General features: G+C 59.6%; 47 protein-coding genes, 1 other RNA gene and 1 pseudogene (2 of these 49 cut by a window edge). 24 read left to right on the top strand and 25 right to left on the bottom strand.

Annotated features, from left to right (window positions below; translation table 11 throughout):
• From ligA to EAH78_RS08210, 4 genes are all read left to right on the top strand, one after another.
• Window positions 1-2,091: the 3' portion of an NAD-dependent DNA ligase LigA gene (gene ligA / locus EAH78_RS08225; RefSeq protein ID WP_140667125.1), read on the top strand. It extends 267 nt beyond the left edge of the window; 2,091 of the gene's 2,358 nt are visible here — the last part of the coding sequence; the start codon falls outside the window, past its left edge; the stop codon is at window positions 2,089-2,091.
• A gap of 173 nt (window positions 2,092-2,264) precedes the next feature.
• A complete protein-coding gene (locus EAH78_RS08220) occupies window positions 2,265-3,431 on the top strand; it encodes a zinc-binding metallopeptidase family protein (protein WP_140667124.1) in 1,167 nt (388 codons plus the stop codon).
• Between the two features lie 160 nt (window positions 3,432-3,591).
• Window positions 3,592-3,688, top strand: an RNA gene (gene ffs, locus EAH78_RS08215) — signal recognition particle sRNA small type.
• 311 nt (window positions 3,689-3,999) lie between these two features.
• On the top strand, window positions 4,000-5,700 hold the full coding sequence (locus EAH78_RS08210) for a putative bifunctional diguanylate cyclase/phosphodiesterase (RefSeq protein ID WP_140667123.1): 1,701 nt from the start codon (window positions 4,000-4,002) through the stop codon (window positions 5,698-5,700).
• On the opposite strand, the gene EAH78_RS08205 is transcribed toward EAH78_RS08210, so the two are convergent.
• On the bottom strand, window positions 5,687-6,442 hold the full coding sequence (locus tag EAH78_RS08205; protein WP_140667122.1) for a substrate-binding periplasmic protein: 756 nt from the start codon (window positions 6,440-6,442) through the stop codon (window positions 5,687-5,689). The genes EAH78_RS08210 and EAH78_RS08205 overlap by 14 nt on opposite strands.
• A 143-nt stretch (window positions 6,443-6,585) precedes the next feature.
• Here EAH78_RS08205 and dnaX point away from each other — a divergent pair, with 143 nt between their 5' ends.
• The 5 genes from dnaX (at window position 6,586) to EAH78_RS08180 (ending at window position 12,369) form a co-directional block, all read left to right on the top strand.
• A complete protein-coding gene (gene dnaX, locus EAH78_RS08200) occupies window positions 6,586-8,661 on the top strand; it encodes a DNA polymerase III subunit gamma/tau (RefSeq protein WP_140667121.1) in 2,076 nt (691 codons plus the stop codon).
• A 66-nt stretch (window positions 8,662-8,727) separates the two neighbouring features.
• On the top strand, window positions 8,728-9,066 hold the full coding sequence (locus EAH78_RS08195) for a YbaB/EbfC family nucleoid-associated protein (protein WP_027921723.1): 339 nt from the start codon (window positions 8,728-8,730) through the stop codon (window positions 9,064-9,066).
• A gap of 262 nt (window positions 9,067-9,328) precedes the next feature.
• Entirely contained in the window at window positions 9,329-10,363 is a 1,035-nt protein-coding gene (locus tag EAH78_RS08190; RefSeq protein ID WP_140667120.1) for an NADP-dependent oxidoreductase, read from the top strand.
• Window positions 10,364-10,428: 65 nt separating this feature from the next.
• Entirely contained in the window at window positions 10,429-11,031 is a 603-nt protein-coding gene (recR, locus tag EAH78_RS08185) for a recombination mediator RecR (RefSeq protein WP_140667119.1), read from the top strand.
• Window positions 11,032-11,220: 189 nt separating this feature from the next.
• On the top strand, window positions 11,221-12,369 hold the full coding sequence (locus EAH78_RS08180; RefSeq protein WP_140667118.1) for an acyl-CoA dehydrogenase family protein: 1,149 nt from the start codon (window positions 11,221-11,223) through the stop codon (window positions 12,367-12,369).
• Between the two features lie 137 nt (window positions 12,370-12,506).
• Here the strand turns inward: EAH78_RS08180 and EAH78_RS08175 are convergent, their stop codons facing one another.
• The 8 genes from EAH78_RS08175 to ccoG all read right to left on the bottom strand — a co-directional run bounded on the left by EAH78_RS08175 (window position 12,507) and on the right by ccoG (window position 21,060).
• Entirely contained in the window at window positions 12,507-13,055 is a 549-nt protein-coding gene (locus EAH78_RS08175) for an adenine phosphoribosyltransferase (RefSeq protein WP_008057870.1), read from the bottom strand.
• An 80-nt stretch (window positions 13,056-13,135) separates the two neighbouring features.
• Complete coding sequence (fnr, locus tag EAH78_RS08170) at window positions 13,136-13,870, bottom strand: fumarate/nitrate reduction transcriptional regulator Fnr (protein WP_140667117.1); 735 nt, start codon at window positions 13,868-13,870, stop codon at window positions 13,136-13,138.
• 140 nt (window positions 13,871-14,010) lie between these two features.
• Entirely contained in the window at window positions 14,011-15,393 is a 1,383-nt protein-coding gene (hemN, locus tag EAH78_RS08165; RefSeq protein ID WP_140667243.1) for an oxygen-independent coproporphyrinogen III oxidase, read from the bottom strand.
• 192 nt (window positions 15,394-15,585) lie between these two features.
• The gene (locus EAH78_RS08160) at window positions 15,586-16,269 is read right to left on the bottom strand and encodes a sulfite exporter TauE/SafE family protein (RefSeq protein ID WP_140667116.1); all 684 of its coding nucleotides are present in this window, start codon (window positions 16,267-16,269) and stop codon (window positions 15,586-15,588) included.
• The gene (gene ccoS, locus EAH78_RS08155) at window positions 16,262-16,480 is read right to left on the bottom strand and encodes a cbb3-type cytochrome oxidase assembly protein CcoS (protein ID WP_027921715.1); all 219 of its coding nucleotides are present in this window, start codon (window positions 16,478-16,480) and stop codon (window positions 16,262-16,264) included. The genes EAH78_RS08160 and ccoS overlap by 8 nt, the downstream gene beginning before the upstream one ends.
• 24 nt (window positions 16,481-16,504) lie before the next feature.
• The gene (locus tag EAH78_RS08150) at window positions 16,505-18,955 is read right to left on the bottom strand and encodes a heavy metal translocating P-type ATPase (RefSeq protein ID WP_140667115.1); all 2,451 of its coding nucleotides are present in this window, start codon (window positions 18,953-18,955) and stop codon (window positions 16,505-16,507) included.
• Between the two features lie 138 nt (window positions 18,956-19,093).
• Window positions 19,094-19,633: a FixH family protein gene (locus EAH78_RS08145; protein WP_027921713.1), complete on the bottom strand. Its 540-nt coding sequence runs from the start codon at window positions 19,631-19,633 to the stop codon at window positions 19,094-19,096.
• Between the two features lie 11 nt (window positions 19,634-19,644).
• Window positions 19,645-21,060 carry a cytochrome c oxidase accessory protein CcoG gene (ccoG, locus tag EAH78_RS08140; protein WP_140667114.1) on the bottom strand — a complete coding sequence of 472 codons (1,416 nt, stop codon included), beginning with the start codon at window positions 21,058-21,060 and terminating at the stop codon, window positions 19,645-19,647.
• A 481-nt stretch (window positions 21,061-21,541) separates the two neighbouring features.
• Between ccoG and EAH78_RS08135 the strand changes: the two genes are divergently transcribed.
• Complete coding sequence (locus EAH78_RS08135; protein WP_140667113.1) at window positions 21,542-22,540, top strand: metallophosphoesterase family protein; 999 nt, start codon at window positions 21,542-21,544, stop codon at window positions 22,538-22,540.
• Window positions 22,541-22,593: 53 nt separating this feature from the next.
• On the opposite strand, the gene ccoP (EAH78_RS08130) is transcribed toward EAH78_RS08135, so the two are convergent.
• The 8 genes from ccoP (EAH78_RS08130) to ccoN (EAH78_RS08095) all read right to left on the bottom strand — a co-directional run bounded on the left by ccoP (EAH78_RS08130) (window position 22,594) and on the right by ccoN (EAH78_RS08095) (window position 29,495).
• Complete coding sequence (gene ccoP / locus EAH78_RS08130; RefSeq protein WP_140667112.1) at window positions 22,594-23,577, bottom strand: cytochrome-c oxidase, cbb3-type subunit III; 984 nt, start codon at window positions 23,575-23,577, stop codon at window positions 22,594-22,596.
• Entirely contained in the window at window positions 23,574-23,759 is a 186-nt protein-coding gene (locus tag EAH78_RS08125; protein ID WP_003175465.1) for a CcoQ/FixQ family Cbb3-type cytochrome c oxidase assembly chaperone, read from the bottom strand. Before EAH78_RS08125 ends, ccoP (EAH78_RS08130) begins: the two co-directional genes overlap by 4 nt.
• 5 nt (window positions 23,760-23,764) lie before the next feature.
• Window positions 23,765-24,373, bottom strand: coding sequence for a cytochrome-c oxidase, cbb3-type subunit II (ccoO, locus tag EAH78_RS08120; RefSeq protein WP_054054085.1), 609 nt, complete (start codon window positions 24,371-24,373; stop codon window positions 23,765-23,767).
• On the bottom strand, window positions 24,373-25,815 hold the full coding sequence (gene ccoN / locus EAH78_RS08115) for a cytochrome-c oxidase, cbb3-type subunit I (protein ID WP_140667111.1): 1,443 nt from the start codon (window positions 25,813-25,815) through the stop codon (window positions 24,373-24,375). Before ccoN (EAH78_RS08115) ends, ccoO (EAH78_RS08120) begins: the two co-directional genes overlap by 1 nt.
• Before the next feature lie 482 nt (window positions 25,816-26,297).
• Window positions 26,298-27,251: a cytochrome-c oxidase, cbb3-type subunit III gene (ccoP, locus tag EAH78_RS08110; RefSeq protein ID WP_140667110.1), complete on the bottom strand. Its 954-nt coding sequence runs from the start codon at window positions 27,249-27,251 to the stop codon at window positions 26,298-26,300.
• The gene (locus tag EAH78_RS08105) at window positions 27,248-27,448 is read right to left on the bottom strand and encodes a cbb3-type cytochrome oxidase subunit 3 (protein WP_140667109.1); all 201 of its coding nucleotides are present in this window, start codon (window positions 27,446-27,448) and stop codon (window positions 27,248-27,250) included. Before EAH78_RS08105 ends, ccoP (EAH78_RS08110) begins: the two co-directional genes overlap by 4 nt.
• A 3-nt stretch (window positions 27,449-27,451) precedes the next feature.
• Window positions 27,452-28,060: a cytochrome-c oxidase, cbb3-type subunit II gene (ccoO, locus tag EAH78_RS08100; protein WP_140667108.1), complete on the bottom strand. Its 609-nt coding sequence runs from the start codon at window positions 28,058-28,060 to the stop codon at window positions 27,452-27,454.
• Window positions 28,061-28,070: 10 nt separating this feature from the next.
• Complete coding sequence (ccoN, locus tag EAH78_RS08095; protein WP_140667107.1) at window positions 28,071-29,495, bottom strand: cytochrome-c oxidase, cbb3-type subunit I; 1,425 nt, start codon at window positions 29,493-29,495, stop codon at window positions 28,071-28,073.
• A gap of 109 nt (window positions 29,496-29,604) precedes the next feature.
• On the opposite strand from ccoN (EAH78_RS08095), the gene EAH78_RS08090 reads away from it, so the two are divergent.
• The gene (locus EAH78_RS08090; protein WP_140667106.1) at window positions 29,605-30,282 is read left to right on the top strand and encodes an alpha/beta family hydrolase; all 678 of its coding nucleotides are present in this window, start codon (window positions 29,605-29,607) and stop codon (window positions 30,280-30,282) included.
• 206 nt (window positions 30,283-30,488) lie between these two features.
• On the opposite strand, the gene EAH78_RS08085 is transcribed toward EAH78_RS08090, so the two are convergent.
• The 3 genes from EAH78_RS08085 to acnA form a co-directional block, all read right to left on the bottom strand.
• On the bottom strand, window positions 30,489-32,054 hold the full coding sequence (locus EAH78_RS08085; RefSeq protein ID WP_140667105.1) for a methyl-accepting chemotaxis protein: 1,566 nt from the start codon (window positions 32,052-32,054) through the stop codon (window positions 30,489-30,491).
• A gap of 103 nt (window positions 32,055-32,157) precedes the next feature.
• Window positions 32,158-32,949 (bottom strand): CPBP family intramembrane glutamic endopeptidase, encoded by a 792-nt coding sequence (locus EAH78_RS08080; protein ID WP_140667104.1) that lies wholly within the window; start codon window positions 32,947-32,949, stop codon window positions 32,158-32,160.
• Between the two features lie 254 nt (window positions 32,950-33,203).
• Entirely contained in the window at window positions 33,204-35,945 is a 2,742-nt protein-coding gene (gene acnA / locus EAH78_RS08070) for an aconitate hydratase AcnA (RefSeq protein WP_140667103.1), read from the bottom strand.
• Between the two features lie 209 nt (window positions 35,946-36,154).
• Here acnA and rlmM point away from each other — a divergent pair, with 209 nt between their 5' ends.
• Together rlmM and tusA are read left to right on the top strand one after the other, a co-directional pair.
• Window positions 36,155-37,228 (top strand): 23S rRNA (cytidine(2498)-2'-O)-methyltransferase RlmM, encoded by a 1,074-nt coding sequence (gene rlmM, locus EAH78_RS08065; protein ID WP_140667102.1) that lies wholly within the window; start codon window positions 36,155-36,157, stop codon window positions 37,226-37,228.
• 204 nt (window positions 37,229-37,432) lie between these two features.
• Window positions 37,433-37,684: a sulfurtransferase TusA gene (gene tusA / locus EAH78_RS08055; protein WP_007945068.1), complete on the top strand. Its 252-nt coding sequence runs from the start codon at window positions 37,433-37,435 to the stop codon at window positions 37,682-37,684.
• On the opposite strand, the gene EAH78_RS08050 is transcribed toward tusA, so the two are convergent.
• Entirely contained in the window at window positions 37,681-39,090 is a 1,410-nt protein-coding gene (locus EAH78_RS08050) for an MATE family efflux transporter (protein ID WP_140667101.1), read from the bottom strand. The genes tusA and EAH78_RS08050 overlap by 4 nt on opposite strands.
• A 334-nt stretch (window positions 39,091-39,424) precedes the next feature.
• Between EAH78_RS08050 and pdxB the strand changes: the two genes are divergently transcribed.
• Window positions 39,425-40,567, top strand: a complete 1,143-nt coding sequence (gene pdxB / locus EAH78_RS08040; RefSeq protein ID WP_140667100.1) for a 4-phosphoerythronate dehydrogenase PdxB — start codon at window positions 39,425-39,427, stop codon at window positions 40,565-40,567.
• A 183-nt stretch (window positions 40,568-40,750) separates the two neighbouring features.
• On the opposite strand, the gene EAH78_RS08035 is transcribed toward pdxB, so the two are convergent.
• The gene (locus EAH78_RS08035) at window positions 40,751-40,930 is read right to left on the bottom strand and encodes a PA1571 family protein (RefSeq protein ID WP_140667099.1); all 180 of its coding nucleotides are present in this window, start codon (window positions 40,928-40,930) and stop codon (window positions 40,751-40,753) included.
• Between the two features lie 253 nt (window positions 40,931-41,183).
• On the opposite strand from EAH78_RS08035, the gene EAH78_RS08030 reads away from it, so the two are divergent.
• Together EAH78_RS08030 and EAH78_RS08025 are read left to right on the top strand one after the other, a co-directional pair.
• Entirely contained in the window at window positions 41,184-42,950 is a 1,767-nt protein-coding gene (locus EAH78_RS08030; RefSeq protein ID WP_140667098.1) for an ABC transporter transmembrane domain-containing protein, read from the top strand.
• A gap of 68 nt (window positions 42,951-43,018) precedes the next feature.
• Window positions 43,019-44,043, top strand: a pseudogene (locus tag EAH78_RS08025) (Fic family protein).
• A gap of 74 nt (window positions 44,044-44,117) precedes the next feature.
• Here the strand turns inward: EAH78_RS08025 and EAH78_RS08020 are convergent.
• Window positions 44,118-46,046, bottom strand: coding sequence for a transglycosylase SLT domain-containing protein (locus EAH78_RS08020; RefSeq protein WP_140667097.1), 1,929 nt, complete (start codon window positions 46,044-46,046; stop codon window positions 44,118-44,120).
• A 214-nt stretch (window positions 46,047-46,260) separates the two neighbouring features.
• Here EAH78_RS08020 and EAH78_RS08015 point away from each other — a divergent pair, with 214 nt between their 5' ends.
• The gene (locus EAH78_RS08015; RefSeq protein WP_140667096.1) at window positions 46,261-48,180 is read left to right on the top strand and encodes an ATP-binding cassette domain-containing protein; all 1,920 of its coding nucleotides are present in this window, start codon (window positions 46,261-46,263) and stop codon (window positions 48,178-48,180) included.
• A gap of 82 nt (window positions 48,181-48,262) precedes the next feature.
• Here EAH78_RS08015 and EAH78_RS08010 read toward each other — a convergent pair whose 3' ends face one another.
• On the bottom strand, window positions 48,263-48,700 hold the full coding sequence (locus EAH78_RS08010; protein WP_140667095.1) for a universal stress protein: 438 nt from the start codon (window positions 48,698-48,700) through the stop codon (window positions 48,263-48,265).
• Between the two features lie 104 nt (window positions 48,701-48,804).
• Between EAH78_RS08010 and EAH78_RS08005 the strand changes: the two genes are divergently transcribed.
• From EAH78_RS08005 to EAH78_RS07975, 7 genes are all read left to right on the top strand, one after another.
• Entirely contained in the window at window positions 48,805-49,242 is a 438-nt protein-coding gene (locus EAH78_RS08005; protein WP_140667094.1) for a hypothetical protein, read from the top strand.
• A gap of 529 nt (window positions 49,243-49,771) precedes the next feature.
• Window positions 49,772-51,919 (top strand): fatty acid oxidation complex subunit alpha FadB, encoded by a 2,148-nt coding sequence (gene fadB / locus EAH78_RS08000; RefSeq protein ID WP_140667093.1) that lies wholly within the window; start codon window positions 49,772-49,774, stop codon window positions 51,917-51,919.
• Window positions 51,920-51,951: 32 nt separating this feature from the next.
• Window positions 51,952-53,127, top strand: a complete 1,176-nt coding sequence (fadA, locus tag EAH78_RS07995; protein ID WP_007944141.1) for an acetyl-CoA C-acyltransferase FadA — start codon at window positions 51,952-51,954, stop codon at window positions 53,125-53,127.
• Window positions 53,128-53,226: 99 nt separating this feature from the next.
• Window positions 53,227-53,463: a DUF1653 domain-containing protein gene (locus EAH78_RS07990; RefSeq protein WP_140667092.1), complete on the top strand. Its 237-nt coding sequence runs from the start codon at window positions 53,227-53,229 to the stop codon at window positions 53,461-53,463.
• Window positions 53,464-53,577: 114 nt separating this feature from the next.
• Window positions 53,578-56,205, top strand: coding sequence for a type I DNA topoisomerase (gene topA / locus EAH78_RS07985; RefSeq protein ID WP_140667091.1), 2,628 nt, complete (start codon window positions 53,578-53,580; stop codon window positions 56,203-56,205).
• A gap of 141 nt (window positions 56,206-56,346) precedes the next feature.
• Window positions 56,347-56,871, top strand: a complete 525-nt coding sequence (locus tag EAH78_RS07980; protein ID WP_140667090.1) for a DUF6586 family protein — start codon at window positions 56,347-56,349, stop codon at window positions 56,869-56,871.
• 152 nt (window positions 56,872-57,023) lie between these two features.
• Window positions 57,024-57,257 (top strand): hypothetical protein, encoded by a 234-nt coding sequence (locus EAH78_RS07975; protein ID WP_140667242.1) that lies wholly within the window; start codon window positions 57,024-57,026, stop codon window positions 57,255-57,257.
• Window positions 57,258-57,363: 106 nt separating this feature from the next.
• Here the strand turns inward: EAH78_RS07975 and sulA are convergent, their stop codons facing one another.
• Window positions 57,364-57,671, bottom strand: the 3' portion of a protein-coding gene (gene sulA / locus EAH78_RS07970) for an SOS-induced cell division inhibitor SulA (RefSeq protein WP_140667089.1). The gene runs 166 nt beyond the window's last position; the window shows 308 of its 474 coding nt (coding positions 167-474); the start codon falls outside the window, past its right edge; it ends in the stop codon at window positions 57,364-57,366.

Genomic DNA, 57,671 nt, shown 5'->3' with positions numbered 1-57,671 from the left:
GACATGCGCGAGTTCGATCGCCGGGTGACGGAAGGCCTGGACCTGCCGGTCGGTGATCTGTTCGGTGGCGGTGCGGCGGTGGAATATAGCTGCGAACCCAAGCTCGATGGCCTGGCGGTCAGCTTGCTGTATCAGGACGGCGTACTGGTACGCGGCGCGACGCGTGGCGACGGTACCACCGGCGAAGACATCAGCGTCAACGTGCGCACCGTGCGCAATATCCCGCTCAAGCTGCATGGCACTGGATGGCCAGCGACCTTGGAAGTGCGCGGCGAAGTGTTCATGTCCAAGGCTGGTTTCGAACGGCTCAACGCCACCCAGCTGGAAGTCGGCGGCAAGACGTTCGCCAACCCGCGTAACGCCGCAGCCGGCAGTTTGCGTCAGCTGGATTCAAAGATCACCGCCAACCGCCCCCTGGAATTCTGCTGCTACGGCATCGGCCAGATTTCGGCCGATATTGCCGACACGCACATTGGCAATCTCAAGCAGCTCCAGGTGTGGGGCATGCCGATCAGCCATGAGCTGAAACTGGCGCACGGCATCGACGAATGCCTGGATTACTACCGCGACATAGGCGAGCGCCGCAACGGGCTGGCGTATGAAATCGACGGTGTGGTGTTCAAGGTCAACAGCATCGCCTCGCAGCGTGAGCTGGGTTTCCGCGCTCGCGAACCGCGCTGGGCGATCGCGCACAAATTCCCGGCCATGGAAGAACTCACCGAGCTGCTCGACGTCGAGTTCCAGGTCGGCCGTACCGGCGCTGTCACGCCGGTGGCGCGATTGAAACCGGTCAAGGTCGCCGGTGTCACCGTGGCCAATGCGACGTTGCACAACATGGATGAGGTCGCGCGTCTGGGCCTGATGATTGGCGACACCGTCATCATCCGCCGTGCGGGTGACGTGATTCCACAAGTGGTGCAAGTGGTGCTCGAACGTCGTCCGGACAATGCCCGGCCGGTACACATTCCCGAGCAGTGCCCGGTGTGCGGCTCGCAGGTCGAGCGCACGCAACTGGTCAAACGCAGCAAGGGTCGCGAGACCATCAGCGAAGGCGCGGTGTACCGCTGCGTCGGGCGTCTGGCCTGCGGTGCGCAGCTCAAGCAGGCGATCATTCACTTCGTGTCCCGTCGTGCCATGGACATCGAAGGCCTGGGCGACAAGAGCGTCGAGCAACTGGTCGACGAAGGCCTGGTGAGTTCGCCGGCCGAGCTGTATGCCCTGAAGTTCGACGACATTGTCGATCTGGAAGGGTTTGCCGAGGTTTCGAGCAACAAGTTGCTGAGCGCCATCGAAGACAGCAAAAAGCCGATCTTGGCGCGGTTTATCTACGCCCTCGGGATTCCCGATGTCGGCGAAGAGACGGCCAAGGTGCTGGCGCGTTCTCTGGGCTCGCTGGAACGAGTTCAGCAGGCTTTGCCGCATGTGCTCACGTACTTGCCGGATGTCGGTCTGGAAGTGGCTCACGAGATCCACAGCTTCTTCGAAGATGCGCATAACCAGCAAGTGATCAAGGACCTGCTCAAGCACGGCCTGCAAATTCAGGATCAGGGCGAGCTGGGTGCCGAGTTTGCGGCGAGCACCACGCTCGGCGGATTTCTCGACAAGCTGCACATCCCTTCGGTCGGACCGGGCGGGGCGCAGAAGCTCGCGGATCGATTTGGTTCACTGGAAGGGGTGATGAGCGCTGACTGGCTGGACATGCGTCAGGCGCTGCCGGAGAAACAGGCCAATTCGGTTCGCGAGTTTTTTGCGGTCGGGGACAATCGCCTGCTCGCTGAGGCTGCCGAGAAGCAGTTGCGCGATTTCGGCATGCACTGGCAGAGCGAGAAGAAGGTCGTTGAAGGGCTGCCGCTGGCCGGGCAGACCTGGGTGCTGACCGGTTCGCTGGAATTGATGAGCCGCGACGTTGCCAAGGACAAGCTTGAAAGCCTGGGGGCGAAGGTGGCCGGCTCGGTGTCGGCCAAGACCCATTGCGTGGTGGCGGGGCCGGGGGCGGGTTCCAAGCTGGCCAAAGCCAATGAGCTGGGGTTGAAGGTGCTCGACGAAGAAGCATTCGTCGAGTTCCTAGGCAAGCACGGCATTTCGGCGTGATGCCATTCGCGAGCAAGCCCGCTCCCACATTTGATTGCATTCTTGCAGGAAGAACTCGGTTAAATGTGGGAGCGGGCTTGCTCGCGAAGGCTATATTCGCCGTTGTGCAAAATGCGGGAACGATCGTTAGGCAATCATGATCTAGTCTTGGCAAGCCCCAGGGAGAGATCGCCATGTACCGCTTCTTCGAACAGCTCAGCTCTCGCATCGCCGCGCCCTTCATGGGCGATAACTCGCGCAACAGCAAGGTCTGGCAGTGTCGCTGCGGGCAGTCGCTGTTCTTTCGCAACAGCCAGTGCCTGGCCTGTTCGGCGGCGCTGGGTTATCAGCCTGAACAGAGTCGTTTGTCTTCGCTGCAGCCGGGTGTGCAGGCCGATACCTGGCTGCTCGATGCCGACCCGCAAGCCGGTGTGTTCCGCCGCTGCGCCAACCTCGATTCCCCGGCTGCGTGCAACTGGCTGCTCCCGGCCAATGACCACGATGCGCTCTGTATCGCCTGTAGCCTGAATCACACCATTCCCGACCTGTCGATTCCCGAAAACCACGAACGCTGGCGCAAGGTCGAAACGGCCAAGCGGCGATTGGTCGCACAGTTGGTCAGCCTGGGTTTGCAGGTGACTCCCAAAACCGTCGATGAAGAAACCGGTCTGGCGTTTGACTTCATCGGTGTCGACCTCGAAGGTAAATCACCGACCACCGGTCACGCCAACGGCCTGATCACCCTCGACATCAAAGAAGCCGATGACGCCCACCGCGAGCAGGTTCGGGTGCAAATGCACGAGCCCTATCGCACGTTGCTCGGGCATTTTCGGCATGAGGTCGGGCATTATTACTGGGATCGGCTGATCGCCAACAGTCATTGGCTGGAACTGTTTCGTGGACTGTTTGGTGACGAGCGCGCCAGTTACGCAGAGGCGCTGGAGCGGCATTACCAGCAAGGCGCGCCCCTCGAGTGGCGGCAGCAGTGCGTCAGCGCCTACGCCACCATGCACCCGTGGGAAGACTGGGCAGAAACCTGGGCGCATTACCTGCACATGATGGATGCCGTGGACACCGCACTGGGGTTTGGCATGAGTGCGCGGGAAATGGATTTCGATTACCAGCCATTCCCGTCGAGCACGCTCTACGTTCCTCAGCACCCCGGTGGCGCGGCGTTTCTGTCGTTCGTCAATGCGTGGATTGAGTTGGCGGGCATGCTCAATGAGCTGTCGCGCAGTATGGGTCAGCCGGATTTCTACCCGTTCGTCCTGCCGCCTGCCGTGATCGCCAAGCTGCACTTCATCCATCTGGTGATCCAGCAAGAGGGCGGCAGGGCGGATGAGGTGCTGCAGGACCTCTAGCGATCGGCGAAACGGCGTCCGCCTGTGGCGCGGGGATTCAAGGGGATTGCATGTCCTTGAAGCTGTTCATATTTTTTAATCCGCGCCAACGGTTGTAACTTCGTCTCAGATAGGTACAATGGCGCGGCTCGCCGTCAGGTGAGCGTCGTTATGGTGACCCCATCGGTCCCCCCGCAACGATTACCCGTGAACCTGGTCAGATCCGGAAGGAAGCAGCCACAGCGGGAACATTGTGTGCCGGGGTGTGGCTGGTGGGGTTGCCTCCATAACGCACCGCGAATCCTCTTTCGCGTTTTCTATCTGAAAATATTGTTGTCGTGCTGCCATGGATCATCTCCAGGGTGGTTTTTTGTCGTTTACGGTTTTCAGAACGAACATTTCACTTATGCAGCGATATTCACTGCTGCACGAAGGCTTGGACAAGGCCTGGTCAAGCTGCCAGCATTGCGCACCCTCGTTAGACTGGCGCGAGGTGTTTAAATCAGATTGATCTGCAGTCTTGCAGGGCCATCAAATGCGCGTCCGGGATGACACGCCATTCTTCCGCTAGCGACAGCGAGCCTGATTCATGGATGAGAAGTACCGCAGGGCTGTGGATGCCGCCGCGATTTTTTCCGAGACCGACCTGAGCGGCCGGATCACCTACGTCAATGACCAATTCTGCGCCGTCTCCGGCTATAGCCGTGAAGAGCTGATCGGGCAGAATCACCGTCTGCTCAATTCCGGCCTGCATTCCTCCGAATTCTTTTCTGCGATGTGGCGCACCATTGCGTTGGGCAGTGTGTGGAAAGGTGAAATCTGCAATCGCGCCAAGGACGGCAGCCTGTACTGGGTCGACAGCACCATGGTGCCGGTGCTCGACGATGACACCGGTCGAGTCGACCGATACCTGTCGATCCGGTTCGACATCAGTGAAAAACGCGAATTGCTGCATACCTTGCAATGGCGGGTCGGGCATGACGTGCTGACCGGGCTGCCCAATCGCGCGTACCTCTCGGACCTGCTGGATCAGGCGCTGGAGTTCTCACGGCTGGAAGACATCCCGTTGGCGGTGTGCATGCTCGATCTCGACGGGTTCAAAGCGGTCAACGACGGCTACGGCCATGCCAGCGGCGATGTACTGCTGGTGGAGGTGGCCAGGCGTTTGCGCGACATTGTGCGCGCCGAGGATGTGGTCGCGCGCCTGGCGGGCGACGAGTTCGTGCTGGTGTTGCGTCACGTGCGTGATCTGCCGGAATTGCGTGCGGCGCTGAACCGGGTGCTGGGTGCGATTTCGGCGCCGTACGTACTGCATGGCAAAGACGTCCATGTGTTCGCCAGCATCGGGGTCACGCTGTTTCCCCTCGACAATCACGATGCTGAAACCCTGTTGCGTCACGCCGATCAAGCCATGTACGTGGCCAAGCAGCGCGGACGCAACCGTTTCCATCTGTTCGACGTGACCCGGGATCAAGAGGTCAAGGCGACTCACCAGACCGTCCAGCGCGTGCGTCAGGCGCTGGCAGCCGGTGAGTTGCGCCTGCATTTCCAGCCCAAGGTCAACATGCGCCTGGGAGAGGTCGTCGGTTTCGAGGCGCTGTTGCGCTGGGCGCATCCGCAAAACGGCCTGATACGGGCCAGGGATTTCTTGCCCGCGGTGGAAGAGACGGACCTGATCATCGATATCGGCGAATGGGTGATGGATCAGGTCCTGGCACAATTGCACCGCTGGCAGCAGGCGGGGCAGTGCTGGCCGATCAGTCTGAACATCGCGGCACGGCATTTTCAGCGTGCGGATTTTGTTGACCGGCTCAAGCAGGTGCTGGCTCGGCACACCGAGGTTCCTGCACAAATGCTTGACCTGGAAATCGTCGAGTCGGTGGCCATTGAAAATATCCACCACGTCAGCGTCTGTTTGCAGGCTTGTCAGGCGCTGGGGGTGCAGTTTTCGCTGGGCGACTTTGGCACCGGTTATTCGTCATTGAGCTATCTCAAGCGTCTGCGCACGCAAACCATCAAGATTGATAAGACGTTCGTGCGCGACATGCTGGAGGATCGCGATGACCTGGCGCTGACCACCGCGGTGATAGGTCTGGCCCGAGCGTTTGGCCGGCAGGTGATTGCCGAAGGCCTGGAAAGCATCGAGCACGGTGAGTTGTTGTTGAAATTGGGTTGCGAGGTCGCCCAAGGCTATTTCATCGCCCGGCCAATGCCGCCCGAAGAGGTGCCTGGCTGGGTGGCGAGGTTTGTGGTGCCACCGCAATGGCAGGCAGTGACTACGGCCCTGTAGGGTTCTCGGGGGTGCCGATATAGAGCCGGATGATGTCGTCGATCTCCCCGGACATTTTCATCCGCAACAACGTGCGCAGAATGCGCTGCACCGGCACCTTGGGGTCGTTGCGCACGTAGCAACCGACATTCTGTTCCTGCAACACGGCCACCGCTTTCAATTGCCGGTCGGGCAGCAGGCGCTGATTGAACCAGTCCAGTGTCCATTGATTGCTCACGGCATAGCGATAGCGCCCGGCGCTGAGTTTTTCCAACACTTGTTCCTGATTGCGCGCGTCTTCGCGGCGCAGGCGATCGGCATCGAACAGGGGTTGCAGCGTCGGGTAGTTGTAACCGAGCACCGTGCCGACCGGTTGCCGAGGCAAATGGGCGGGTGTGACCAAGTCTGGCGAATCTGGCAGGCTGATCAACACGTCGTGCTGAAACCACAGCGGGATGCTCCAGATATAGTCGCCTGACTGATTCGGTAGCCATGACTGCGCGGCATAGCAGCGCACATCGACCTCGCCGTGCTCCATGGCGTTTTGCACCCGCGCCCGGGGCAGTACGTGAAATTCCGCCGGCACTCCAACCTGAGTGGCAAGGCTGAGCATCACGTCATACAAAATGCCCTGGGTCAGGCGGCCGTGATCCAGCTGCACCATCGGCATCGCCCAACTGTCGGGCACGACAAAACGCAACGGCGCTTCGGCAGCGGCGGCGCTCACACTTATCCACAGCAATGCCCCCAAGGCACAACGCATAAACGCTCCGGTACAGCTGAAACCCGAGCCAGTAAAAGCCCCCAAAGTGCAGCTTAGCCAGATTAGACGAGCACACCGGATGCAATTTTGGCCTTGCTCCGCTAGCATTAGCCGCTTCTGTTCCTTCGTTGCGACGGTTTTCGATGAGTTATCAGGTTCTTGCACGTAAATGGCGTCCGCGCTCGTTCCGCGAAATGGTCGGCCAGACCCATGTGCTCAAGGCTCTGATCAATGCCTTGGACAGCCAGCGGCTGCACCACGCCTACCTGTTTACCGGTACGCGCGGGGTGGGCAAGACCACCATTGCGCGGATTATCGCCAAATGCCTGAACTGTGAAACAGGTATCACTTCGACGCCGTGCGGCGAGTGCTCGGTGTGCCGGGAAATCGATGAAGGGCGCTTTGTCGACCTGATCGAGATCGACGCCGCGAGCCGGACCAAGGTCGAGGACACCCGCGAACTGCTCGACAACGTGCAGTACGCCCCGAGCCGCGGGCGCTTCAAGGTCTACCTGATCGACGAAGTGCACATGCTCTCCAGCCATTCCTTCAATGCGCTGTTGAAAACCCTTGAAGAGCCGCCACCCTACGTCAAGTTCATCCTGGCGACGACCGATCCGCAGAAACTTCCTGCAACCATTCTGTCGCGGTGCCTGCAGTTCTCCCTGAAGAACATGACGCCGGAACGTGTGGTCGAGCATTTGACCCACGTGCTGGGTGTCGAGAACGTGCCGTTCGAAGACGACGCATTGTGGCTGCTGGGCCGTGCCGCCGATGGCTCGATGCGCGATGCCATGAGCCTCACGGACCAGGCCATCGCCTTCGGTGAAGGCAAGGTCATGGCCGCCGACGTGCGGGCGATGCTCGGTACGCTGGATCACGGCCAGGTCTACGACGTTTTGCATGCGTTGATCGAAGGTGACGCCAAGGCGTTGCTCGAAGGCGTCCGCCATCTGGCCGAACAAGGCCCGGACTGGAACGGCGTGCTCTCGGAAATTCTCAATGTGCTACACCGTGTCGCCATCGCCCAGGCCTTGCCTGAAGGCGTCGACAACGGTCACGGCGACCGTGACCGGGTATTGGCGCTGGCCCAGGCATTGCCAGCCGAAGACGTGCAGTTTTATTACCAGATGGGCCTGATCGGCCGGCGTGATCTGCCGCTGGCACCAGACCCGCGTGGTGGTTTTGAAATGGTCCTGCTGCGGATGCTCGCCTTCCGCCCTGCGGACACGGCGGACGTCCCGAGGCAACCGCTAAAGCCAGTGGGGATCAGCCAGGCCACAGTTGATTCCGCAAATTCAGTGGCTGCCGCGCCGGTTGTTGCGCCGGTAGTCGCTGCGGCAGCTGCACCTGCTCCTGCTCCCGTTGTTGCCGTTCCAGTTCCCGCGCCGGAACCTGAGCCGGTTGCGCCGGTTGTCGTGCCTGAACCCGTGGTTGAGCCGGTAGCGGTCGAAGCTGTCGTAGACTTGCCGTGGAACGACCCAGTCGTTCCTGAAGTCGTGCAGCAACCTGCCGTCGAGCCGGTGCTGGAGACCGCCAGCGAGCAACCCGAGTTGCCGCCAATGCCGTTGCCGACGCCGGACAGCGTGGTGCCGGACGCACCGGAATGGGCCGCTGCGCCGATCCCGGAACCGTCGGTTGCCGACGTCGATGCCGCCACGCCGGGCATGGACCAGGACGACGAACCGCCGCTGGACGAGGATTACATCGAACCGGACATGGATTCGGCCTACAGTTACCTCGATGAACTGGCCAGCGAACATACCGCCGAGCCCGCGCCGGAACCGGAGCCTGAACCGGCGGCGATGCCGGCCACCGGTCTGGCGCTGCAATGGCTCGAAATGTTCCCGAAATTGCCGATCTCCGGCATGACCGGCAGTATCGCCGCCAACTGCACGCTGATTTCCGTCGAAGGTGATCACTGGCTGATGCACCTGGACCCGGCCCACAGTGCCTTGTTCAACGCGACCCAACAACGTCGTCTCAACGATGCGCTGAACCAGTTTCACGGGCGCACGCTGACCCTGAGCATGGAGCTGATCAAGCCCGAGCAGGAAACCCCGGCCCAGGCAGCGTCCCGGCGCCGTGCCAACCGTCAGCGCGAGGCCGAGGAGTCGATCCACGGCGATCCGTTCATCCAGCAAATGATGCAGCAGTTCGGTGCGGTGATCCGTAACGATACTATTGAACCTGTCGACGCTCTGGTCAGTCAGGGCTAATAACTGAAGGCGTTCGGTCAACAGGGCCGGACGCTGTTTAATCCAAGTACTTTTGAGGTGATTCCCATGATGAAAGGTGGCATGGCCGGCCTGATGAAGCAGGCACAGCAGATGCAGGAAAAAATGGCCAAGATGCAGGAAGAACTGGCCAACGCCGAAGTCATCGGTAAAGCGGGCGGCGATATGGTCACCGTGGTGATGACCGGTCGTCACGACGTCAAGAGCGTGACCATCGACCCAAGCCTGGTTGAAGGCCTGAGCGAAGACGACAAAGAAATGCTGGAAGCCGTCGTCGCCGCCGCCGTCAACGATGCCGTGCGCAAGATCGAAGCGAACAGCCAGGACAAAATGTCCGGCATGACCGCGGGCATGCAACTGCCGCCGGGCATGAAGCTGCCATTCTGATTCGCTAAAGCGCGTCGGATGAGCTACAAAAAAATGCCAGGCATCGCGCCTGGCATTTTTGTTTCTGCCTGATGTTCTCGTAGCGTCTGTCAGGCCGCCTTCGCGAGCAAGCCCGCTCCCACATTAGAACTCGGTAAAATGTGGGAGCGGGCTTGCTCGCGAAGCAGTCGACTCGGTACAACTGACGAAACATCGAACACTAAACCGCCACAAAGGTCTGCTCCCCTACACCACTCGATTCTCGATCAAAGGAGACGCTCACATGCCACAAGCATTGACCCTCAACCAACGTATCGTCCTGGCGTCCCGCCCGGTTGGCGCGCCGACGCCGGAGAATTTTCGCCTGGAAAGGGAAGCGCTGCCGGACCTCGCTGACGGACAGGTCCTGCTCAAGACCCTTTACTTGTCACTGGACCCGTACATGCGCGGTCGCATGAGTGACGCGCCGTCCTACGCCGCCCCCGTCGAAATCGGCGAGGTCATGACCGGCGGCGCTGTCAGTCGGGTCGAGCGTTCGTTGAATCCAAAATTCCAGGAAGGTGATGTCGTCGTCGGCTCCACCGGCTGGCAGAGCCACAGCATTAGCGACGGTCGCAACATCATCCCGGTGCCGTCCGGGTTGCCGAGCCCATCGATGGCCTTGGGCGTGCTCGGTATGCCGGGCATGACGGCCTACATGGGCCTGATGGACATCGGTCAGCCGAAGTCCGGTGAAACCCTGGTGGTCGCGGCGGCGTCCGGTGCAGTGGGGTCGGTGGTCGGCCAGGTGGCGAAGATCAAGGGTTTGCGCGCGGTCGGCGTGGCCGGTGGCACGGAAAAATGCCGTTATGTCGTCGACGAATTGGGCTTCGATGCCTGCGTCGACCACAAGAGCCCGAACTTCGCCGAGGAGTTGGCGCAGGCGTGCCCCAACGGCATCGACATCTACTACGAGAACGTCGGTGGCAAGGTGTTCGACGCGGTATTGCCGCTGCTCAACCCCAAGGCGCGAATTCCGCTGTGCGGCCTGATCGCGTCCTACAATGCCCACGAAGCCCCGACCGGCCCGGATCGCCTGCCGCAATTGCAACGGACAATATTGGCCAAGCGTGTGCGAATCCAGGGCTTCATCGTGTTCGATGACTACGGCGATCGTCAGCCGGAATTCGTCAGTGCGATGGCGCCGTGGGTGCGCGACGGCAAGGTGAAATTCCGCGAAGACGTGGTCGATGGCCTCGAGCAGGCACCCGAAGCATTCATCGGTCTGCTGGAAGGGCGCAACTTCGGCAAACTGGTGGTGCGGGTCGCGCAAGACTGAGTATTTGACGCTAAAGAGAGGCGCGGGTATAAACCGCGTCTCGTTGTTTTGTCGGACGTTTCCCCATGAGCTTCAGCCCTTTGATTCGCCAACTGATCGATGCCCTGCGAATTTTGCCGGGTGTGGGTCAGAAAACCGCCCAGCGCATGGCGCTGCAACTGCTTGAACGTGATCGCAGCGGTGGTTCGCGACTGGCGTCGGCCTTGAGCCAGGCCATGGAAGGGGTGGGCCATTGCCGTTTGTGCCGCACGCTGACCGAAGACGACCTGTGCCCGCAGTGCGCGGATACCCGCCGCGACGACACGTTGTTGTGCGTGGTGGAAGGGCCGATGGATGTCTATGCGGTGGAGCAGACCGGTTTCCGTGGTCGTTACTTCGTGCTCAAAGGGCATTTGTCGCCGCTTGATGGCCTCGGACCTGAGGCGATTGGTATTCCGCAGTTGATAGCGCGGATTGAAGAGGCCGGGACCTTTGCTGAAGTCATCCTCGCGACCAACCCGACGGTGGAAGGTGAGGCGACGGCGCATTACATTGCGCAGTTGCTCAGCAATAAGGGCCTGATTGCTTCGCGTATTGCCCATGGTGTGCCGTTGGGTGGTGAGCTGGAGCTGGTGGATGGCGGGACGTTGGCGCATTCGTTTGCGGGGCGTAAGCCGATAGCGTTGTAATGCCTGGGCTGACGCCTTCGCGAGCAAGCCCGCTCCCACATTTGACCGAGTCGTCCAGATGAACGCGGTCAAATGTGGGAGCGGGCTTGCTCGCGAAGGGCGCACCTCGGTTCACCTGATTGACACAATTCTGTTGAAAACCAAGCAAGCGCTCGGTTAACGTCGCTGAACCTTCAGTGGAGTTCGCCGATGCCTGCCTTTCAGGAATACTTCGATCCCAGCCACCAATTGGTCCGTGACAGCGTCAGACGTTTCGTCGAGCGTGAGATTCTTCCGGACATTGATCAGTGGGAGGAAGCTGAAAGCTTTCCCCGTGAGCTCTACCTCAAGGCCGGTGCTGCCGGGATTCTGGGCATTGGCTATCCTGAAGCGCTGGGTGGCAGCCATGAAGGTGATCTGTTCGCCAAGGTCGCTGCCAGCGAAGAGCTGATGCGTTGTGGCTCGGGTGGACTGGTGGCCGGTTTGGGTTCGCTGGACATCGGCCTGCCACCGATCCTCAAATGGGCAAGGCCCGAAGTGCGTGATCGCGTGGTACCGCAAGTGCTGACCGGCGAGAAGATCAGCGCCCTGGCGGTCACCGAGCCCAGCGGCGGTTCCGACGTCGCCAACCTGCAAACCCGCGCTGTGCGTGACGGCGACTTCTATCGCGTCAGCGGCAGCAAAACCTTTATCACCAGCGGCGTTCGTGCCGATTTCTACACCGTCGCGGTGCGCACCGGCGCGCCGGGGTTTGGCGGTATCAGCCTGTTGTTGATCGAGAAGGGCACGCCCGGTTTCACCGTTGGCCGTCAGTTGAAGAAAATGGGCTGGTGGGCGTCGGACACCGCAGAATTGTTCTTCGACGATTGCCGGGTGCCAGTGGGCAATCTGATCGGCGCAGAAAACATGGGTTTCGCCTGCATCATGGGTAACTTTCAGAGTGAGCGGCTGGCGTTGGCACTGATGGCCAACATGACCGCGCAGCTGGCGCTGGAGGAGAGCCTGAAATGGGCGCGTCAGCGCGAAGCCTTCGGGAAACCCATCGGCAAGTTCCAGGTGCTCAAGCACCGCCTCGCCGAGATGGCGACAGCGCTGGAAGTGTCTCGGGAATTTACCTATCGCCAGGCGGCGAAGATGGCGGCGGGGCAGAGTGTGATCAAGGAAATTTCGATGGCCAAGAACTTTGCCACCGACACGGCGGACCGGATCGTCAATGATGCGGTTCAGATTCTGGGGGGCTTGGGCTACATGCGCGACAGCCTGGTGGAGCGGCTGTACCGGGATAACCGGATTCTGTCGATTGGCGGCGGGACGCGGGAAGTGATGAACGAGATTATCAGTAAGCAGATGGGGCTTTAGCAGGCATAGAAATTGATGGTGTTGCGGATGGCCTCTTCGCGAGCAAGCCCGCTCCCACATTTAACCGTATTCCTCTGAAAGAACTCGGTCGAATGTGGGAGCGGGCTTGCTCGCGAAGGCGTCGGTGAGGACGCCGCTTATTTATCGCTCAAAGCAAACTGCGTCAGGCAGAAAGTAGGAATCCCCATATCTTCCAACCGCTGCGACCCACCCAACTCCGGCAGATCAATAATCGCCGCCGCTTCATGAACCCGCGCACCCATGCGCCGGATCAGGTTCGCCGCCGCAATCAGCGTGCCGCCCGTGGCGATCAGGTCATCGAACATCACCACCGAATCGCCTTCGCACAGGCTGTCGGCGTGAACTTCGAGGAACGCTTCGCCGTACTCGGTCGCGTAACCCTCGGCCAACACGTCGGCCGGCAGTTTGCCTTGCTTGCGGAACAGCACCAGCGGCTTGTTCAACTGATACGCCAGCACCGAACCGATCAGGAAGCCACGGGCATCCATCGCCCCGATGTGGGTGAAATCGGCTTCGACGTAGCGATGGGCAAAGCTGTCCATCACCAGGCGCAGGGCCGTGGGCGACTGGAACAGCGGCGTGATGTCACGAAAGATCACGCCCGGCTTGGGGAAATCGATCACGGGGCGGATCAGGGATTTGATGTCGAAGGAGTCGAAGACCATCGTCGAGGTGTCCTGGCAGGCTGCAAACGTCGCAGTATAACGGCGGCTGAACCGTTTCGCTCAGCCGCAATGGTTACAAATCAGCCTTCGAGAGAGCCACCGGCCAGCGCGCAGAGCTGGATCGGGTCGAGGATATGAATTTCCTTGCCTTCAGCGGCAATCAATTCGTTCTGCTGGAAACGGGTGAACACCCGGGACACGGTTTCGACCGCCAGCCCCAGGTAATTACCGATTTCGTTGCGCGACATACTCAAGCGGAACTGGTTGGCCGAAAAACCGCGGGCGCGGAAACGGGCCGACAGGTTGACCAGAAAAGTGGCGATGCGCTCGTCGGCGGTTTTTTTCGACAGCAGCAACATCATTTGTTGATCGTCGCGAATTTCGCGACTCATGACGCGCATCAACTGGCGACGCAGTTGCGGCAGTTGCACGGACAATTCGTCGAGGCGATCGAAAGGGATTTCGCACACTGAGGTGGTTTCCAGCGCTTGCGCGGACACGGGGTGCTTTTCGGTGTCCATGCCCGACAGGCCAACCAGTTCACTCGGCAGGTGGAAACCGGTGAGTTGTTCCTCACCGCCGTCGCTCAGGCTGAATGTCTTGAGGGCGCCGGAGCGCACTGCATAAACGCAATCGAAGGTGTCGCCCTGGCGAAACAGGAATTCACCTTTTTTCAGTGGACGGCCACGCTTGACGATGTCGTCCAGCGCGTCCATGTCCTCCAGGTTCAGAGACAGCGGTAAACACAGGGGGGCGAGGCTGCAATCCTTGCAATGGGCCTGGTTATGAGCACGCAGTTTGACTGGCTCGGACATTTCTTCAATCCTTGTGGGAAAATCACACATAAGACGTAAGGGTAACCCACGGGATGGCATTCCGGCCAGTTTGTGCAGATATTGTCACGCCACGATACAGGGTGAAGTTGGGCGGTCCCGTGTAACTGGGCGATGAAGAGTCAGATCACCCGGGAAAATCGTTGCTGATTGGTCTGCTGCAGATAAGCATCGAACACCATGCACACCGAGCGCACCAACAAGCGACCGGCCGGCAGCACGGTGATTCGTTCGTTGTCGAGGCTGATCAAGCCGTCATCGGCCATGGTCAGCAACTGTGGCCACAATTGGCCGAAGTAACCTCGAAAGTCGATGTTGAACGCTTGCTCGATCTCGACGAATTCCAGGCTGAACGTGCAGATCAACTGCTGTATCACCGCCCGCCGCAGCCGATCATCAGCGTTGCACACCAGGCCACGACTGGTGGCCAGTTGACCCGTAGCCAGGGTGTTCTGGTATTGAGCAATATCGCTGGTGTTCTGGCAGTACAGATCACCGATCTGGCTGATGGCGGACACGCCCAAACCGATCAAATCGCAATGGCCGTGGGTGGTGTAGCCCTGAAAGTTACGCTGCAGGGTCGATTCTTCCTGGGCAATCGCCAGTTCATCGTCGGGCAGGGCGAAGTGGTCCATGCCGATGTAGCGGTAACCGGCCTTGGTCAGTTGCTCGATGGTGCGCTGGAGTATTTCCAGCTTCTGCGCCGGTGTCGGCAGCTCGTCGCTGTTGATGCGTCGCTGTGGCATGAAGCGTTCGGGCAGGTGCGCGTAGTTGAATACCGAGAGCCGATCCGGTTGAAGGTTGATCACTTCGTCCACTGTGTGGGCGAAGTTCTCGGGCGTCTGCCGGGGCAAGCCGTAGATCAGGTCGATGTTGATCGAGCGAAATTGCAGGGTCCGCGCCGCATCGATCACCGCGCGGGTTTCCTCAAGGCTTTGCAGGCGATTGACCGCCCGTTGCACGGCCGGGTCGAGGTCTTGCAGGCCAATGCTGACGCGATTGAAACCCAGCTCGCGCAACAGGCCCATGGTCGACCAGTCGGCTTCGCGAGGGTCGATTTCAATGCCGTAGTCGCCGGAATCATCGTCCAGCAAGTTGAAGCTTTTGCGCAGTTGAGCCATTAACTGGCGCAGTTCATCGTGGCTGAGAAACGTCGGGGTGCCGCCACCGAAGTGCAGTTGTTCGACCTTCTGTGCCGGGTCGAGGTGACAGGCGATCAGCTGGATTTCCTGCTCAAGACGCTGCAAGTAGGGCAGGGCGCGGCCGCGATCCTTGGTGATGACTTTGTTGCAGGCGCAGTAGTAGCAAATGTTCGCGCAAAACGGCACATGCACGTACAACGACAACGGGCGCAGGGCCTTGCGGCTGTCACGCAGCGCGTGGAACAGGTCGAACGAGCCGACCTGACTGTTGAATTGCACGGCGGTCGGGTAAGAGGTGTAGCGCGGTCCCGCCAGGTCATAACGGCGGATCAGATCGGTGTCCCAACGAATGGCGTCGAGCATCATGCGGGCATTCCCCCGGATAGGCTGGCAGTGTGAGCGAGTCTAGGGGGGGAGGCGTTGGGTCATCTTGATTTGTATCAACGGTCAGGGTTTGCGTTGTCGGTGCGGGCCTCTTCGTGAGCAAGCCCACTCCCACGTTGGAACGCGGTCAACTGTGGGAGCGGGCTTGCTCGCGAAGGGGGCGCAGCCGATCTAATGACCCATCAACCAATGCTGATGCGGTCCCGGCAAGGTCCAGAGGCCGAACAGCATCACCAGCAACCCACCAGCCATGCGCACGCTGCGTTTGCGCAGCAGCGCCGTCACCCGCTCAGCCGCCAGGCCCGTGGCGAGCAATACCGGCCAGGTGCCCAGGCCGAACGCGAGCATCAACAACGCACTGTCCCGCGCATTGCCCTGACTGGCCGACCACAGCAATGTGCTGTAAACCAACCCGCACGGTAGCCAGCCCCAGAGCGCGCCCAACAGCAAAGCGCGGGGCAGGCTCGATACCGGCAGCAGTTTGTTGGCAATCGGCTGAATATGCCGCCACAGGCCTCGACCCAGGCTTTCGATGCGGGTCAGGCCGCTCCACCAACCAGCGAGGTACAGGCCCATGGCAATCAGCAGCACACCGGCGATGACCCGCATAAACATCGCCGCCGGGCTGTTGGCCACGGCCCAACCCGCCAGGCCGATCAAGAGGCCGGCGGTGGCGTAGCTGAGGATCCGTCCCAGGTTGTAGGCCAGCAGCAACCGAAAGCGTCGGCTGCGTTGTTCCTTGGGAATCGCCAGGGTCAACGCGCCCATCAAGCCGCCGCACATGCCCAGGCAATGACCGCCGCCGAGCAAGCCGAGAATCACCGCAGACACCAGCAGTGGCGCCAATTCAAGCATGAGGCGGCGCCTTGTCGTCGGGTTTGGCCGGATGGCCGCTGGCTTCGTCGACCGCGGCTTTGTGGGCCGGGTCCTGGTCGTCGAACAGAATGCTGTGGGCCGGGCCGTCGAGGTCGTCGTACTGACCGCTGTCGACCGCCCAGAAGAAGATGTAGACGGCGATGGCCACGATCAGCAGCGCGGCCGGGATCATCACGTAAAGAGCTGGCATGGGTGGACTCCATGCCCGCGCGGCTCAGGCCGGCAGCGGGCGGGTTTCTGGCGTGGCGCTGATGGCTGGCGTGCCCGGCAAGCGAGTCAGGCGCAGGGCATTGAGCACCACGGTCAACGAACTGATCGACATGCCGACAGCGGCCCACACCGGCGTGATCCAGCCGAGGGCGGCGAACGGCAACATGAGGCCATTGTACAACCCGGCCCACAGCAGGTTCTCGATGATTACCCGACGGGTTCTTCGGGCCAGACTGAAGGCTTGCACCAGCGCGTCGAGGCGGTTGGACAGTAACACGGCATCGGCGCTGGTTTTCGCCAGATCGGTGGCCGAGCCCATCGCCACGCTGATGTCGGCGGCGGCGAGCACCGGCACGTCGTTGACCCCGTCACCGAGCATCAACACCTTGCGACCTTCCTTGTGCAGTTGTTGCAGGACCTGCAGTTTGTCGTCAGGACGTAAACCGCCACGCGCCTCGTCGATGCCGAGCTCAGCGGCAACGCTGGCGACCATCGGCGAGCTGTCGCCGGACAGCAGCAATGTGCGCCAGCCCCGCGCCTTGCAGGCTTGCAGCAACGCCGGGGCATCCGCACGCAAACGGTCGTCGAGGACAAACCACGCCAGCGGTCCTTGGCTGTCGCCGAGCAGCAGCCATTGGCCGGCCTCATCGGGCATCAACGGTAAGGCCGCACCACTGAGTTCGCAGACAAAGCCCGGCTGGCCAATGCGCAAGCGTTGTACACCAACCAGGCCTTCAAGCCCAAGGCCCGGTGTGCTGTGGACTTCTTCGGCGGCCAGCGGCGCGCGGCCAAACGCGCGGGCTATCGGGTGTTCGGAGCGGTTTTCCAGCGCAGCGGCGAGGCTCAGGCATTGGTCACTGTCGAGTGCGGCCAGCGGGCGGATTGAACGTAAAGCGAGGCGCCCTTCAGTCAGGGTGCCGGTCTTGTCGAAGATCACCGTGTCGATCTGGTTCAGGCCTTCCAGCACATGGCCGCGCGTCAGCAACAGGCCGAGTTTGTGCAGCGTGCCGGTGGCGGCGGTCAGCGCGGTGGGCGTCGCCAGGGACAGAGCGCACGGGCAGGTCGCAACGAGCATCGCCAGTACAATCCAGAAGGCTCGCGATGAATCGAGTTCCCACCACAACAGGCCAATGGCGGCAGCGGCAATCAGCGACAGCAGCAAAAACCACTGCGCGGCACGGTCGGCGATTTCCGCCAGGCGCGGTTTTTCGGCTTGCGCGCGATCCAGCAAGCGGACGATGGCGGACAGTCGCGTGTCCTGGCCCAGCGCCAACACTTGCACGGTCAACGCGCCTTCAACGTTCAGCGTACCAGCGGTGACTGCATCGCCTGGCATTCTCGGCTGCGGCAGGTATTCACCGGTCAACAGCGATTCATCGATGCTTGACTGGCCGTCGAGGATCTTGCCGTCCGCCGGCAGAATCGCGCCGGGGTGCACCAATACCTGATCGCCGACGCGCAATTCGCTGAGCAAGATTCGCTCGCTTTGCCCGTCGGCACTTAGCCGCAAGCACGAGGCGGGCAACAGATTGACGAGTTGTGCGGTGGCCGCGGCGGTACGCTCTCGGGCTCGGCGTTCCAGATAGCGACCCGCCAGCAGGAACAGCGCAAACATCCCGACCGCATCGAAATACAGTTCACCGACACCGCTGATCGAAGTCCAGATCCCGGCGAGGTAGGCGCTGCCAATCGCCAGCGACACCGATACGTCCATGGTCAGGTGGCGCGTGCGCAGGTCGCGCATGGCGCCTTTGAAGAATGGCGCACAGCTGTAGAACACGATTGGCGTGGTCAGGAACAGTGCGACCCAGCGCAGGATGGTGTGCAGTTCGGGGCTGAGGTCGATGTTGAATTCCGGCCAAGTGGCCATGGTCGCCATCATCGCCTGGAACCACAGCAGCCCGGCGACGCCGAGTTGGCGCAGGGCCAGACGGTTTTCACTGGCCAGTTGTTCGCTGGCGCGGTCGGCTTGATAGGGATGGGCGGCGTAACCGATATGGCGCAACTCACTGAGCACCTGGCTCAACGGCAATTGTGCGTCGGCCCAGCGTACGTGCAGGCGATGGTTGGACAGGTTGAGGCGTGCTTCGGCCACTGCCGGTAAACCGCGCAGGTGTTTCTCGATCAACCAGCCGCACGCGGCGCAGCTGATGCCTTCCATCAACAGGGTGGTTTCGGCGAGGTCGCCATCGTGGCGAACGAAGGGGGCTTGCACGTCGGCGCGGTCGTACAGCGCCAGTTCGTCCACCAACTGCACCGGCAAGGCTTCGGGGTTGACCGATGACTCGCTGCGATGCTGGTAATAGCTTTCCAGGCCACCCGCCACGATAGCCTCGGCCACGGCCTGGCAACCCGGGCAGCAGAACTCGCGGGTTTCACCCAGGACCGCCGCGGTGAAGCGGCTGCCGGCCGGGACGGGCAGGGCGCAGTGGTAGCAGGAGAGTTGGGTGCTCATGGGTGGAGTCTATGTCGTCTGGTAGGGCCTCTTCGCGAGCAAGCCCGCTCCCACATTTGATCAGTGTTGTGCACATGATTTGAGTACACACAATCAAATGTGGGAGCGGGCTTGCTCGCGAATGCGCGAAGCGCGCTTTTACTTTTTCAGGTCTTCCGCGCCCTGCAGCGGCTCATCGCCCAGCAGCAGATCCTTGTCATGGCTGACCTGTTCTTCTTCGAACAGGCGCCAGGTCTTGTCACCCTCGACGCCCAGCAGTTCTACAAAGCGACGGCCTTCGACCTTGTCGCTCAGTTGACCAATGTAGCGGCCCTGCTCGGTGTCGCTGTGGGCGAGGGTGATCTTGCGGTCCTTCTCCGGCTGGGTTGGCGAGATCAGGTTCAGTTCAAGAGTTTTCGGTTGGCTGTTGCCGCTCAAGTGCAGGTCGACTTCACCGGTCACGCCATCCAGATGCACGCTGGCGCGTAATAGCAGGGTCTGGGCCAGCAGTTCACGGTCGAGCGAGCGGTTGATGCCTTTGCCGGCCTCGTAGTAGTTGTCGTTCACCAGGTTGTCCGGGTTGTTCACCGCAATGGTCACCATGGACAAGGTCAGGGTCACCGAGCAGGCCAGAATCCCGATGATGATCCACGGCCAAAGGTGCTTGTACCAGGGACTTGCGGCAGTTGCTGCGGGCATGATCACTTCTCTCAACGAATTTGTGGGCCGATGAATCGACTCTTGGCTTCAACGTGAACGCTGTCGTCATCGGCATCCTTGAGGATGAATTTCACCTCGTTGGTGCTCGACGGCAGTTGTTCCGGTGCGCTGGACAGCTCCACCGGCTGGCTGAAAATTTCCCCGGCGGACACTTTGATCTCGCGCTTGCCTTGCAGCTTGAGGTCCGGCAAACCGGTGGCTTCCAGCACGTAGGTGTGGTCGCGCTGATCCTTGTTCATGATCTTCAGGCTGTAGACGTTTTCGATCCGGCCCTCAGCGTTCTCGCGGTACAGCACGCGGTCTTTGCTGACGTCGAAACCGACCAGCGAGCGCATGAAGAACGCAGTGATCAACAACGAGATCATCGCCAGCAGCACCACGGCGTAGCCGATCAGGCGCGGGCGCAGTTTATGGGTTTTTTGCCCGGACAGGTTGTGCTCGGTGGTGTAGCTGATCAGGCCGCGCGGGTAATCCATCTTGTCCATGATCGCGTCGCAGGCGTCGATACAGGCGGCACAGCCGATGCACTCGATTTGCAGGCCATCGCGGATGTCGATGCCGGTCGGGCATACCTGGACGCACATCGTACAGTCGATGCAATCGCCCAGGCCTTGAGCCTTGTAGTCGATGCCTTTTTTGCGCGGGCCACGGGACTCGCCTCGACGTGGATCGTAGGAGACGATCAGCGTGTCCTTGTCGAACATCACACTCTGGAAGCGCGCGTACGGGCACATGTAAATGCACACCTGCTCGCGCAACCAGCCGGCGTTGCCGTAGGTGGCGAGGGTGAAGAAACCGACCCAGAAATACGACCAGCCATCCGCTTCGCCGGTGAAGAAGTCGAACACCAGTTCACGGATCGGCGAGAAATAGCCGACGAAGGTCAGGCCAGTCACAAAACCGATCAACAGCCACATCGAATGCTTGCTGAGCTTGCGCAGGAATTTGTTGGCGCTCATGGGTGTTTTGTCGAGCTTGATGCGCTGGTTGCGATCGCCTTCGGTGACCTTCTCGCACCACATGAAAATCCAGGTCCAGACGCTCTGCGGGCAGGTGTAGCCGCACCACACACGACCGGCGTAGACCGTAATGAAGAACAGGCCGAAGGCACTGATGATCAAAATTCCCGACAACAGGATGAAATCCTGAGGCCAGAAGGTTGCGCCAAAAATAAAGAATTTACGCTCCGGCAGGTTCCACCAGACGGCTTGATGGCCGCCCCAGTTCAGCCACACCGTACCGAAATACAACAGAAACAAAATGGCGCCGCCCATCATCCGCAGGTTGCGGAACAAGCCAGTGAAGGCTCGGGTGTAGATCTTTTCTCTAGAGGCGTAGAGGTCGACGGTTTGTTTCGCGTCTTTGGCTGGCGGCGTGACGTCGTGTACCGGAATCTGGTTGCTCATCATTGCATCCCACGGCAGTGGAAAAATGCCCCGGTCAGTACATGCCGACCGCGGTCAAAAGGGGTGTTGCAGTGGCGCAATGATACGCCTGAAGCTCTAGCACAAGGGTGCGACCTTTGGTCACGTTGGTGGAAATCAACGGACGGTGTAATGACTTGAATCAATTGACTTGTGAATTATGGCCGGTTTTGGTGGTTTCGGTGACCTGTCGCCTCAGGCAGTGGGTAGGGGAGGTGACCGGGCCGACGGAGGGCCGGATGCGTCGTGGTGTTCAGGTTTCTGGCTTCATCTTCTGTCTGTGTTTAATTTTAATAAGGGAAGTCTGGTCTTCCTTAATTGAAGTAAGGCTGGATTGAAATATATTAATTTAATTGGGGGTGGTGTCATGTTTGTGGGTTTCTTTTTTCTGGAATAAGTTGTGCGGAGCGTACGGCTGATGAGCAGTTGTACGGTTGTCTACTAATAACGGAAATGGAATTCTATGAATATCAAGCAAGGCGTAAAGTTGCTCGCGTGTCTGTGGTTGTTGTCAATGGCATCTCTCGTGCATTCGAATGAAGGAATGCCTCGTCATATGGTCTTTGCGTCGGATCCCCAATACCCATGGACGGATAAGACTGACAGTGGTGAAGAGGAGTCGAATGCGGATTTTGAAAAGCGCTCGAAGTGGTTGGTAGAGACGCAGTTTGCGAGCATTGCAGAATTCAGAAGCAAAATGGGTGGTCAGGCGCAAGTGCCGCTGATGATCAATGGCGACATCACCGCATTTGGCCATCCCTGGCAGCTCTCATATATGAGGTCAGCGCTGCGCAACTCCTTTGGTAAAGAGTTTTTGTATGGTTTAGGGAATCACGATTACGAAAATAACGTGAATGACTGTTTCGGCAATCGCTGTGCTGCAAACAGTATTGTTGACTATCAGCAACACCATGCCGACAAAGTCGATGAGTTTGATGTGCGTGTGACGGGTGGGGGGTTTGGGAAACAATATAAAGGCAGTCTCGCTTACTCTAAAAACATAGGTCAGGTGCATCTGATTCAACTTAATAATGAACCTACTTATGAGGTTAAAATTTCCCATCCAACAGATGAGTTCAACATCACCCATGCACTGGATTGGCTTGAAACTGATCTGAGGCATGCCCGGATTCAGGGCTATGCCATCATCATTAATATGCATAAACCTTATGACTGGAAAGGGAGTCGGGATCAGGAAAAGCGTTTCATGGATATGATTGAAAAGTATCAAGTGACCGCGATGTTCGCTGGTCATATCCATCAGAGTGGCGGCAGGACGCGCTACATTGGCGATGTTCCGATGTTTCTCAGTGGCAGTGCTTCTCAAGAGACTTACCTGACCGCCAGTTTCTCCGACGACCGCAAGCAGCTACATGTCAGTCTGGTCGAAAACAATCAGTGGCAGAACCGTCAGCTGGTGCAAACGGTGCCGGTGAAGTCGATCTGGGCCAATCGTCCATAAAAAAAACCCGCCAGCGATTGGCGGGGTCTTTTTTATTGCATCAAGCGTTTGCTTTACTGAGCTTCTGCTTCCGATGCTTTCTCACCATGAGACAGGCTGTAGACGTAAGCGGCCAGCAAGTGAACCTTGTCGTTGCCTTGCAGCTGTTCTTGCGCAGGCATCTGGCCCTGACGGCCATAACGGATGGTCTGCTGCAGTTGAGCGAAGCTCGAACCGTAGATGAACGCGGCCGGGTGGGTCAGGTTAGGAGCGCCCATCGCAGGCGTACCTTTGCCTTCAGGACCGTGGCAAGCCACGCAGTTGGCAGCAAACAGCTTCTGGCCGGCAACCGGGTCAGCCTTGGTGCCTTCCGGTAGTTTGCGGCCATCGAGGTTGGTCAGGACAAAGGCAGCGACATCGGAAACGCCTTGCTCGCCGATCACGTCAGCCCACGCGGGCATGACCGCATGACGGCCACCCATGATCGTGGTCTTGATGGTTTCCGGCTCGCCACCCCAGCGCCAGTCGGCGTCGGTCAGGTTAGGGAAGCCATAAGCGCCCTTGGCGTCGGAACCGTGGCAGACCGAGCAGTTGGAGGCGAACAGACGGCCACCCATCTTCAGGGCTTGCGGGTCCTTGGCGACTTCTTCGATCGGCATGGAAGCGAACTTGGCGAAGATCGGGCCGAACTTGGCGTCCGACTTGGCCATTTCCTTTTCCCACTCGTGAACGCCGGTCCAGCCGGTCTGGCCGTTGGCGAACGCGGTCTGCTTCTCGTTATCCAGGTAGTTGTAACCTGGCAGCAGGCCTTTCCAATTGCCCAGGCCCGGGTACAGCACCAGGTAGCCCAGCGCGAAAATGATGGTGCCCACGAACAGCATGAACCACCATTTTGGCAGTGGGTTGTCGTACTCCTCGATCCCGTCGAAGGAGTGGCCAACCGTTTCTTCCGTCTGCTCGGCGCGCTGACCCTTGCGGGTAGACAGCAGCAGCCAGGTCAAGGCGAAGATGGTGCCGAGACTGAGGACTGTGACGTACAGACTCCAGAACGTAGTCATTCTTTGTTACTCCTAGAAGCTTGCTCGACGTGCTTGATGGCTTCGGGATCATCCGCGAAAGGCAGCAAGGTCGCGTCTTCAAACTCCGACTTGCGCTTGGGGCTGAACACCCACAACGCCAGACCGATGAAGGCCACCATCACAACAACGGTGCCCAGGCCACGAATCATCCCGATATCCATCTAAATCACCGTTTGCTTTTGATGATGGTGCCCAGGCCTTGCAGATAGGCCACCAGCGCGTCCATTTCGGTTTTGCCCTTCACAGCATCCTTGGCACCGGCGATGTCTTCGTCGGTGTAAGGGACGCCGAGCGTGCGCAAGACTTCCAGTTTCTTGGCGGTGTCTTTGCCGTCGAGCTTGTTTTCCACGAGGAACGGGTAGGCCGGCATTTTCGACTCCGGCACTACGTTGCGCGGGTTGTACAAATGCGCACGCTGCCAGTCATCGGAGTAACGACCGCCGACACGGGCCAGGTCCGGACCGGTACGCTTGGAGCCCCACAGGAACGGGTGGTCCCAGACGCTTTCACCGGCGACCGAGTAGTGGCCGTAGCGTTCGGTTTCAGCACGGAACGGGCGGATCATCTGCGAGTGGCAGCCGACACAGCCGTTGGCGATGAAGACGTCGCGTCCTTCGACTTCAAGCGCAGGGCGAGGCTTCATGCCTTCGACCGGCTTGTTGGTGACGTCCTGGAAAAACAGCGGAACGATCTGGGTCAGGCCGCCGATGCTGACGGCGATAACCATGAAGAAGGCCAGCAGGCCAATATTCTTCTCGACTGCTTCATGCTTCATCAGTGAGCTCCAACTACAGCAATCTGAGCGGCGGCTTCGGCTTCAGCCGGGTTCGAGGCACGTACGGTACGCCATACGTTGTAGGCCATGAACAGCATGCCGCTGGCAAAGAACGCACCGCCCAGGGCGCGAACGATGTAGCCAGGGTGGCTGGCTTGCAGCGCTTCAACGAACGAGTAGGTGAGGGTGCCGTCATCGTTGATTGCCCGCCACATCAGGCCCTGGGTGATGCCGTTGACCCACATCGAAGCGATGTACAGAACGGTACCGATGGTCGCGAGCCAGAAGTGCGTATTGATCAGGCCAACGCTGTGCATCTGCGCACGACCGAACAGTTTCGGGATCATGTGGTAGATCGCGCCGATCGAGATCATCGCTACCCAGCCCAAGGCGCCGGCGTGTACGTGGCCGATGGTCCAGTCGGTGTAGTGAGACAGCGAGTTGACGGTCTTGATGGCCATCATCGGGCCTTCGAAGGTCGACATGCCATAGAACGCCAGCGACACGACCAGGAAGCGCAGGATCGGGTCGGTGCGCAGCTTATGCCAGGCGCCCGACAGGGTCATCATGCCGTTGATCATGCCGCCCCAGCTCGGAGCCAGCAGGATGATCGACATCGCCATGCCCAGGGACTGAGCCCAGTCCGGCAGTGCGGTGTAGTGCAGGTGGTGCGGACCGGCCCAGATGTACAGGGTGATCAGCGCCCAGAAGTGCACGATGGACAGGCGATAGGAGTAGATCGGACGCTCGGCCTGCTTCGGAACGAAGTAGTACATCATCCCCAGGAAGCCGGTGGTCAGGAAGAAACCCACCGCGTTGTGGCCGTACCACCACTGGATCATCGCGTCAGTCGCACCCGAGTAGGCGGAGTAAGACTTGAACAGGCTGACCGGCAGCGACATGTGGTTGACGATGTGCAGCATCGCGGTCACGACGATGAACGCGCCGTAAAACCAGTTACCGACATAGATGTGCTTGGTCTTGCGCTTGACGATGGTGCCGAAGAACACCAGACCGTAAACGACCCAGACAATGGCCAGCAGAATAGCCAGGGGCCATTCCAGTTCGGCGTATTCCTTGGTGGTGGTGTAACCCAGCGGCAAGGTAACGATCGCGCCGATGATCACCGCTTGCCATCCCCAGAAGTGGAAGGCTGCGAGGCTATCGGAAATCAGTCGCGTTTGGCAGGTTCGCTGCACGACGTAATAAGAAGTGGCAAACAGTGCACAACCACCGAAGGCGAAAATCACCAGGTTGGTGTGCAACGGGCGTAAGCGTCCAAAAGTCGTCCACGGCAGACCGAAGTTCAATTCCGGCCATACAAGCTGTGAGGCGATGAAGACACCGAGCCCCATGCCAAGGATCCCCCAGACCACCGTCATGATGGCGAACTGGCGGACTACCTTATAGTTATAAGCAGTCGGACTGATTGCTGTGCTCATTCTAAGGTTCCACGGTTTGGGTGTTTTATTAGGAGTAAAAATCGGTCGCAAGTATGGAGAAAGCAGGGGGTCATTGCAACGCGCCATGACCTGGGTCAATGCTTTCAAAAGCTGATTCTGCGGCCTTTCCATGCGCCGCGTAAGGACAAAATTGCCCTCGGGCAAAATGTCGCAGCGAACGAAAATGAGGAGGGGGTCCGGTCAGTTGTTACGGGGTGTGTTCAAACCCAGCGATCGGGTGACCGATGGCAATTGGCGCGACAGCCGGTATCTACCAGCCTTTGCGGCTTGTCATCGAACAGAATCGTCGAACACATCGGCTAAAAACGACCCGGAACCGGCTCATGCCAGTCCGCACCGAGCAAGCTTAGACCCGAATCTGGTGAACCGAAAGAAAGAGCTAGGGGAGGGTGCGACAATGGGTCGCAAAGAGGCAGGAAACTGCCGCATCCGGGAGAATGCGGCAGCAGAGCGGTCGAGAATTATTCCTGCTTGCCTTCAGCCTGCAAACGCTCGGTGCTGACACCGTGCGACAGGCTGTACACGTAAGCGGCCAGCAATTGCACCTTATCGTTGCCGAGCAGTTCGTTCTGCGCCGGCATATGGCCCTGGCGGCCATGGCGAATGGTCTGTTGCAGTTGCGACAGGCTTGTACCGTAAATAAAACCGGCCGGGTGCGTCAGGTTCGGCGCGCCCATGGCTTCAGTGCCTTGGCCGTTTGCCCCATGACAGGCTACGCAAGTGGTGCTGAACAGTTGCTGTCCCGCGTGCAGGTCGGCGCCGGTGTCGGCAGGTAACGGCAGGCCGGCCAGGTCATGACGCACATAAGCGGCGACATTCTTCACACCGGTCTCACCGAGGATTTCACCCCAGGCCGGCATGGCGGCCATGCGACCGCCCATGATCGTGGTTTTGATCGTGTCCGCCGTACCGCCCCAGCGCCAATCGCGGTCCGCCAGGTTCGGGAAACCAAATGCACCCTTGGCATCCGAGCCGTGGCACACCGAGCAGTTGGACGCAAACAGACGCCCGCCCATTTTCAGCGCTTGCGGGTCTTTAGCCACTTCTTCCACCGGCATCGCGGCGAATTTGGCGAAGATCGGTCCGAACTTCGCGTCGGCCTTGTCCATCTCCTTTTCCCATTCGTGCACGCCGGTCCAGCCGTTTTCATAGCCCGGCAGAATGCCTTTCCAGTTGCCCAGGCCCGGGTAAAGAATCAGATAACCCACGGCAAACACCAGCGTGCCGGCGAACAACATGAACCACCACTGCGGCAGCGGGTTGTCGTACTCCTCGATGCCGTCGAAGCTGTGGCCCATGGTCTGGTCGACGCTGCCCTTGGTTTCGCCCTTGCGGGTGCCGATCAGCAGCCAGGTCAGGCCGATCAGGCTGCCGAGGGTCAGCACGCAGATCCACGTACTCCAGAAGGTGGTCATGGCCGGGTACTCCTTGTTTCAGGTTCTTGGGTGGCGTTATCGGGTTTCGGTTCGTCGGCGAACGGCAGCAGGCGCGCTTCGGCGAATTCCGGGTTGCGCTTGCTGTTGAACACCCACAGCGTCAGGCCGACGAAGGCGACAAACACCACGACTGTGCCCAGGCCGCGGATCATTCCACTGCTCAATTCAACGACCATGGCTCACCTCTTGCTCTTGATGGCAGTGCCGAGCACTTGCAGGTAAGCAACCAAGGCGTCCATTTCGGTCTTGCCCTTGAGCGAGGCCATTGCCCCGGCGATGTCATCGTCGGTGTATGGCACGCCCAAGGTGCGCATGGCGCGGATCTTGGTTTCGGTGTGGCTGCTGTCGAGTTGATTGGCCACCAGCCATGGGTAGGCGGGCATTTTCGATTCCGGCACCACATTGCGCGGGTTGTATAAGTGCGCGCGGTGCCAGTCTTCCGAGTAGCGACCGCCGACCCGCGCCAGGTCTGGCCCGGTGCGTTTCGAGCCCCAGAGGAACGGGTGATCCCAGACGCTTTCCCCGGCGACCGAATAGTGGCCATAGCGTTCGGTCTCGGCCCGGAACGGGCGGATCATCTGCGAGTGGCAACCGACGCAACCTTCACGGATGTAAATGTCGCGACCTTCCAGTTGCAGCGCGGTGTAGGGCTTCATGCCTTCCACCGGTTTATTGGTCACGTCCTGAAAGAACAGCGGGACGATCTGGGTCAGGCCGCCGATGCTCACGGCCAGCACCATCAACAACAGCAACAGGCCGACGTTTTTTTCGATTGTTTCGTGTTTCATGGCGGACTCCTCAAGCCATCTGCGCGGCAGCGGCGACGTCGGCAGGCTGCGAGGCCCGTACGGTGCGCCAGGTGTTGTAAGCCATCAGGAACATGCCGCTGAGGAAGATCGCCCCGCCCACCAGTCGCACGATGAAGCCTGGGTGGCTGGCCACCAGGGTTTCGACGAAGGAGTAGGTCAGCGTGCCGTCTTCGTTGATTGCGCGCCACATCAGGCCCTGGGCGATGCCGTTGACCCACATCGAGGCGATGTACAGCACGGTGCCGATCGTGGCGAGCCAGAAGTGCGCGTTGATCAGGCCGATGCTGTGCATCTGCTCACGGCCGAAGATTTTCGGGATCATGTGATACAGCGCGCCGATGGAAATCATCGCCACCCAGCCGAGCGCCCCGGCGTGAACGTGGCCGATGGTCCAGTCGGTGTAGTGGGAGAGGGCGTTCACAGTCTTGATCGCCATCATCGGCCCTTCGAAGGTCGACATGCCGTAGAACGCCAGCGACACCACGAGGAAGCGCAGGATCGGGTCGCTGCGCAATTTATGCCAGGCGCCCGAGAGGGTCATCATGCCGTTGATCATCCCGCCCCAGCTTGGCGCCAGCAGAATCAGCGACATCACCATGCCCAGCGACTGTGCCCAGTCCGGCAAAGCGGTGTAGTGCAAGTGGTGCGGACCGGCCCAGATGTACAGGGTGATCAGCGCCCAGAAGTGCACGATCGACAGGCGATAGGAATAGACCGGGCGCTCGGCCTGTTTGGGCACGAAGTAGTACATCATCCCGAGGAAACCGGCGGTGAGGAAAAAGCCTACGGCGTTGTGCCCATACCACCACTGGACCATGGCGTCGGTCGCACCGGAATACACCGAGTAGGACTTGGTGAAACTCACCGGCAACTCAAGGTTGTTGACGATGTGCAGGATCGCCACGGTGATGATGAACGCACCGAAGAACCAGTTGCCGACGTAGATGTGCTTGGTCTTGCGCTTGGCCAGCGTACCGAAGAACACGATGGCGTAGGCGACCCAGACGATGGTGATCAGAATGTCGATCGGCCATTCCAGCTCGGCGTATTCCTTGGAACTGGTGTAGCCCAGCGGCAGGCTGATCGCCGCCAACAGGATCACCAGTTGCCAGCCCCAGAAGCAGAACGCGGCGATCTTCGGCGCGAACAATTGAGTCTGGCAGGTGCGTTGCACCGAATAGAACGAACTGGCGAACAGGGCGCAACCGCCGAACGCGAAGATCACCGCGTTGGTGTGCAGCGGGCGCAATCGCCCGAAACTGGTCCATGGCAAATTGAAGTTGAGTTCGGGCCAGACCAACTGGGCCGCGAGAAAAACCCCGAGCCCCATGCCGACGATGCCCCACACCACCGTCATAATGGCGAATTGGCGGACCACCTTGTAGTTGTAGGCGGTACTGATAGAAGTGTTCATGGTTCCCCATCCACGGTTCAGCCGAAGTGAAGGCCTGTCTTTGCGAGTAAGCCGCACGGCAGACGCTCCCTTCGCCTGGAGTTATAGGCAGACTAAAAGCGAGGCAAGCATGGACAAAGAGCACAAGGCCAGTATTGACGGGGATCAATGGGCGCGGTGTGTGGGGGAACATGGATGGTTGTGGAATGCCGCCTCAGAACCGGCCTCGACGACGTTGATTCTCGCCCACGGCGCTGGCGCACCAATGGACAGTGGCTGGATGAGCGACATGGCTGAGCGCCTTGCTGCTCAAGGCGTCAATGTGCTGCGCTTCGAGTTTCCCTACATGGCGCAACGGCGCATCGATGGTGGCAAACGCCCACCGAACCCCGCCCCGAAACTGCTCGAGTGCTGGCGTGAGGTGTATGCCGTGGTGCGACGCCATGTCACTGGGTCTCTGGCCATTGGCGGCAAGTCCATGGGCGGGCGGATGGCGAGTTTGCTGGCGGATGAGTTGGGGGCGGATGCGTTGGTGTGTCTGGGGTACCCGTTTTATGCGGTGGGTAAACCGGAAAAGCCTCGGGTTGAACATTTGGCCGCGCTCAAGACGCGGACGTTGATTGTTCAGGGTGAACGGGATGCGTTGGGTAATCGGGAGGCCGTTGAGGCTTACACGTTGGCACCGAGTATCGAGGTGTTCTGGCTGGTGGCGGGGGATCATGATTTGAAGCCGTTGAAGGCTTCCGGGTTTACCCATGAGCAGCATTTGGCTGCTGCGGCGGGCAAGATAGCGGCATTTCTTCAGTAAGATTTTGCGGTGGCAGTCAGGGCCTCTTCGCGAGCAAGCCCGCTCCCACATTTGATCTCTGGTGCCCCCACGTGTGGGTTCACCGCAGATCCCCTGTGGGAGCGGGCTTGCTCGCGAAGAGGCCCTGACAGGCGACATCACTTTCAGGTTGGCAATAAAAAACCCGGAAGCTTTCGCTGTCCGGGTTTTTGGTCTTTCCACAACGATCAGCGGTTAAACCGCTCCACCAACGAATACTGGGTATTCGCGGTTTTCGTCAGTTCTTCACTCAACAGCGCCGAGTGTTGCGCCTGTTCCGAGGTCTGGTCCGCCAGCTGCGAAATGTTGCTGATGTTGCGGCTGATCTCTTCGGCCACCGCGCTTTGCTCTTCAGTCGCCGCCGCGATCTGGGTGGTCATGTCGGTGATGTTGGCTACCGCTTCGCTGATCCCCACCAGCGCCTGATCCGCTTCCAGTACCCGCGCCACACCTTCTTCGGCCTGGCGATGCCCGGCTTCCATGGTTTGCACGGCGGTGCTCGCCGTTTGCTGCAGCTTGGCGATCAGGGCGTGGATCTGCCCGGTGGATTCGCTGGTGCGTTGCGCCAGTTGGCGAACTTCGTCTGCCACCACCGCAAAACCGCGGCCCATCTCACCGGCGCGGGCCGCTTCGATGGCGGCGTTCAAGGCCAGCAGGTTGGTCTGGTCGGCTATGCCTTTGATCACATCGACCACGCCGCCGATTTCGTCGCTGTCCTTGGCCAGTTGAGTCACGGTCAGACCGGTTTCACCCACCACCACCGACAGGCGCTGGATGGCTTCGCGGGTTTCCCCGGCGATGTCGCGGCCGCGACCGGTCAGGCGATTGGCTTCCTGAGTGGCGTCGGCGGTGCGTTGTACGTGGCTGGCGACCTCCTGAGTGGTAGCGGCCATCTGGTTGACGGCGGTGGCCACTTGCTCGGTTTCGACGCGCTGACGTTCCAGGCCATTGGAGCTGTTATGCGCCAAGGCATCGGACTGTTTCGCTTGCTCTGTCAGGTGCTCGGCGGTGTCCTGCAGACGGGTCAGGCAGGTTTTCAGGCGGGCTTCCTGGCTGAGGATCGACATTTCCAGGCGGGCCTGCGCACCGCGGCTGTCGGTGTACATCTGCGCGATCAACGGGTCGGACGTGGTTTGCCCGGCCAGGACCAGCAGGCGCTTGAGTCCACGCTGCTGCCAGCTCAGCCCCATCAGGCCCAACGGCACCGAGAGGCCGGCCGCCAGTGCAAAGCCCCATTGCGACGTCAGCGTGGCGCCGATCATGAAGCTCAGCTGACTGACCAGAATGAACGGCAGCCAGTCCTGAAGCACCGGCAGCCATTTGTCACTCGATGGAATGGCGGACTTGCCCTGGTTGATGCGTTGGTAGAGCGCTTCGGCTCGCTGGATCTGTTCGGCGGTGGGTTTGATCCGCACCGACTCGTAACCGATGACCTGATTGCCCTCGAACACCGGCGTCACGTAGGCGTTAACCCAATAGTGATCACCGCTCTTGCAGCGATTCTTGACGATGCCCATCCATGGCAAGCCTTGTTTCAGAGTGCCCCACATGTGCGCGAACACCGCGGCCGGGACGTCGGGGTGACGGACCAGGTTGTGCGGTGCACGGACCAGTTCCTCACGAGAAAACCCGCTGATTTCGACGAACGCGTCGTTGCAGTAAGTGATCACGCCCTTGGCATCGGTGGTGGAAATCAACCGTTGCTGTGCCGGGAAGGTCCGTTCGCGTTGGGTAATGGGCTGGTTGTTACGCATGGCTTTTTCAATCCGCAAGGCTTTGAAAGGTTGTCGGCGCTGTCAGGAATTAGTTGAAATTATTTTTCAATAATCAGCACTGCGTCGCAAAACGCGCATTGCCTCAACCCGCGAGCATCGGATAGGTGAACAGCGCGAAGTGCAGCAGGTTCAGGCCGAAATGGGTGGCGATGGCGGCACCCAGACCGCCGAAACGATAGGCCAGGCCGTACCCGACACCGGCCAGGCTCGCCAACAGCACCCATTGCCAGCCTGCGCCTGCGTGCACCAGCCCAAACAACAACGAGGCCAGCAGCAGGGCGAGGTTTTCGCCGTAAGGCAGATGCTTGAATGAACGACTCAAACTGCCCTGGATGTAACCGCGAAACAGCGCTTCCTCGACCAGCGTGACCAGCAACAGATTGTTCAGCAGCCACAGCCAGGCTTGGTCAGGCCACTTCGGCGCCCAACTGATGATGCCCAGCAACAGCGCGCCACCCAAGGCCAGTACGGCACTCAGCGCCAGGGCGAGGACGGTGGCGTAAACCCCAAGGCGCCAGGAGCGCCGACCGACAATCCGTGGGCAAACCAACAGTAGCCAGAAGCCGATCAGTGGTTTGTCCTGATTCAGGTACATGGAAAACGGCACGGCATCAGGCGTGAGGTATTGAGGGGCGATCGCGCGACCGTTGAAGAAGCCCGGGAGCCAGTGCATCGCCAGCGCCATAGCCAGGATGATGAACAATCCGTGGCCGAGGTAGCGGGCGATCGGGAGTTTTTGCTGGCGAACGGCAGCGCCGGCCATTATCAGTAGGGCGATGGTGATCAAGGCCAGCCAGCTGAGTTGGCCGTAAGACAGTGCAAGGGCGAAGCCCATTGAGAGAAGGGCCAGGTAGGTCCATGGCAGGGCGATCATGTGAAGTCCTTGTGTACAAGTTTGCGGATCGCTTCGGTCCAATGTGGGAGCGGGCTTGCTCGCGAAGGCAGAGTGTCAGTCGACAGATGCATTGATTGATACACCGCCTTCGCGAGCAAGCCCGCTCCCACATGTGTTCGGTGTCGTTCACATTTTTGTATGCACGACATGGAATCCAGTGGGCGCGGATTATAGGGGCGCCAGCGGCACAAACAAAAACACCGCCCGAAGGCGGTGTCTTTGTCAGCAGGCTGTTACGAGGCAATCAACTGGCGCAGCACATAGTGCAAAATCCCTCCGGACTTGAAGTACTCGACCTCATTGAGCGTGTCGATCCGGCACAGCACTTCGATCTTTTCCTTGCTGCCGTCTTCACGGGTGATCACCAGCGTCAGGTTCATCCGCGGCGTCAGCTCCACACCAGTCAAACCGAGGATGTCCAGGGTTTCCTTGCCTGTCAGGTTCAGGCTCTTGCGGTTCTGATCCAATTTGAATTGCAACGGCAACACGCCCATGCCCACCAGGTTGGAGCGGTGAATCCGTTCGAAGCTTTCGGCGATGACCGCTTTCACACCCAGCAGGTTGGTGCCCTTGGCCGCCCAGTCGCGGCTTGAACCCGTGCCGTATTCCTGGCCTGCAATCACCACCAGCGGCGTGCCTGACGTTTGATAACGCATGGCCGCGTCGTAGATCGGCATCCTCTCCATGGTGGGAATGTAAAAGGTGTTGCCGCCTTCCTCGCCGCCGAGCATTTCGTTGCGGATACGAATGTTGGCAAAGGTGCCGCGCATCATTACTTCATGGTTGCCGCGACGCGAACCGTAGGAGTTGAAGTCGCGCGGCTCCACGCCTTTGTCGCGCAAATACTGACCGGCCGGGCTGTCGGCCTTGATGTTACCGGCGGGGGAGATGTGGTCGGTGGTCACCGAGTCGCCCAGCAGCGCCAACACCCGAGCCCCGACCACGTCCTTGACCACGGGCGGCGGGCCGCCGATGTCGTCGAAGAACGGCGGATGCTGGATGTAGGTCGAATCGTCCTGCCACACGTAGGTCGCCGCTTGCGGCACCTGGATGGCTTGCCATTGCTCGTCGCCGGCAAACACTTCGGCGTATTCCTTGTGGAACATCGCGGTGTTGACCTTACTCACAGACTCGGCAATTTCCTTGCTGCTCGGCCAGATGTCCCGCAAGTACACCGGATTGCCGTCCTTGTCATCGCCCAACGGCTCACTGCTGATGTCGATGCGCACAGTACCGGCCAGCGCATAGGCGACGACCAGCGGCGGGGAGGCCAGCCAGTTGGTTTTCACCAATGGATGCACGCGCCCCTCAAAGTTGCGGTTGCCCGACAACACCGAGGCAACGGTCAGGTCGGCGGCCTGGATAGCTTTTTCGATCGGCTCCGACAATGGGCCGGAGTTGCCGATGCACGTGGTGCAACCGTAGCCGACCAGCGCAAAACCCAGTTCGTCGAGGTATTGGGTCAGGCCCGCCGCCTTGTAATAGTCGGTGACCACTTTCGAGCCGGGCGCCAGCGAACTTTTGACCCACGGTTTGCGCTTGAGGCCTTTTTCCACAGCCTTTTTCGCCACCAGGCCCGCCGCCATCATCACGCTCGGGTTGGAGGTGTTGGTGCAGGAGGTGATGGCGGCAATCACCACCGCGCCGTTTTTCAATCGATAAATCTGACCGTCGTATTCGTAGTCGGCTTCACCGGCCAGGTCGGCATTGCCCACCGCGACACCGCCGCCGCCTTCACTTTCCAGGCGTCCTACTTCCTTGCTGGTGGGTTTGAATTGCAGGTCGATGAAGTCGGTGAACGCCTGCGCGACATTGGGCAGGGAAACTCGGTCCTGTGGGCGTTTAGGGCCGGCGAGGCTGGCCTCGACGCTGGTCATGTCAAGCGCCAGGCTGTCGGTGAAGATCGGTTCCTTGCCCGGCAGGCGCCACAGGCCTTGAGCCTTGCAGTAGGCCTCGACCAGTTTCACCGTTTCCGGTGGTCGGCCGGACAGGCGCAAATATTCCAGCGTCACGTCGTCCACGGGGAAGAACCCGCAGGTGGCACCGTATTCCGGGGCCATATTGGCGATGGTCGCGCGATCGGCCAGTGGCAGGTCGGCGAGGCCGTCGCCGTAGAACTCGACGAACTTGCCGACCACGCCTTTCTTGCGCAGCATCTGGGTGACGGTCAGCACCAGGTCGGTGGCGGTGATGCCTTCCTTGAGTTTGCCGGTGAGTTTGAAACCGATCACTTCCGGAATCAGCATCGACACCGGTTGGCCGAGCATCGCCGCCTCCGCTTCGATCCCGCCGACGCCCCAGCCGAGCACGCCGAGGCCGTTGATCATGGTGGTGTGGGAGTCGGTGCCGACCAGGGTGTCGGGGAAGGCGTAGGTGCGGCCATCCTCGTCCTTGGTCCAGACCGTGCGGCCGAGGTATTCAAGGTTGACCTGATGGCAGATCCCGGTGCCCGGCGGCACCACACTGAAGTTGTGGAAGGCGCTTTGGCCCCAGCGCAAGAACGCGTAACGCTCACCATTGCGCTGCATTTCGATGTCGACGTTCTGCTCGAAGGCGCTGGCACTGGCGAATTTGTCGACCATCACCGAGTGGTCGATCACCAGGTCCACTGGCGACAGTGGGTTGATGCGCTGCGGATCGCCACCGGCCTTGGCCATGGCGGCGCGCATGGCGGCCAGGTCGACCACGGCGGGAACGCCGGTAAAGTCCTGCATCAAAACACGAGCGGGGCGGTACTGGATTTCGCGGTCGGAGCGGCGCTCCTTGAGCCAGGCGGCAATCGCCTTGAGGTCGGCGCCGGTGACGGTTTTTTCATCTTCCCAGCGCAGCAGGTTTTCCAGCAGCACTTTCAACGACATGGGCAGCTTGTCGAGATCACCGATGCTCTTGGCGGCATCGGGCAGACTGAAATAATGGTAGGTCTTGTCGTCGACTTGCAGGGTTTTAAGGGTTTTCAGGCTATCGAGGGACGGCATTGAATGACTCCTTTTGGTCCGCACGGCTACGGACTGGCGGGACGGACAGAGCTCTTAACCTAGCCCTGTTTGGACGTTAAGGCTAATAACTGGACTCTATGGTTAAGTCCAAGGTTCCGAACTCGGCTATCATGCGCCGGTTTTCGTGACAGGCTTTGCTACAGGGCAAGTTTGCGCATCGATTCATTGCCGATTGCCCAGGAGATTCAATGAACACCCTCTTTATGCATTGCCGGCCGGGCTTCGAAGGCGAAGTCTGTTCCGAGATTGCCGAACACGCTGCCCGCCTGAACGTGGCCGGTTATGCCAAAGCCAAAACCGCCAGCGCCTGCGCCGAATTCATCTGCACCGAAGAAGACGGTGCCGAGCGCTTGATGCGTGGCCAGCGTTTCGCCGAGCTGATCTTCCCGCGCCAATGGGCGCGCGGGATCTTTATTGATCTGCCGGAAACCGACCGCATCAGCGTGATCCTCGCGCACATGGCGGACTTTGCGCTGTGCGGCAGCCTGTGGCTGGAAATGGTCGACACCAACGATGGCAAGGAACTGTCGAACTTCTGCAAGAAGTTTGAAGGTCACTTACGCAAGGCGCTGATGGCCGCTGGCAAACTGGTGGAAGATGCGCACAAACCGCGTCTGCTGTTGACGTTCAAGAGTGGCCGTGAAGTGTTCATGGGCCTGGCCGAGTCGAATAACTCGGCGATGTGGCCAATGGGCATTCCGCGCCTGAAGTTTCCGCGTGAGGCACCAAGCCGCTCGACGCTGAAACTGGAAGAGGCCTGGCATCACTTCATCCCGCGTGACCAGTGGGATGAGCGTCTGCACAGTGACATGACCGGCGTTGACCTCGGCGCTGCGCCCGGCGGCTGGACCTGGCAACTGGTCAACCGCGGCATGCTGGTGACCGCCATCGACAATGGCCCGATGGCCGAAAGCCTGATGGACACCGGTCTGGTGCAGCACTTGATGGCCGACGGTTTTACCTACAAGCCCCGGCAGCCGGTGGACTGGATGGTTTGCGACATCGTCGAGAAGCCAGCGCGCAACGCCGCGATGCTCGAAGAGTGGATTGGCGAGGGGCATTGCCGGGAAGCGGTGGTCAACCTCAAACTGCCAATGAAACAGCGTTATGCCGAAGTGAAGCGCTTGCTCGAGCGCATCGCCGATGGGTTCAAGGAGCGCGGCATTCGGGTTGAGATCGGCTGCAAGCAGCTGTATCACGACCGTGAGGAAGTGACCTGCCACCTGCGCCGGCTGGACGTAAAGAAACCGAAATCCCGCTGATACACGCAAACCCGCGTGTGTGGGCTTTTGTGGCGAGGGAGCTTGCTCCCGCTGGGCTGCGCAGCAGCCCTAAAACCAGAAGCCGAGATCTTCCGTTAGTCCGCATAGCCAGAACCGGGGCCGCTTCGCGACCCAGCGGGAGCAAGCTCCCTCGCCACAAACCCGGCAATGCGCGACAATGCCGGCCAGTTTCAGGAGTTGATCATGAGTGAAATGCTTGATACGCCGGTAGACGGCACCCTCGACGCCACCGGCCTCAACTGCCCGGAACCGGTGATGATGCTGCACCAGCACATTCGCGACCTGGTGCCCGGCGGCCTGCTCAAGGTGATCGCGACCGATCCGTCGACCCGTCGCGACATTCCCAAGTTCTGCGTGTTTCTTGACCATGAACTGGTGGCGCAGCACGAAGAGGCGGGCACCTATCTGTACTGGATCCGCAAGAAACTCGCTTAACCCGCCGAATGACTGATGCGGATCCGCTTGCGTGCGCTGCGCGCCAGGCGGATCGACAGCATCAGCGCCGCGCAACTCAAGCCCACGATCAAACCTTGCCACAGCCCGCTCGGGCCACTTGGCGCACCTAGCCAATCGGTCAGGCCCAGCGCGTAACCCACCGGCAAACCAATCCCCCAGTAGGCGAACAGGGTCAGGATCATCGTCACCCGCGTGTCCTGATACCCGCGCAATGCGCCGGCCGCCGTCACCTGAATGGCATCGGAAAACTGGAACAGCGCCGAGTACACGATCAGCATCGCGGCCACTCGAATCACTGTCGGGTCAGCGGTGTAGATCGCTGCAATGTGCTCGCGCAGCAACAGCATCATGCTCGCGGACAGGCAGGCATACGCCAGCGCCGTGCCCATGCCGACACCGGCGGCGAAACGCGCCTCGCGTGGTTCCTGTCGACCGAGGGCCTGGCCGACCCGCACCGTCACAGCCATGCCGAGGGCGTAAGGAATCATGAACACCAGCGAGCTGAAGTTCAGGGCGATCTGATGCCCGGCGACCACGTTGGCGCCGAGACTGCCGATCAGCAGCGCAATCACTGCAAAGATGCTCGACTCGGCAAACACCGCGATGCCGATCGGCAGGCCAATGCCCAGCAAGCGCTTGATCACCGACCATTGCGGCCAGTCAAAACGGCTGAACAACTGGCTCGACTGATACGCCGGCGCCCAACGCTCCCAACCGGCCATGCCCAGCGCCATCACCCACATCACAATCGCCGTGGCCCAGCCGCAGCCGACACCGCCCATGGCCGGTACACCGAAGTGGCCATAGATGAAAATGTAATTGAGTGGAATGTTCAGCGCCAACCCGCACAGGCCCAGCACCATCGCCGGACGCGTACGCCCCAGGCCATCACTGAAGCAGCGCAACACATGGTAGAAGGCGACAGCGGGCAAGCCGCTGGCGATGCCGTGCAGGTATTGCATGCACGGCCCGATCAATTCGGGATCGACCTTCATCATGTGCAGGATCGGCTCGGCGCTGAACAGCATGCCGGTCGCCATCAAACCCACCACCAGGGCGAGCCACAGTGCCTGACGCACAATCGGCCCGATTTCGCTGTGGGTGCCGGCGCCAAAGCGCTGGGCGACTTTTGGCGTGGTGGCCAGCAAGGTGCCGGTCATCAGCAGAAACACCGGCACCCAGATGGAGTTGCCCAGTGCCACCGCCGCCAGATCCCGAGGCCCGACCCGGCCCGCCATCACCGCATCGACGAACCCCATTGCGGTGGTTGCCAGTTGCGCGATCATGATCGGCAGCGCAAGGGTGAGCAGGTTTTTCAGCTCCAGGCGAACCCGGGCCGGGCGGGTGAGGGAGGTAGCGGCAAGGCTGTCGGTCACGGAATTCAAAGGCGAAACGTCCAAAGGTGTTGATGCGCAAGGCGAAGCATTCTACGCCCTGACGCAGCGGTCAGGAAAAGTCCTGTGTTAGGGATTTGTAATCAACAATCCAATGTCACGCCAGGCTCCATTGTGGCGAGGGGGCTTGCCCCCGTTGGGCTGCGAAGCGGCCCTAATCCAAGCAACATGATTTCAACGGGTGTTTGCGTGGGAAGACTTTGGGATTGCTGCGCAATCCAGCGGGAGCAAGCTCCCTCGCCACAGAGGGCGCGGTGACTTTAATGCTTGCTGGCTCACAAAGGTCATCTCCGCCTACACTGCCGATCCGCCAAAGGAGCCCACCATGCTGATTGTTGCCGACGAAAATATCCCGCTGCTTGATGCTTTCTTTTCCGGTTTCGGTGAAATCCGCCGGGTTCCGGGACGCTCCATCGACCGCGCCACCGTCGAGCAAGCCGATGTGCTGCTGGTCCGCTCGGTGACCAACGTCAATCGTGCCTTGCTCGAGGGCAGCAACGTGCGCTTTGTCGGCACGTGCACCATCGGCACCGATCACCTGGACCTGGATTACTTTCAGCAAGCCGGCATCACCTGGTCCAGCGCACCCGGCTGCAATGCCCGGGGCGTGGTCGACTATGTGCTCGGCAGTCTGCTGACCCTGGCTGAAATCGAAGGCGCTGACCTGACCCGGCGCACGTATGGCGTGGTCGGTGCCGGCGAAGTCGGCGGGCGTCTCGTCAAGGTCCTGCAAGGCCTTGGCTGGAACGTTCTGGTGTGCGATCCGCCCCGGCAGGCGGCTGAGGGCGGTGATTTTGTCAGCCTCGAACAGATCATCGAACAGTGCGATGTCATCAGCCTGCACACGCCATTAAAGAAGCACGGCGCGCAGTCGACCTGGCACCTGTTCGATAAAAAACGCTTGGGCCAGCTCAAGCCTGGCGCCTGGCTGATCAACGCCAGTCGTGGCCCGGTGGTCGACAACGCCGCCCTGCGCCAGGTGCTGCTTGAGCGCGAAGACCTGCAAGCGGTGCTCGATGTTTGGGAAGGCGAGCCTGAGGTCGACGTGCCGTTGGCTGAACTATGCGTGCTGGCGACGCCGCACATTGCCGGTTACAGCCTTGATGGCAAACAGCGTGGGACGGCGCAGATTTATCAGGCGTATTGCGAGTTTCTCGGGCAGCCGGCTCAGGTCAGCCTGAGTGATTTGCTGCCGGCGCCTTGGTTGTCGCAAGTGACTCTGCATGCGCAGGCTGATCCGGCGTGGGCGTTGGCCATGCTGTGCCGTGGTGTGTATGACCCGCGCCGTGACGATGCGGACTTTCGTCGCAGCCTGGTCGGCAATGTGAGCGAACAGCGTGCGGCGTTTGATGCGCTGCGCAAGCATTACCCGTCGCGTCGGGAGATTGATGGGTTGCAGGTGCGGATTGAGGGGGATTCGGCTGAGTTGCAGAAGATTGTGGCGGCTTTGGGGGCTTCGCTCATCTGAAACCGGGTTGGCTCCATCGCGGGCAAGCCACGCTCCTACAGGTCTTGGGTCGTTCGCTCACTGGGTGGATGACCCAAAATCTATGGGAGCGTGGCTTGCCCGCGATAGGGTGCGCAGCACCCTGAAAAAGCGCCCATAAAAAACCCGGCCAACCAGGGCCGGGTCAAGAAGACGTTGGCTATATCACTTTTCTTCGGCAGGCTTGACCAATCGCTTTTCCAGTTCGCGGCATGCGTCCTGGATCATGTCTTCAGTGATCGGTACTTCACGCCCTTCGGCATCGATAATCGAGCACCCCAGAGACTGGTGTGGCTGCGTGCGGATCACTTGAATCTTGTCTTCGCTGCTGTTTTGCAAGGACATGGCCTGTCTCCTCTTCAGGTGTGTGCCTACTTTAGAACCTTCAGGTGACCGGGCTATGACAACTCCCTGCGATCTTTCCCGAACGGCAACGTCACTCCACCAGAAATTTAAAAACGTTGCCACCCGGACTTTAGACCAATAGCGTCTAGGGCCTAGTCGTCGCGGTCATAATTAACCTGACTCATTGTGATTTACAGCGTTCACCCGCTGACCGTGTAGGCTGGTCATATCAACTGCGTACTGGATAACCCTGATGCTCTCTGCCCGTCACCGCCGCGCGATTCGCCTGACCCTTCGCTTTCTTGCGCCTTATCGCTGGCAAGCCTTTGGCGCGTTGCTCGCGTTGATTGTCACCGCCGGCATTACTTTGTCGATGGGGCAGGGCATTCGCCTGCTGGTGGATCAGGGGTTCATGACCCAGTCACCGCACCTGCTCAATCAGTCCATCGGCTTGTTCATGGTGTTGGTGGTGGGGCTGGCGATCGGCACCTTTGCGCGTTTTTACCTGGTGTCGTGGATCGGCGAGCGTGTGGTCGCAGACATCCGCCGGCAGGTCTTCAACCACCTGGTTTATCTGCATCCGGGTTTCTACGAAAACAATCGCAGTTCTGAAATCCAGTCGCGGCTGACCGCCGACACCACGTTGCTGCAATCGGTGATCGGCTCTTCGTTGTCGCTGTTCCTGCGCAATCTGCTAATGGTCATCGGCGGGATTGTGCTGCTGTTTATCACCAACCCCAAGCTCACCAGCATCGTAGTAATTGCGTTGCCGCTGGTGATTGCCCCGATCCTGATTTTCGGTCGACGGGTGCGCAATCTGTCGCGCCTGAGCCAGGACCGGATTGCCGATATCGGCAGTTATGTCTCCGAAACCCTCGGCCAGATCAAAACCGTGCAGGCCTACAACCATCAGGTCCAGGACGAGCAGCGTTTTGCCGTGACCGTGGAACAGGCGTTCGACACCGCGCGTAAACGCATCTTCCAGCGTGCCTGGCTGATCACGCTGGTGATCGTGCTGGTATTGGGCGCGGTGGGGGTGATGCTGTGGGTCGGCGGGATGGACGTGATTGCCGGCCGGATCTCGGCAGGTGAGCTCGCGGCGTTTGTCTTCTACAGCCTGATCGTCGGTAGCGCCTTCGGCACATTGAGCGAAGTGATTGGCGAGTTGCAGCGAGCAGCAGGTGCGGCCGAGCGGATTGCCGAATTGCTGCGTTCGGAAAACATCATCCAGCCGCCGACCACCGGTCTGGTGACCTTGCCAGAGCGAGTGAAGGGCGATCTGGTTCTACAGGACGTGCGATTTTCCTATCCGTCTCGACCCGAAAGTTACGCCGTCGATGGCTTGAATCTGACCATTAACGCAGGCGAAACCCTCGCGCTGGTGGGGCCGTCTGGTGCCGGCAAGTCCACCGTGTATGACCTGTTGCTGCGCTTTTACGACCCGGCCGCGGGGATCATCCTGCTTGATGGCGTGCCGTTGACCCAACTCGATCCACTCGACCTGCGTCGGAATTTTGCGCTGGTTTCGCAAAACCCTGCGCTGTTCTACGGCAGCATCGAAGAGAACATTCGCTACGGTAATCCGGGCGCAACCCTGGCCCAGGTTCAGGAAGCGGCAAAGATCGCCTACGCCCACGACTTCATCGAGCAAATGCCCCACGGTTACCAGACGCATCTGGGCGACGGCGGCCTCGGTTTATCTGGTGGTCAGCGCCAGCGCCTGGCCATCGCTCGCGCATTGCTGGTGGACGCGCCAATCCTGTTGCTCGACGAAGCCACCAGCGCCCTCGATGCCCAGAGCGAACACCTGATCCAGCAAGCCCTGCCCAGACTGATGAAAAACCGCACCACGCTGGTGATCGCCCACCGTTTGGCCACGGTGAAAAACGCCGACCGGATCGCGGTGATGGATCAAGGGAAGTTAGTGGCGGTGGGCACGCATCAGGCGTTGATTGCGAGCAATGCGCTGTATGCGCGGTTGGCGGCGTTGCAGTTCAGTGATGGGCATGTAGTCGCATGAATCAGAACTGCTGAAACGTGCAGTGTTCGGGCATTATGTCGACCTCTTTTTCGAGCCTGGATGAGGATATGAGCCGATATCAACCACCGTTGACCCTGACCACGAGAATGCTGACGCTGGTCGCAGAGATCAGTGAGCAAATCGGTCAGCTTACGGCTGTGGATGAGAGGCTGCAGACGCCTCAGTTACGTCGCAGCAACCGGATTCGTACGATTCAGGCGTCTTTGGCGATTGAGAATAATACCCTCAGCATCGAGCAGGTGACCGCTGTTCTGGCTGGGCGGCAGGTACTTGGCCTTCCGCGGGAAATTCAGGAAGTGCGTAACGCTTTTGCGGCCTATGAAGCCATGCCAGGGTGGCAATCGAGTAATCCGTCCGACCTGCTTCGGGCGCATGAATTGCTAATGGGCGGATTAATTGATGATTGCGGACAGTTTCGCCGTGCCGGTGTGGGCATTTACCGGGGGGGAAAATTAGTCCACATGGCGCCACCACCGAGTCGCGTTGCGCACTTGATGGATGATTTGCTGGCGTGGCTCGGCGAATCGGATTGGCATCCATTGATCGTAAGCTGCGTGTTCCACTATGAGTTTGAGTTCATTCATCCTTTCGCAGATGGGAATGGGCGAATGGGGCGACTCTGGCAAACCTTGATACTCAGTCGATGGCGGTCAATGTTGGCCTATTTGCCGGTCGAAGCGGTGATTCGAGAGCAGCAGGACGCTTATTACGCAGCGTTGTCGGCATCCGATCAATTGGCCGAAGCGACTCCTTTTGTCGAGTTCATGCTGCAAGCATTGAGTCTCGCATTGAAAGAAGCGACCCGAAGCGAGCCGGCAATCGACCAAGTAACCGACCAAGTAACCGACCATGTAGCGAAATTGCTCAATACCCTGCGAGACAGTCCCCCACTCAAGGTTAACGAGCTGATGGTGAGGGTCGGGTTGGCTCACAAGGCGACCTTAGGGCAAACTATCTCAAACCTGCATTGTTTGTTGGTTTGATAGAGATGACTGACCCGGATTCACCTCGCAGCCCGGCTCAGCGATATCGCCTGACCCAATTTGGTGAGAAAACCGTGGAACGGCTTTGATGGACTACTTCGCGGGTTGAGCTCCAAAAAAAGCCCGCATTTCTAAATGCGGGCTTTTTTTGCATCTGGTCGGATCACTGATCGTCAAAATACCGCTCATGCCAATCCACCAACGGCTGTGGCGAATTTAGCTTCTCGCCGTAGATCACCGAGTACGACAGCACGTTCTGCACATACTGACGGGTTTCGTCGAAAGGGATGCTTTCCACCCAAACGTCGAAGCTCAGGTGGTCTGCGCCGCGCAGCCACTGGCGTACGCGGCCGGGGCCGGCGTTGTAGGCGGCGGAGGCGAGGACGCGGTTACCGTTGAACTGGGCATGGACCTGGCTCAGGTACGCGGCGCCGAGCTGGATGTTTTTGTCCGGGTCGAGCACTTGCTGCGGCGAGGCCAGCGGAATGCTGAACTTGCGTGCGGTTTCCTTGGCAGTGCCGGGCATCAGTTGCATCAGGCCGCTGGCGCCGACGCCAGAGCGGGCGTCGTCCATGAAAGCACTTTCCTGGCGCGTAATGGCGAACACCCAGCTGGAGTGCAGGCCGCGTACTTTGGCTTCGCGGACCAGGGTTTCGCGGTGGGCCATCGGGAAGCGGATGTCCAGATCGTCCCAGTACTGCGCCTGGCTGATGGTGCGGATCGCCGGGAAATACCATTTCAGGTCGTAGGCCAGTTTCGCCTGCGCAACCATCTCGTCACGGTTGAAGTGACGGCTGACGTAATACCATTCGCGACGACCATCGACGACCTGTCCGCGGGCGTGGAACTCCAGTGCTCGACGGATACCCGGTGTGTTGCGCACCTTATTGATGGTGGCCTGGCTGAGTACCAGCGGCTTGTTGATCAGCGAGTAGGGCTGTTGCGAGCGGTCGGCGGCAAGGAAGCCATAGAAATCACGTTCGTGGGCGAGGCTCTTGTACAGCGTCTGCGCTTCCGGGTTTTGTGGCTGCGCCAGTTCAAGGGTGCGGGCCTGCCAGTAGCGCCACCGGTTGGTGGTCGCCAAGTCCTGTGGCAAGCGGCGAGACAACTGATAGGCATCGTCCCAGCGAGCCAGGCGAAGCAGCAGGCGCAGACGCCATTCGGACACGGTGTTGTCGCGCAGTTCCGGGTCGTATTTGGTCATGACGTCGAGCGCACGCGGGTCATAGCGTCGCGCCAGCGTCAGGCCGATTTCCCGGGCGATCGCCACTTTTTCGTCGCGGGAGAAGTGCATGCTGCTGGCATAGCCGTCGAGCAGGTCCATGGCCTTGTCCGGGTCTTGCTTGGCCAGGCGGCGCAGGCCGAGGCTGACCACGTCGGACATCGGTTCGTCAGCCGGGGTGAAGCGCGAAGGCTGGTTGAGCAGCTCGGGTTTTTGCGCCACATCGATCAGAAGACGACCGCGAGGGGCGAGGGTGGTCAGGCCGTTAACCAGACTGTTGGCCAGCGGATAATTGCGCGTCTGGGCGGCGAGCTTGGTGCGTTCCCAGCGTTTTTGTTCAGTCAGTTGACCTTCGGCAGCCCATTGCCCGAACAGCGCGTCGCAGGCAGCCGGTTGGGATTTGCCGGTCAGCCAGAGCTTGTTGGCGTTGGCATAGCCTTCGGTCTTCTGGTTGTGGCCAATCTGATACTGCGCATTCAGGCAGTCCAGTTCGGTGAAATTGAGCTTGGGGTCGTAATACTTGACGAAGGTCGCCCAGTCGCCGCGGTCGGCCAACCAGCGCAGCCAGCGCAATTTCATCCAGTTGGCTTGCGGCAGGTCACCGTGATCTGCGAGGAATTTCTCGATTTCGGCATTGCTGGCGGTTTTCAGGCGAGCGGTCAACTCGTCATAGGCCAGGTACGGCTCCAGCGGGTAATCACTGAGGGCCTGACTGTAGCGAAAGTAAGGACCGGTATCGCCTTTGGCCAGGGCGCGCTTGGCTTCATCGTAATATTGGCGCTGGGTGGACAGGTCCGCCGCCTGGGCTGATTGAACGGCAGTGGCAGAAAGAAGCAGGCAAGATAAAAGGCTGAAAAGGCGACTGCGCATGAGACGTCCGGGCAGAAAAAAACATGACAAGTGCGGGCATTGCCCGCACTGAATAATCTGTAGCTTAGCCTTTTGCCAGCAACGGGCGAAAGCTTTGCAGGCCTGTCAGCCCAAGTTCGTAACATTTGTTATGCAGAGTGCTTCGAGAGTGAAATTGCCGGCCTTCTGAAGCCTCAAGTCAGGTAGAATGCGCGCCCGGTTTTTGGAGAAGCTCATGACCCTGCTCAAATTCAGCGATGTGTCCCTTGCTTTCGGCGCTATGCCGTTGTTGGACAAGGTGTCCTGGCAGATCGCCCGTGGTGAGCGGGTGTGCATCATCGGCCGCAATGGCACTGGCAAGTCCAGCATGATGAAGCTCGTCAAGGGCGACCAGAAGCCCGATGAGGGCTCCGTTTGGCGCGCACCAGGCCTCAAGATCGGCGAATTGCCGCAAGAATTGCCGGTAGCCGACGAGCGGACCGTGTTCGACGTGGTTGCCGAAGGACTGGACGGTGTGGGCGAGCTGCTCGCGCAGTATCACCACCTGAGCCAGAACATCGTCACCGACGCCGACCTGGACAAGCTGATGCACGTCCAGCACGACCTCGAAGCCCGCGATGGCTGGCGTTTGCAGCAACTGGTCGACAGCACCTTGAGTCGTCTGCAGTTGCCCGCCGACAAGACCCTCGCTGAATTGTCCGGCGGCTGGCGTCGTCGCGTGCTGCTGGCTCAGGCCCTGGTTTCCGAACCGGACCTGCTGCTGCTCGACGAACCCACCAACCACCTGGATATCGGTGCCATCGCCTGGCTCGAAGAAGCGCTGAAGGATTTCCAGGGCGCCGTGTTGTTCATCACGCACGACCGTTCATTCCTGCAGAACCTCGCGACCCGCATCCTCGAACTGGATCGCGGTGGCCTGATCGACTGGAACGGCGACTACGCCAGTTTCCTCGTGCACAAAGAAGCCTCGCTGGCCGCCGAAGAAACCGCCAACGCGCTGTTCGACAAGAAACTGGCCCAGGAAGAAGTCTGGATCCGCCAGGGCATCAAGGCTCGTCGCACCCGTAATGAAGGTCGCGTCCGCGCATTGAAGGCTTTGCGCGTAGAGCGTAGCGAGCGTCGCGAGCGCACCGGCAAGGCGAACATTCAGCTGGACACCGCTGATAAGTCCGGCAAGCAGGTGATGGTCCTCGAAAACGTGAGCTTTGCTCACCCGGGCGGCCCGTTCCTGATCAAGGATTTCTCGATGGTCCTGACGCGCGGCGACCGTATCGGTCTGCTCGGCGCCAACGGTACCGGCAAGACCACACTGTTGAAACTGATGCTCAGCGGTCTGCAGCCAACCAGCGGCACAGTGGAAGAGGGGACGCGCATCGACGTGGCCTACTTCGACCAGTTGCGCCATCAGCTGGACCTGGAAAAGACTGTGATCGACAACGTGGCCGAAGGTCGCGACTTCATCGATATCGATGGTCAGAGCCGTCACGTGCTGAGCTACCTCGGTGACTTCCTGTTCAGCCCGCAGCGTGCCCGCACGCCGGTCAAGGCGCTGTCCGGTGGTGAGCGTGCCCGTCTGTTGCTGGCCAAACTGTTCAGCAAACCGGCAAACCTGCTGGTCCTCGACGAACCGACCAACGACCTCGACGTCGAAACCCTCGAACTGCTGGAAGAGGTCCTGCTGACCTTCAACGGTACCGTGTTGATGGTCAGTCACGACCGGGCATTCCTCGACAACGTGGTCACCAGCACCCTGGTCTTCGAAGGTGAAGGCAAGGTTCGTGAATACGTCGGTGGTTATCAGGACTGGCTGCGTCAGGGCGGCTCGCCGCGCCTGTTGGGCGTGACCGAGAGCAAGTCCGGCAAGGCTGACCTGACCTCCGCCGTTGTAACGGCTGAAGCGGCGCCTGTCGGTGCTGCGGTTGAAGCGCCGGTGGCGAAGAAGAAGCTTAGCTACAAGCATCAGCGTGAGCTGGAAATGTTGCCTGCTCAGATCGAAGCCATGGAACAGCAAATTGCGGCGGTTGAAGCGAAAATGGCTGACGCCGGGTTCTATCAGCGTCCTGCTGCCGAGACGGCTGCGGTGATTGAGCAGTTGGAGCGGTTGCAGGCTGAGCTCGACGTGATGGTCGAGCGCTGGGCCGAGCTGGATGCCTGATTGATCCCGTAACAAAAAAGCCCGGCGTTCAGTGATGAACGCCGGGCTTTTCGTATGGAGTGCGATCTACAGGTTCTGTGTTTCAGCGTTTGACTAGGTGCACCGCGAGCACATCGCATGGCGCACCGTGCAGCACGTCATTGGCGGTCGAGCCCAGCAGCAAGGCCAGGCCATGTCGACCATGGCTGCCCACCACGATCAGGTCGCAGGATTGTTCCTTGGCGAAGTGGTGGATTTCCTGGCGTGGCTGGCCGTAGGTCAGGTGGCAGTTGGCGCCCTCAAGCTCGGCGTATTTGAGCTTCAAGCGCTCAAGGCGCTCCTTGGCCTGATCGAACTGCTGTTGTTGCAGTTGTGACAGGTCCATGGGGACGTCGCCGCCAAAGGCCATGGCCATTGGCTCGACAATGTGCACCAGGGACAACTTCGCCCCGTTGCTCACAGACAGCTCGCGAGCGCGGTGGATTACAGGGTCGCACTCTTCGGTTAGATCTACAGCGACCAGAATATGGTTGTAGGGCATGAGGTGCTCCTCCTGAGGATTGCAATATTGGTAAGTATGGCTGGTTTCAAGCGCAATGGTTCCAAAGTGACTGTATGCGCTCATCAAGAATCGGGAGTACAGATATGACGGTCTGGATAGTGGTGTCAATCCTGTTGGTGGTGCTGAGTCCACTGGCATGGTTGCGACCGTCGCGCGGTCAGAGCGGGCGCATCGCCCTGCGCATGGAGGCGCGACGCATTGGCCTGGCCATGCAGCTGGCGCCTCAGGAGTGGCCGCACTGGTTGAGCCAGGAGCCGCCGAGCCCGTGCGCGCAGTACCATCGGCCGCGCCGTGGTAATCAGCCTGCGTGCTGGAGTTACTGGCAAAAATCACCGGGTGTGTGGGTGAATCAGTGGCAGGAGGTTTGCGAGGATCGAGCGTTGCTCAATCATTTCGAAAAATTGCCAGCCAACGTCTACAAGGTCGAGGCGGACAAGCAGATGATCACCTTGTATTGGGGGGAGAAGGGTGAGGCGACTGTTTTGCAGGACATTGACGCCGTGCTGAAAGCTCTGGCATGAGTTGAGGACATTTCGCGCTGCAATGGCGCGAATGGTCCGACAGACAGGCAATAAAAAGCCCGACATCATCATCGGGCTGGGGTTGGCCAGGCAGGCCGGTAATTCGCTGTAGGGCTGATCTTACGCCGGGCATTCGCCAAGCGCGTTCATCTGGTTCATGCCAGCGTAGCTTGTTAAACGCGGGCTGCAGCGGATTAGGGCGACTTTTCTAACTATTGATTCTATGAATGAGTTCGCATGCATCTGCGTGTTGAAGATCTTCGTAGTACGGAAGTGACCGCAAAGTCGCGTTTCAACCCGTATTTTGGGCGATTGACAATTGTCGGAAATTCCGTGAAGGTGGCGTACCCAAATCAAACGGGCGTATGAATTGAGCGTTTGTATTTCAGATCGCTCCTACAGAATCCCGACTATCGCGTTGGAGGGTGTGCCGGGTGGATTGGCGTAGCATTGACGTTTAACGTCCTGCCGAGCCATTCGCCTGCGTCCGACGTGTACTGTTCAGCTTCCATATCGTGGAGATCAGTTGATGATTTACGAAGGTAAAGCCATCACGGTTAAGGCTCTTGAAAGTGGCATCGTCGAATTGAAATTCGACCTCAAGGGTGAGTCCGTCAACAAGTTCAACCGTCTAACCCTGAACGAACTGCGTCAGGCTGTGGACACCATCAAGGCAGATGCTTCGATCAAGGGCGTGATCGTCAGCAGTGGCAAGGACGTGTTCATCGTCGGCGCCGACATCACCGAATTTGTCGAAAACTTCAAGCTGCCTGATGCCGAGCTCGTTGCTGGCAATCTGGAAGCCAACAAGATTTTCAGCGATTTCGAAGACCTCAACGTCCCGACTGTCGCAGCAATCAACGGTATCGCCCTGGGTGGCGGTCTGGAGATGTGCCTGGCGGCGGACTACCGCGTCATGTCCACCAAGGCCAAGATCGGTCTGCCGGAAGTCAAACTGGGCATCTACCCGGGCTTCGGCGGTACCGTGCGTCTGCCACGCCTGATCGGTGCCGACAACGCCATCGAGTGGATTGCCGCGGGTAAGGAAAACCGTCCTGAAGACGCGCTGAAAGTCGGCGCAGTGGATGCCGTGGTTGCGCCTGAGAAACTGCAGGAAGCGGCCCTGGAACTGATCAAGCGCGCCATTTCCGGCGAGTTCGACCACAAGGCCAAGCGTCAACCGAAGCTGGAAAAGCTGAAGCTGAACGCAATCGAACAAATGATGGCTTTCGAAACCGCCAAAGGTTTCGTCGCCGGTCAGGCTGGCCCGAACTACCCGGCGCCGGTTGAAGCGATCAAGACCATTCAGAAAGCCGCGAACTTCGGTCGCGACAAAGCACTGGAAGTCGAAGCCGCCGGTTTCGTCAAGCTGGCCAAGACCTCTGCCGCGCAGAGCTTGATCGGTCTGTTCCTGAACGATCAGGAACTGAAGAAGAAGGCCAAGGCCTACGACGAAATCGCCAAGGACGTGAAGCAGGCTGCCGTATTGGGCGCCGGCATCATGGGGGGCGGTATCGCTTATCAGTCGGCCTCCAAAGGTACGCCGATCCTGATGAAAGACATCAACGAGCACGGCATCGAGCAAGGCTTGGCTGAAGCCGCCAAGCTGCTGGTGGGCCGCGTTGATAAAGGTCGCATGACCCCGGCGAAAATGGCTGAAGTACTTAACGGCATTCGTCCGACTCTGTCCTACGGTGATTTCGGTCACGTGGATCTGGTGGTTGAAGCGGTTGTCGAGAACCCGAACGTCAAGCAGAAGGTTTTGGCTGAAGTCGAAGACAAGGTCAAAGAGGACACCATCCTCGCGTCCAACACCTCGACCATTTCCATCACCTTGCTGGCCAAGGCCCTCAAGCGTCCGGAAAACTTCGTTGGCATGCACTTCTTCAACCCAGTGCACATGATGCCGCTGGTTGAAGTGATTCGTGGCGAGAAGTCCAGCGAGCTGGCTGTTGCCACCACGGTTGCCTACGCCAAGAAAATGGGCAAGAACCCGATCGTCGTCAACGACTGCCCGGGCTTCCTGGTCAACCGCGTACTGTTCCCGTACTTCGGCGGTTTCGCCAAACTGGTCAGCGCCGGTGTGGACTTCGTCCGTATCGACAAGGTCATGGAAAAATTCGGCTGGCCAATGGGCCCGGCGTACCTGATGGACGTGGTCGGCATTGACACCGGCCACCACGGTCGTGACGTGATGGCTGAAGGCTTCCCGGACCGCATGAAAGACGACCGCCGCACCGCGATCGACGTGCTCTACGAAGCCAAGCGCCTGGGCCAGAAGAACGGCAAGGGCTTCTACGCCTACGAAACCGACAAGCGCGGCAAGCAGAAGAAAGTCGCCGATCCATCGGTGCTGGAAGTGCTCAAGCCGATCGTTTACGAGCAGCGCGAAGTCACTGACGAAGACATTATCAACTGGATGATGGTCCCGCTGTGCCTGGAAACCGTGCGTTGCCTGGAAGACGGCATCGTCGAAACTGCTGCCGAAGCCGACATGGGTCTGGTCTACGGTATTGGTTTCCCTCCATTCCGTGGCGGTGCGCTGCGCTACATCGACTCGATCGGTGTTGCCGAGTTCGTTGCCCTGGCTGACCAGTACGCTGATTTGGGCGCGCTGTACCACCCGACCGCAAAACTGCGTGAAATGGCCAAAACCGGCCAACGGTTCTTCGGTTAAGCGTCCCAACACTTGAGCGAGAGTGAAATTTTATGAGCTTGAATCCAAGAGACGTCGTGATTGTCGACTTCGGTCGTACTCCGATGGGCCGCTCCAAGGGCGGCATGCACCGCAACACCCGCGCCGAAGACATGTCGGCGCACCTGATCAGCAAATTGCTGGAACGCAACGTCAAGGTTGACCCGAACGAAGTCGAAGACGTGATCTGGGGCTGCGTAAACCAGACCCTGGAACAGGGCTGGAACATCGCGCGCATGGCGTCCCTGATGACTCAGATCCCACACACTGCTGCCGGTCAGACCGTCAGCCGTCTGTGTGGCTCGTCGATGAGCGCGCTGCACACTGCCGCGCAAGCGATCATGACCGGCAACGGTGACGTGTTTGTCGTCGGCGGCGTCGAGCATATGGGTCATGTGAGCATGATGCACGGTGTCGATCCGAATCCGCACATGTCCCTGTACGCGGCGAAAGCCTCGGGCATGATGGGCCTGACCGCTGAAATGCTGGGCAAAATGCACGGCATCACTCGCGAACAACAGGACGCGTTCGGCGTGCGTTCCCACCAGCTCGCCCATAAGGCGACCCTGGAAGGTAAGTTCAAAGACGAAATCATCCCGATGCAGGGCTACGACGAGAACGGTTTCCTGAAACTGTTCGACTACGACGAAACCATTCGTCCGGAAACCACCCTGGAAAGCCTGGCGGCTCTGAAGCCAGCGTTTAATCCAAAGGGCGGCACCGTGACAGCGGGTACTTCGTCGCAAATCACCGACGGTGCTTCGTGCATGATCGTGATGTCGGCGCAGCGTGCTCAGGACCTGGGCATCCAGCCTATGGCCGTCATCCGTTCGATGGCAGTGGCAGGTGTGGACCCGGCAATCATGGGCTATGGTCCAGTACCGGCTACACAAAAAGCACTGAAACGCGCGGGCCTTGGCATTAACGATATCGACTTCTTCGAGCTCAACGAAGCTTTCGCCGCACAGGCCCTGCCAGTGCTGAAAGATCTGAAAGTTCTCGACAAGATGAACGAGAAGGTTAACCTGCACGGCGGCGCAATCGCCCTGGGTCACCCGTTCGGTTGTTCCGGTGCACGTATCTCCGGCACGCTGTTGAACGTGATGAAGCAAAATGGCGGCACCTTCGGGGTGGCTACCATGTGCATTGGTCTCGGCCAAGGCATCTCCACCGTCTTCGAACGCGTTTAAGCGATCCGTTGACGGAAGCCGGGGCCAAGTGCCCCGGTTTTTGTTTTTCTAAATTTATTTTTGTTTTTATTTTGAAAAGATTTGAGTGAGGGCCAAACCATGCCGATACAACCTGGGCTCTACCAACATTACAAAGGTCCGCAGTACCGCGTATTCAGTGTTGCGCGGCATTCGGAAACCGAACAAGAAGTGGTCTTCTACCAAGCCCTGTATGGCGATTACGGCTTTTGGGTACGTCCCTTGAGCATGTTCCTGGAGTCCGTTGAAGTTGACGGCGAACAGGTGCCACGCTTTGCTTTGGTGCAAGCCGAACCAAGCCTTTTTTCGAAGCCATAAGCTGAGTGCGCGCAAAACCCTGCGCTTGACCTCACCTTGTAGCCACTATATATAGCGGTGCCGCGTCAGGCGCCAACCGCCTTTCACTTCTAGAATTCAGGAATTTTCTGATCCATGGGCAAATCGCTGGTCATTGTGGAATCCCCGGCTAAGGCCAAGACCATCAACAAGTATCTGGGTAACCAATACGTGGTGAAGTCGAGTATCGGCCATATCCGAGACCTGCCCACCAGCGGTTCGGCTAGCGCCAGCAAAGAGCCAGCCGCCAAGCGCGGCAAGGCTGCCGCGGGTGAAGGTCCGGTGCTCACGCCGAAAGAGAAAGCGCGCAAGCAGCTGGTCTCGCGCATGGGTGTCGATCCCGATCATGGCTGGAAAGCCAAGTACGAGATCCTCCCGGGCAAGGAAAAAGTCATCGAAGAGCTGCGCCGGCTCGCCAAAGATGCTGACACCATCTATCTCGCAACCGACTTGGACCGCGAGGGGGAAGCCATTGCCTGGCACCTGCGCGAAGCCATCGGTGGTGACGACAGCCGCTACAAGCGCGTGGTGTTCAACGAAATCACCAAGAAGGCGATTCAGGAAGCCTTCTCCAAACCGGGCGAGCTGGACATCGACCGTGTAAATGCCCAGCAGGCGCGTCGTTTCCTCGACCGCGTGGTGGGTTATATGGTTTCGCCACTGCTGTGGGCCAAGATCGCCCGTGGCCTGTCCGCCGGTCGCGTGCAGTCGGTTGCGGTAAAACTGGTGGTTGAGCGCGAACGTGAAATCCGTGCGTTCAACCCTGAAGAATACTGGGAAGTCCACGCTGACCTCGGCACCGCCAAAGGCGCAACTGTGCGCTTTGACGTGGCGCGTGAGAAAGGCGAGGCCTTCAAGCCGCTTAACGAAGCACAGGCCATGGCCGCGCTGGAAAAGCTCAAGGCTTCCAGCTACAGCATCGTAAAGCGCGAAGACAAACCGACCAGCAGCAAGCCGTCGGCCCCTTTCATCACGTCCACCCTGCAACAGGCTGCGAGCAACCGCCTGGGCTTCGGCGTGAAGAAAACCATGATGATGGCCCAGCGTCTGTACGAAGCCGGCTACATCACTTACATGCGTACCGACTCCACCAATCTCTCGGCCGATGCCGTGACGATGGCGCGCGCTTATATTGAAGGCGAGTTCGGCAAGAAGTACCTGCCGGAAATCCCGAACGTCTACAGCAGCAAGGAAGGCGCACAAGAGGCTCACGAAGCGATTCGTCCCTCCGACGCCAACACCGAGCCAAGCAAGCTGTCGGGCATGGAGCGTGATGCGGAGCGGCTCTACGAGCTGATCTGGCGCCAGTTCCTCGCCTGCCAGATGCTGCCGGCGCAATACCTGTCGACCACCGTCACCGTGGGTGCCGGCGATTTCGAGCTGCGTGCCAAGGGCCGCATCCTCAAGTTCGACGGTTACACCCGCGTAATGCCGCAAATTGCCAAGCCAGGCGACGACGATGTGCTGCCGGACATGGCTCAGGGCGACGCGATGAAGCTTATCAAGCTTGATCCGACCCAGCACTTTACCAAGCCGCCTGCGCGTTACTCGGAAGCGAGCCTGGTCAAAGAAATGGAAAAACGCGGCATCGGTCGTCCTTCGACCTACGCAGCGATCATTTCGACCATCCAGGACCGCGGCTACGTTGCGCTGCATAACCGTCGTTTCTATTCGGAAAAGATGGGCGACATCGTCACCGAGCGTCTGTCCGAGAGCTTCTCCAACCTGATGGACTACGGCTTCACCGCCGGCATGGAAGAGAACCTCGATGACGTGGCCCAGGGCGAGCGCGACTGGAAAAACGTGCTGGACGAGTTCTACGGTGACTTCAAGAAAAAACTCGAAGTAGCCGAAAGCGCCGAAAACGGCATGCGCGCCAACCAGCCGGTCATGACCGACATTCCGTGCCTGACCTGCGGCCGTCCGATGCAGATTCGTACGGCCTCGACCGGCGTATTCCTCGGCTGCTCGGGCTACAGCCTGCCGCCGAAAGAACGCTGCAAGGCCACCGTCAACCTGGTGCCGGGTGATGAAATCGCCGCGGACGACGAGGGTGAGTCGGAGTCGTTGGTGCTGCGTGGCAAACATCGCTGCCCGATCTGCAGCACGGCGATGGACGCTTACTTGCTCGACGAGAAGCGCAAGTTGCATATCTGCGGTAACAACCCGGATTGCTCGGGCTACGAAATCGAAGAGGGCACCTATCGCATCAAAGGCTATGAAGGTCCGAGCCTTGAATGTGACAAGTGCGGCAGCGAGATGCAGCTCAAGACTGGCCGTTTCGGCAAGTTCTTCGGTTGCACCAACGCGACGTGCAAGAATACCCGCAAGCTGCTGAAGAGCGGTGACGCAGCCCCGCCGAAGATGGACCCGGTGAAGATGCCTGAGCTGAAATGCGAAAAGGTCAACGACACCTACATCCTGCGCGACGGTGCTTCCGGCCTGTTCCTGGCGGCCAGCCAATTCCCGAAAAACCGCGAGACTCGTGCTCCGCTGGTCATGGAAATTGTGCCGCACAAGGATGAGATCGATCCGAAGTACCACTTCCTCTGCGAAGCGCCGAAGAAAGATCCGGACGGTCTCCCTTCTGTGATCCGTTATAGCCGCAAGACCAAAGAGCAGTATGTGCAGACAGAAGTCGACGGTAAGCCGACTGGCTGGAAGGCGTACTACGACGGCGGCAAGTGGACGGTTGAAGACAAGCGTCCGGCAGCCAAGGCTTAAATAAAGCTGTATACAAAAGGCCGCATGACAACCCTCGGGTTTTCATGCGGCCTTTTTGTTTTGTGCTTGCGGTCGCCGCGGGTGATCCACGACACTGTCTGACCTGCGTGAAGCAATTATTTCGTTGTGGAGGCTGCCGTCATGGCCCACGAACTTTATACCCGTACCAATCAGAAGATTTATTTCGCTGGTCTGTCGCTGGAAGCGCTCGCCAAGGCCGAAGAGGGGCGGGCAATGAACTCCCTGGCGCTGATCCAGGCGGGGCGCGAATCGGCGTTGTTTCACCTGTACGGTGCCTTGCTGGGACTGTGCCATGAAATCGCCGGGTTCTATCGCTTGCCACAGGCCAATGCGCCGCGGGCTGAGGTGTTGCTGACTCGCGAAGTCCTGGAAACCATCGCGATTCCTGAAATGGCGGAGATGGTCGAGCTCGCGCAAAACCCTGAAACCTGGTTGGCCAAGTTGCTGGCGGCCCATGCGGCGTTGTTTCAACCGCCCCGCGCGCCGCACAAGCCTAAAGGCGACGTGACCCAGCCGCTGATCCTGGCCGTTAACCTGGATGCAGAAGAGGCGCCTGAAGAGTTGAGTCGGGAAGAACTGGAAAGCTGGCGTCAGAACCTGAAAGGTCTGGCGATCCGGTTTCGCGAAGGATTGAACGAGTGCTGAAGGATTAAGCGCAAAGACGGATGCCCCGACAGGGTGTCCGCTCAGGGATGAGTACAAAAAGATATTTCATTGCAATGACATCTGGTCAACTTGCTGAGCGAAGCCTGACCGATGCCTATATAATCCCCGCCTTTCGTGGAGAACAGACCTTTATGCCAACGTCCTTTCTAGAAATTGTCGAGTTACCAGACGGCCGTATCGAGCTGCGCAGGGCCGAGGACGAGGGTTCTCTGGTTACTTTGGATTTCTCCGAGGATGCCAAGGCGTTCCTGCAAGGCCAATACGTGGAAGTCGCCAAGGCGATGTTGAGCGTCGGCGTTCAGATGGCAGGGCGCTTGGTTGAAGGCGAATTCGATAAGGATCAGGGGACTCGCGTCCTTCATTGATCCCGCTCGTCGGTTTTTACGGGTATCGCTACAGGTCGGCTTCTCTATCCTTGGAGAAGCCTCGCGCAGATCAAGGCGCGCATTGTTTTCCAGTTAAGTTGCTCAGTTAACCCAATCGAATATTCAAGCTCTGTGCGTCCCCGGTCCGGGCGGCGCTGATCAACTGTTGCCGTGATGATGTGTTCAAAGGGTTGAGCCAGCTGACCACTGTATGGCTGCGGCCCAGGCGCAAGGCTTCGCAGGTCAATTGCTGGGCGCTCTGGGTGCCACGAGGTTGCAGCAGCAGAATGCGTTCGCGATTTAGGCCGGCATCCCGCAACCAGGTCTGCGTCAGGCTCGCTGGCGGGGCAATCAGTGTCAGCCAGCGTGCGTCCTGGTCCTGACTCAATTCCCTGAGAATTGGTGCCAGAAGGT

Origin of the sequence: Pseudomonas arsenicoxydans (assembly GCF_006438915.1) — a bacterium.
Taxonomy (GTDB): domain Bacteria; phylum Pseudomonadota; class Gammaproteobacteria; order Pseudomonadales; family Pseudomonadaceae; genus Aquipseudomonas; species Aquipseudomonas arsenicoxydans_A.
The sequence above is the reverse complement of the archived record's forward strand: the minus strand, read 5'-3'. Positions and strand labels throughout refer to the sequence as shown.

Bases quoted from the DNA above. Each gene is read 5' to 3' on its own strand.
- EAH78_RS08005 (WP_140667094.1), top strand. From the start codon at position 48,805: ATGACGGTCTGGATAGTGGTGTCAATCCTGTTGGTGGTGCTGAGTCCA.
- fadB (WP_140667093.1), top strand. From the start codon at position 49,772: ATGATTTACGAAGGTAAAGCCATCACGGTTAAGGCTCTTGAAAGTGGC.
- EAH78_RS08125 (WP_003175465.1), bottom strand. From the start codon at position 23,759: ATGGATATCGGGATGATTCGTGGCCTGGGCACCGTTGTTGTGATGGTG.
- EAH78_RS07990 (WP_140667092.1), top strand. From the start codon at position 53,227: ATGCCGATACAACCTGGGCTCTACCAACATTACAAAGGTCCGCAGTAC.
- EAH78_RS08090 (WP_140667106.1), top strand. From the start codon at position 29,605: ATGGACAAAGAGCACAAGGCCAGTATTGACGGGGATCAATGGGCGCGG.
- EAH78_RS08150 (WP_140667115.1), bottom strand. From the start codon at position 18,955: ATGAGCACCCAACTCTCCTGCTACCACTGCGCCCTGCCCGTCCCGGCC.
- EAH78_RS08195 (WP_027921723.1), top strand. From the start codon at position 8,728: ATGATGAAAGGTGGCATGGCCGGCCTGATGAAGCAGGCACAGCAGATG.
- EAH78_RS08020 (WP_140667097.1), bottom strand. From the start codon at position 46,046: ATGCGCAGTCGCCTTTTCAGCCTTTTATCTTGCCTGCTTCTTTCTGCC.
- rlmM (WP_140667102.1), top strand. From the start codon at position 36,155: ATGAACACCCTCTTTATGCATTGCCGGCCGGGCTTCGAAGGCGAAGTC.
- hemN (WP_140667243.1), bottom strand. From the start codon at position 15,393: ATGCTCGACGCCATTCGTTGGGACACCGATCTGATCCGCCGTTATGAC.
- EAH78_RS08080 (WP_140667104.1), bottom strand. From the start codon at position 32,949: ATGATCGCCCTGCCATGGACCTACCTGGCCCTTCTCTCAATGGGCTTC.
- ccoN (WP_140667107.1), bottom strand. From the start codon at position 29,495: ATGAACACTTCTATCAGTACCGCCTACAACTACAAGGTGGTCCGCCAA.
- ccoS (WP_027921715.1), bottom strand. From the start codon at position 16,480: ATGCCAGCTCTTTACGTGATGATCCCGGCCGCGCTGCTGATCGTGGCC.
- tusA (WP_007945068.1), top strand. From the start codon at position 37,433: ATGAGTGAAATGCTTGATACGCCGGTAGACGGCACCCTCGACGCCACC.
- EAH78_RS08030 (WP_140667098.1), top strand. From the start codon at position 41,184: ATGCTCTCTGCCCGTCACCGCCGCGCGATTCGCCTGACCCTTCGCTTT.
- ccoG (WP_140667114.1), bottom strand. From the start codon at position 21,060: ATGAGCAACCAGATTCCGGTACACGACGTCACGCCGCCAGCCAAAGAC.
- EAH78_RS08105 (WP_140667109.1), bottom strand. From the start codon at position 27,448: ATGGTCGTTGAATTGAGCAGTGGAATGATCCGCGGCCTGGGCACAGTC.
- EAH78_RS07980 (WP_140667090.1), top strand. From the start codon at position 56,347: ATGGCCCACGAACTTTATACCCGTACCAATCAGAAGATTTATTTCGCT.
- EAH78_RS08180 (WP_140667118.1), top strand. From the start codon at position 11,221: ATGCCTGCCTTTCAGGAATACTTCGATCCCAGCCACCAATTGGTCCGT.
- EAH78_RS08135 (WP_140667113.1), top strand. From the start codon at position 21,542: ATGAATATCAAGCAAGGCGTAAAGTTGCTCGCGTGTCTGTGGTTGTTG.
- ccoN (WP_140667111.1), bottom strand. From the start codon at position 25,815: ATGAGCACAGCAATCAGTCCGACTGCTTATAACTATAAGGTAGTCCGC.
- EAH78_RS08035 (WP_140667099.1), bottom strand. From the start codon at position 40,930: ATGTCCTTGCAAAACAGCAGCGAAGACAAGATTCAAGTGATCCGCACG.
- EAH78_RS07975 (WP_140667242.1), top strand. From the start codon at position 57,024: ATGCCAACGTCCTTTCTAGAAATTGTCGAGTTACCAGACGGCCGTATC.
- recR (WP_140667119.1), top strand. From the start codon at position 10,429: ATGAGCTTCAGCCCTTTGATTCGCCAACTGATCGATGCCCTGCGAATT.
- EAH78_RS08145 (WP_027921713.1), bottom strand. From the start codon at position 19,633: ATGCCCGCAGCAACTGCCGCAAGTCCCTGGTACAAGCACCTTTGGCCG.
- EAH78_RS08085 (WP_140667105.1), bottom strand. From the start codon at position 32,054: ATGCGTAACAACCAGCCCATTACCCAACGCGAACGGACCTTCCCGGCA.
- EAH78_RS08175 (WP_008057870.1), bottom strand. From the start codon at position 13,055: ATGGTCTTCGACTCCTTCGACATCAAATCCCTGATCCGCCCCGTGATC.
- EAH78_RS08010 (WP_140667095.1), bottom strand. From the start codon at position 48,700: ATGCCCTACAACCATATTCTGGTCGCTGTAGATCTAACCGAAGAGTGC.
- EAH78_RS08160 (WP_140667116.1), bottom strand. From the start codon at position 16,269: ATGCTTGAATTGGCGCCACTGCTGGTGTCTGCGGTGATTCTCGGCTTG.
- ccoO (WP_054054085.1), bottom strand. From the start codon at position 24,373: ATGAAGCATGAAGCAGTCGAGAAGAATATTGGCCTGCTGGCCTTCTTC.
- acnA (WP_140667103.1), bottom strand. From the start codon at position 35,945: ATGCCGTCCCTCGATAGCCTGAAAACCCTTAAAACCCTGCAAGTCGAC.
- pdxB (WP_140667100.1), top strand. From the start codon at position 39,425: ATGCTGATTGTTGCCGACGAAAATATCCCGCTGCTTGATGCTTTCTTT.
- EAH78_RS08190 (WP_140667120.1), top strand. From the start codon at position 9,329: ATGCCACAAGCATTGACCCTCAACCAACGTATCGTCCTGGCGTCCCGC.
- EAH78_RS08210 (WP_140667123.1), top strand. From the start codon at position 4,000: ATGGATGAGAAGTACCGCAGGGCTGTGGATGCCGCCGCGATTTTTTCC.
- ccoO (WP_140667108.1), bottom strand. From the start codon at position 28,060: ATGAAACACGAAACAATCGAAAAAAACGTCGGCCTGTTGCTGTTGTTG.
- topA (WP_140667091.1), top strand. From the start codon at position 53,578: ATGGGCAAATCGCTGGTCATTGTGGAATCCCCGGCTAAGGCCAAGACC.
- EAH78_RS08015 (WP_140667096.1), top strand. From the start codon at position 46,261: ATGACCCTGCTCAAATTCAGCGATGTGTCCCTTGCTTTCGGCGCTATG.
- fadA (WP_007944141.1), top strand. From the start codon at position 51,952: ATGAGCTTGAATCCAAGAGACGTCGTGATTGTCGACTTCGGTCGTACT.
- EAH78_RS08205 (WP_140667122.1), bottom strand. From the start codon at position 6,442: ATGCGTTGTGCCTTGGGGGCATTGCTGTGGATAAGTGTGAGCGCCGCC.
- ccoP (WP_140667112.1), bottom strand. From the start codon at position 23,577: ATGACTACGTTCTGGAGTCTGTACGTCACAGTCCTCAGTCTCGGCACC.
- ccoP (WP_140667110.1), bottom strand. From the start codon at position 27,251: ATGACCACCTTCTGGAGTACGTGGATCTGCGTGCTGACCCTCGGCAGC.
- dnaX (WP_140667121.1), top strand. From the start codon at position 6,586: ATGAGTTATCAGGTTCTTGCACGTAAATGGCGTCCGCGCTCGTTCCGC.
- EAH78_RS08220 (WP_140667124.1), top strand. From the start codon at position 2,265: ATGTACCGCTTCTTCGAACAGCTCAGCTCTCGCATCGCCGCGCCCTTC.
- fnr (WP_140667117.1), bottom strand. From the start codon at position 13,870: ATGTCCGAGCCAGTCAAACTGCGTGCTCATAACCAGGCCCATTGCAAG.